At 66.8% G+C, this 55,290-nt stretch carries 55 protein-coding genes (2 of these 55 cut by a window edge); 25 read left to right on the forward strand and 30 right to left on the reverse strand.

What is annotated here, in order from left to right; translation table 11 throughout:
* Positions 1-6: the 3' end of a D-aminoacyl-tRNA deacylase gene (dtd, locus tag AWR35_RS06680; RefSeq protein ID WP_058575155.1), read on the forward strand. Its footprint begins 444 nt before the window's first position; 6 of the gene's 450 nt are visible here — the last part of the coding sequence; its start codon lies off the left edge, out of view; it ends in the stop codon at positions 4-6.
* Between the two features lie 96 nt (positions 7-102).
* Here dtd and soxZ read toward each other — a convergent pair whose 3' ends face one another.
* From soxZ to AWR35_RS10765, 4 genes are all read right to left on the reverse strand, one after another.
* Positions 103-408: a thiosulfate oxidation carrier complex protein SoxZ gene (gene soxZ, locus AWR35_RS06685; RefSeq protein WP_058575156.1), complete on the reverse strand. Its 306-nt coding sequence runs from the start codon at positions 406-408 to the stop codon at positions 103-105.
* A 61-nt stretch (positions 409-469) separates the two neighbouring features.
* Entirely contained in the window at positions 470-940 is a 471-nt protein-coding gene (soxY, locus tag AWR35_RS06690; RefSeq protein ID WP_058575157.1) for a thiosulfate oxidation carrier protein SoxY, read from the reverse strand.
* 182 nt (positions 941-1,122) lie between these two features.
* Entirely contained in the window at positions 1,123-2,475 is a 1,353-nt protein-coding gene (locus tag AWR35_RS06695; RefSeq protein ID WP_058575158.1) for a sigma-54 dependent transcriptional regulator, read from the reverse strand.
* Positions 2,472-4,484, reverse strand: a complete 2,013-nt coding sequence (locus AWR35_RS10765) for a sensor histidine kinase (protein WP_156413949.1) — start codon at positions 4,482-4,484, stop codon at positions 2,472-2,474. Before AWR35_RS10765 ends, AWR35_RS06695 begins: the two co-directional genes overlap by 4 nt.
* A gap of 129 nt (positions 4,485-4,613) precedes the next feature.
* Here AWR35_RS10765 and bioF point away from each other — a divergent pair, with 129 nt between their 5' ends.
* Together bioF and AWR35_RS06710 are read left to right on the forward strand one after the other, a co-directional pair.
* The gene (gene bioF, locus AWR35_RS10770) at positions 4,614-5,714 is read left to right on the forward strand and encodes an 8-amino-7-oxononanoate synthase (RefSeq protein WP_282096952.1); all 1,101 of its coding nucleotides are present in this window, start codon (positions 4,614-4,616) and stop codon (positions 5,712-5,714) included.
* A 202-nt stretch (positions 5,715-5,916) separates the two neighbouring features.
* On the forward strand, positions 5,917-6,570 hold the full coding sequence (locus AWR35_RS06710) for an OmpA family protein (protein ID WP_058575160.1): 654 nt from the start codon (positions 5,917-5,919) through the stop codon (positions 6,568-6,570).
* A 60-nt stretch (positions 6,571-6,630) separates the two neighbouring features.
* On the opposite strand, the gene AWR35_RS06715 is transcribed toward AWR35_RS06710, so the two are convergent.
* Positions 6,631-7,134: a DUF192 domain-containing protein gene (locus AWR35_RS06715; RefSeq protein WP_197408152.1), complete on the reverse strand. Its 504-nt coding sequence runs from the start codon at positions 7,132-7,134 to the stop codon at positions 6,631-6,633.
* A 98-nt stretch (positions 7,135-7,232) separates the two neighbouring features.
* Between AWR35_RS06715 and AWR35_RS06720 the strand changes: the two genes are divergently transcribed.
* The 4 genes from AWR35_RS06720 to AWR35_RS06735 all read left to right on the forward strand — a co-directional run bounded on the left by AWR35_RS06720 (position 7,233) and on the right by AWR35_RS06735 (position 11,393).
* Positions 7,233-8,507, forward strand: coding sequence for a malic enzyme-like NAD(P)-binding protein (locus AWR35_RS06720; protein WP_058575161.1), 1,275 nt, complete (start codon positions 7,233-7,235; stop codon positions 8,505-8,507).
* The gene (locus tag AWR35_RS06725) at positions 8,504-9,421 is read left to right on the forward strand and encodes a 5'-3' exonuclease H3TH domain-containing protein (protein WP_058575162.1); all 918 of its coding nucleotides are present in this window, start codon (positions 8,504-8,506) and stop codon (positions 9,419-9,421) included. The genes AWR35_RS06720 and AWR35_RS06725 overlap by 4 nt, the downstream gene beginning before the upstream one ends.
* A complete protein-coding gene (locus tag AWR35_RS06730) occupies positions 9,421-9,963 on the forward strand; it encodes a pseudouridine synthase (RefSeq protein WP_058575163.1) in 543 nt (180 codons plus the stop codon). The genes AWR35_RS06725 and AWR35_RS06730 overlap by 1 nt, the downstream gene beginning before the upstream one ends.
* A gap of 245 nt (positions 9,964-10,208) precedes the next feature.
* On the forward strand, positions 10,209-11,393 hold the full coding sequence (locus AWR35_RS06735; RefSeq protein ID WP_058575164.1) for a hypothetical protein: 1,185 nt from the start codon (positions 10,209-10,211) through the stop codon (positions 11,391-11,393).
* Between the two features lie 18 nt (positions 11,394-11,411).
* On the opposite strand, the gene AWR35_RS06740 is transcribed toward AWR35_RS06735, so the two are convergent.
* Genes AWR35_RS06740 through AWR35_RS06765 form a run of 6 tightly spaced genes read right to left on the reverse strand, consistent with a single transcriptional unit; the run spans position 11,412 to position 17,155 of the window.
* Positions 11,412-11,963, reverse strand: a complete 552-nt coding sequence (locus AWR35_RS06740) for a chalcone isomerase family protein (protein ID WP_066185087.1) — start codon at positions 11,961-11,963, stop codon at positions 11,412-11,414.
* Positions 11,964-11,966: 3 nt separating this feature from the next.
* Positions 11,967-12,533, reverse strand: a complete 567-nt coding sequence (locus AWR35_RS06745; RefSeq protein ID WP_058575166.1) for a DUF3833 domain-containing protein — start codon at positions 12,531-12,533, stop codon at positions 11,967-11,969.
* Entirely contained in the window at positions 12,530-13,825 is a 1,296-nt protein-coding gene (locus AWR35_RS06750; RefSeq protein WP_058575167.1) for an MFS transporter, read from the reverse strand. The genes AWR35_RS06745 and AWR35_RS06750 overlap by 4 nt, the downstream gene beginning before the upstream one ends.
* Positions 13,822-15,075: a cyclopropane-fatty-acyl-phospholipid synthase family protein gene (locus AWR35_RS06755; RefSeq protein WP_058575168.1), complete on the reverse strand. Its 1,254-nt coding sequence runs from the start codon at positions 15,073-15,075 to the stop codon at positions 13,822-13,824. The genes AWR35_RS06750 and AWR35_RS06755 overlap by 4 nt, the downstream gene beginning before the upstream one ends.
* The gene (locus AWR35_RS06760) at positions 15,048-15,848 is read right to left on the reverse strand and encodes a DUF1365 domain-containing protein (protein WP_058575169.1); all 801 of its coding nucleotides are present in this window, start codon (positions 15,846-15,848) and stop codon (positions 15,048-15,050) included. The genes AWR35_RS06755 and AWR35_RS06760 overlap by 28 nt, the downstream gene beginning before the upstream one ends.
* Positions 15,845-17,155 (reverse strand): FAD-dependent oxidoreductase, encoded by a 1,311-nt coding sequence (locus AWR35_RS06765; RefSeq protein ID WP_082663985.1) that lies wholly within the window; start codon positions 17,153-17,155, stop codon positions 15,845-15,847. The genes AWR35_RS06760 and AWR35_RS06765 overlap by 4 nt, the downstream gene beginning before the upstream one ends.
* A gap of 156 nt (positions 17,156-17,311) precedes the next feature.
* Here AWR35_RS06765 and AWR35_RS10635 point away from each other — a divergent pair, with 156 nt between their 5' ends.
* The 3 genes from AWR35_RS10635 (at position 17,312) to AWR35_RS06775 (ending at position 21,167) form a co-directional block, all read left to right on the forward strand.
* Positions 17,312-17,476: a DUF2256 domain-containing protein gene (locus AWR35_RS10635; protein ID WP_082663959.1), complete on the forward strand. Its 165-nt coding sequence runs from the start codon at positions 17,312-17,314 to the stop codon at positions 17,474-17,476.
* Positions 17,463-19,085: a cryptochrome/photolyase family protein gene (locus AWR35_RS06770; RefSeq protein WP_058575170.1), complete on the forward strand. Its 1,623-nt coding sequence runs from the start codon at positions 17,463-17,465 to the stop codon at positions 19,083-19,085. The genes AWR35_RS10635 and AWR35_RS06770 overlap by 14 nt, the downstream gene beginning before the upstream one ends.
* A gap of 192 nt (positions 19,086-19,277) precedes the next feature.
* Positions 19,278-21,167, forward strand: coding sequence for a sensor domain-containing diguanylate cyclase (locus AWR35_RS06775; protein WP_058575171.1), 1,890 nt, complete (start codon positions 19,278-19,280; stop codon positions 21,165-21,167).
* A gap of 92 nt (positions 21,168-21,259) precedes the next feature.
* On the opposite strand, the gene AWR35_RS06780 is transcribed toward AWR35_RS06775, so the two are convergent.
* The 4 genes from AWR35_RS06780 to AWR35_RS06795 form a co-directional block, all read right to left on the reverse strand.
* Positions 21,260-22,153 (reverse strand): phosphoribulokinase, encoded by an 894-nt coding sequence (locus AWR35_RS06780; RefSeq protein ID WP_058575172.1) that lies wholly within the window; start codon positions 22,151-22,153, stop codon positions 21,260-21,262.
* Between the two features lie 202 nt (positions 22,154-22,355).
* Entirely contained in the window at positions 22,356-23,057 is a 702-nt protein-coding gene (trmB, locus tag AWR35_RS06785) for a tRNA (guanosine(46)-N7)-methyltransferase TrmB (RefSeq protein ID WP_058575173.1), read from the reverse strand.
* Positions 23,058-23,062: 5 nt separating this feature from the next.
* The gene (locus AWR35_RS06790; RefSeq protein WP_058575174.1) at positions 23,063-23,875 is read right to left on the reverse strand and encodes a thiazole synthase; all 813 of its coding nucleotides are present in this window, start codon (positions 23,873-23,875) and stop codon (positions 23,063-23,065) included.
* A gap of 38 nt (positions 23,876-23,913) precedes the next feature.
* On the reverse strand, positions 23,914-24,888 hold the full coding sequence (locus tag AWR35_RS06795; protein ID WP_058575175.1) for a folate-binding protein YgfZ: 975 nt from the start codon (positions 24,886-24,888) through the stop codon (positions 23,914-23,916).
* 158 nt (positions 24,889-25,046) lie between these two features.
* Between AWR35_RS06795 and AWR35_RS06800 the strand changes: the two genes are divergently transcribed.
* Positions 25,047-25,508 carry a hypothetical protein gene (locus tag AWR35_RS06800; RefSeq protein ID WP_058575176.1) on the forward strand — a complete coding sequence of 154 codons (462 nt, stop codon included), beginning with the start codon at positions 25,047-25,049 and terminating at the stop codon, positions 25,506-25,508.
* Positions 25,509-25,540: 32 nt separating this feature from the next.
* Here AWR35_RS06800 and coaE read toward each other — a convergent pair whose 3' ends face one another.
* The 6 genes from coaE to AWR35_RS10845 all read right to left on the reverse strand — a co-directional run bounded on the left by coaE (position 25,541) and on the right by AWR35_RS10845 (position 31,736).
* Positions 25,541-26,197, reverse strand: a complete 657-nt coding sequence (gene coaE, locus AWR35_RS06805) for a dephospho-CoA kinase (RefSeq protein WP_058575177.1) — start codon at positions 26,195-26,197, stop codon at positions 25,541-25,543.
* A 7-nt stretch (positions 26,198-26,204) separates the two neighbouring features.
* A complete protein-coding gene (locus tag AWR35_RS06810) occupies positions 26,205-27,092 on the reverse strand; it encodes an A24 family peptidase (protein WP_058575178.1) in 888 nt (295 codons plus the stop codon).
* 71 nt (positions 27,093-27,163) lie between these two features.
* Complete coding sequence (locus AWR35_RS06815) at positions 27,164-28,396, reverse strand: type II secretion system F family protein (protein WP_058575179.1); 1,233 nt, start codon at positions 28,394-28,396, stop codon at positions 27,164-27,166.
* A gap of 28 nt (positions 28,397-28,424) precedes the next feature.
* On the reverse strand, positions 28,425-30,122 hold the full coding sequence (gene pilB / locus AWR35_RS06820; RefSeq protein WP_058575180.1) for a type IV-A pilus assembly ATPase PilB: 1,698 nt from the start codon (positions 30,120-30,122) through the stop codon (positions 28,425-28,427).
* Between the two features lie 102 nt (positions 30,123-30,224).
* On the reverse strand, positions 30,225-30,686 hold the full coding sequence (locus AWR35_RS06825; RefSeq protein ID WP_058575181.1) for a PAS domain-containing protein: 462 nt from the start codon (positions 30,684-30,686) through the stop codon (positions 30,225-30,227).
* An 81-nt stretch (positions 30,687-30,767) separates the two neighbouring features.
* On the reverse strand, positions 30,768-31,736 hold the full coding sequence (locus AWR35_RS10845) for a MerR family transcriptional regulator (protein WP_058575182.1): 969 nt from the start codon (positions 31,734-31,736) through the stop codon (positions 30,768-30,770).
* 111 nt (positions 31,737-31,847) lie between these two features.
* On the opposite strand from AWR35_RS10845, the gene AWR35_RS06835 reads away from it, so the two are divergent.
* Together AWR35_RS06835 and AWR35_RS06840 are read left to right on the forward strand one after the other, a co-directional pair.
* The gene (locus AWR35_RS06835) at positions 31,848-32,624 is read left to right on the forward strand and encodes an SDR family NAD(P)-dependent oxidoreductase (protein ID WP_058575183.1); all 777 of its coding nucleotides are present in this window, start codon (positions 31,848-31,850) and stop codon (positions 32,622-32,624) included.
* The gene (locus tag AWR35_RS06840) at positions 32,621-33,085 is read left to right on the forward strand and encodes a nuclear transport factor 2 family protein (RefSeq protein ID WP_082663962.1); all 465 of its coding nucleotides are present in this window, start codon (positions 32,621-32,623) and stop codon (positions 33,083-33,085) included. Before AWR35_RS06835 ends, AWR35_RS06840 begins: the two co-directional genes overlap by 4 nt.
* Here the strand turns inward: AWR35_RS06840 and AWR35_RS06845 are convergent.
* The 9 genes from AWR35_RS06845 to AWR35_RS06885 form a co-directional block, all read right to left on the reverse strand.
* Positions 33,042-34,442, reverse strand: a complete 1,401-nt coding sequence (locus AWR35_RS06845) for an MFS transporter (RefSeq protein ID WP_066185088.1) — start codon at positions 34,440-34,442, stop codon at positions 33,042-33,044. The two genes, AWR35_RS06840 and AWR35_RS06845, sit on opposite strands and share 44 nt — an antisense overlap.
* Positions 34,443-34,488: 46 nt before the next feature.
* Positions 34,489-35,322: a symmetrical bis(5'-nucleosyl)-tetraphosphatase gene (locus AWR35_RS06850; RefSeq protein ID WP_058575184.1), complete on the reverse strand. Its 834-nt coding sequence runs from the start codon at positions 35,320-35,322 to the stop codon at positions 34,489-34,491.
* A gap of 91 nt (positions 35,323-35,413) precedes the next feature.
* Positions 35,414-35,815 (reverse strand): Co2+/Mg2+ efflux protein ApaG, encoded by a 402-nt coding sequence (apaG, locus tag AWR35_RS06855; RefSeq protein ID WP_058575185.1) that lies wholly within the window; start codon positions 35,813-35,815, stop codon positions 35,414-35,416.
* Positions 35,812-36,534 (reverse strand): 6-phosphogluconolactonase, encoded by a 723-nt coding sequence (pgl, locus tag AWR35_RS06860; protein ID WP_058575186.1) that lies wholly within the window; start codon positions 36,532-36,534, stop codon positions 35,812-35,814. Before pgl ends, apaG begins: the two co-directional genes overlap by 4 nt.
* Positions 36,535-36,615: 81 nt before the next feature.
* The gene (rsmA, locus tag AWR35_RS06865; RefSeq protein WP_058575187.1) at positions 36,616-37,431 is read right to left on the reverse strand and encodes a 16S rRNA (adenine(1518)-N(6)/adenine(1519)-N(6))-dimethyltransferase RsmA; all 816 of its coding nucleotides are present in this window, start codon (positions 37,429-37,431) and stop codon (positions 36,616-36,618) included.
* A 2-nt stretch (positions 37,432-37,433) separates the two neighbouring features.
* Positions 37,434-38,435: a 4-hydroxythreonine-4-phosphate dehydrogenase PdxA gene (pdxA, locus tag AWR35_RS06870; protein ID WP_082663963.1), complete on the reverse strand. Its 1,002-nt coding sequence runs from the start codon at positions 38,433-38,435 to the stop codon at positions 37,434-37,436.
* Complete coding sequence (locus tag AWR35_RS06875; protein ID WP_058575188.1) at positions 38,401-39,804, reverse strand: peptidylprolyl isomerase; 1,404 nt, start codon at positions 39,802-39,804, stop codon at positions 38,401-38,403. Before AWR35_RS06875 ends, pdxA begins: the two co-directional genes overlap by 35 nt.
* A 73-nt stretch (positions 39,805-39,877) precedes the next feature.
* Entirely contained in the window at positions 39,878-42,184 is a 2,307-nt protein-coding gene (locus AWR35_RS06880; RefSeq protein WP_058575189.1) for an LPS-assembly protein LptD, read from the reverse strand.
* Positions 42,185-42,194: 10 nt separating this feature from the next.
* Complete coding sequence (locus AWR35_RS06885; protein ID WP_058575190.1) at positions 42,195-42,857, reverse strand: adenylate kinase; 663 nt, start codon at positions 42,855-42,857, stop codon at positions 42,195-42,197.
* Positions 42,858-43,033: 176 nt separating this feature from the next.
* On the opposite strand from AWR35_RS06885, the gene ppa reads away from it, so the two are divergent.
* The 12 genes from ppa to AWR35_RS06945 form a co-directional block, all read left to right on the forward strand.
* Positions 43,034-43,564 (forward strand): inorganic diphosphatase, encoded by a 531-nt coding sequence (ppa, locus tag AWR35_RS06890; protein ID WP_058575191.1) that lies wholly within the window; start codon positions 43,034-43,036, stop codon positions 43,562-43,564.
* A gap of 122 nt (positions 43,565-43,686) precedes the next feature.
* The gene (gene mrdA, locus AWR35_RS06895; RefSeq protein WP_058575192.1) at positions 43,687-45,534 is read left to right on the forward strand and encodes a penicillin-binding protein 2; all 1,848 of its coding nucleotides are present in this window, start codon (positions 43,687-43,689) and stop codon (positions 45,532-45,534) included.
* Positions 45,535-45,536: 2 nt separating this feature from the next.
* Complete coding sequence (rodA, locus tag AWR35_RS06900) at positions 45,537-46,676, forward strand: rod shape-determining protein RodA (protein ID WP_082663964.1); 1,140 nt, start codon at positions 45,537-45,539, stop codon at positions 46,674-46,676.
* The gene (gene mltB / locus AWR35_RS06905; RefSeq protein WP_058575193.1) at positions 46,676-47,734 is read left to right on the forward strand and encodes a lytic murein transglycosylase B; all 1,059 of its coding nucleotides are present in this window, start codon (positions 46,676-46,678) and stop codon (positions 47,732-47,734) included. The genes rodA and mltB overlap by 1 nt, the downstream gene beginning before the upstream one ends.
* Before the next feature lies 1 nt (position 47,735).
* Positions 47,736-48,530 carry a septal ring lytic transglycosylase RlpA family protein gene (locus AWR35_RS06910; RefSeq protein WP_058575194.1) on the forward strand — a complete coding sequence of 265 codons (795 nt, stop codon included), beginning with the start codon at positions 47,736-47,738 and terminating at the stop codon, positions 48,528-48,530.
* On the forward strand, positions 48,527-49,699 hold the full coding sequence (locus AWR35_RS06915; protein WP_082663965.1) for a D-alanyl-D-alanine carboxypeptidase family protein: 1,173 nt from the start codon (positions 48,527-48,529) through the stop codon (positions 49,697-49,699). The genes AWR35_RS06910 and AWR35_RS06915 overlap by 4 nt, the downstream gene beginning before the upstream one ends.
* On the forward strand, positions 49,696-50,565 hold the full coding sequence (locus tag AWR35_RS06920; protein WP_058575195.1) for a D-amino acid aminotransferase: 870 nt from the start codon (positions 49,696-49,698) through the stop codon (positions 50,563-50,565). The genes AWR35_RS06915 and AWR35_RS06920 overlap by 4 nt, the downstream gene beginning before the upstream one ends.
* Positions 50,562-50,909, forward strand: coding sequence for a DUF493 domain-containing protein (locus AWR35_RS06925; RefSeq protein ID WP_058575196.1), 348 nt, complete (start codon positions 50,562-50,564; stop codon positions 50,907-50,909). Before AWR35_RS06920 ends, AWR35_RS06925 begins: the two co-directional genes overlap by 4 nt.
* 93 nt (positions 50,910-51,002) lie before the next feature.
* Positions 51,003-51,623 carry a lipoyl(octanoyl) transferase LipB gene (lipB, locus tag AWR35_RS06930; protein WP_082663966.1) on the forward strand — a complete coding sequence of 207 codons (621 nt, stop codon included), beginning with the start codon at positions 51,003-51,005 and terminating at the stop codon, positions 51,621-51,623.
* 48 nt (positions 51,624-51,671) lie between these two features.
* Positions 51,672-52,652 (forward strand): lipoyl synthase, encoded by a 981-nt coding sequence (gene lipA / locus AWR35_RS06935; protein WP_231723567.1) that lies wholly within the window; start codon positions 51,672-51,674, stop codon positions 52,650-52,652.
* Between the two features lie 297 nt (positions 52,653-52,949).
* Positions 52,950-54,011, forward strand: coding sequence for a porin (locus AWR35_RS06940; protein ID WP_197408153.1), 1,062 nt, complete (start codon positions 52,950-52,952; stop codon positions 54,009-54,011).
* Positions 54,012-54,297: 286 nt separating this feature from the next.
* Positions 54,298-55,290: the 5' portion of a porin gene (locus AWR35_RS06945; protein ID WP_058575199.1), read on the forward strand. 111 nt of this gene lie beyond the right edge of the window; 993 of the gene's 1,104 nt are visible here — the first part of the coding sequence; it begins with the start codon at positions 54,298-54,300; its stop codon lies off the right edge, out of view.

Here is a 55,290-nt window from a genome sequence, read left to right on the forward strand (position 1 = left end):
GCCTAGCAGGGAGGCCGTCGCGACGTTCTTGCGGGCCCGTCTTTCGGGCACAAAAAAAGCCCGCCGGATGGCGGGCTTTTTTTCATCGGGCTTCAGCCTGGATTAGGCAGACTGGGTTGCCTCGTCGGACTCGCCAGTGTTGGAGTTCCAGGAGATGGTGACTTCGTCGCCCTTCTTGCCCGGTACCTTGATGTTCAGGTACGGGTTCTTGGAAACGGCTTCCGACAGGTTGCCGTCCATGACGTTCTCACCGTTGACCGCGACCATCAGCTTCTGGATGTAGTTCGCCGGGATCTTCTTGCCGGTGGACTTGTCTTCGCGGTTGCCAGACTCCATCGGGTGACGGATCAGGGCCTTCACGTCCAGAACGTCGCCGGCCGGAGAGATGCGCATGCGGATAGTAGACATAATCTATACCTCTTGGGTTATCTGTCTTTTAATCAATGACTTCGGTATATCAGAGGCTTGATTAGCCGCCGCAGCCACCGATGGTTACCTTGACTTCCTTGGACGCCTTGTACAGCTTGCCGCCCGCGTTGACTACGCCGGTGACGTTGTCGGTCTCGCCCATACGGATACGGGTGGAGACGAACGGGTTGGCGCCAGACAGGTCGAAGGAAGCGACCAGCGGGGTCGGGTTCTTCGAGACGAAGATTGCGACCTGGTTGGCGTCCGCGATGGAGGACTCGACGGTGACCGGAACGACGGCGCCGTTCTCGGCGATGTCCGGAGCCTTGACGGAAACGTCGCCGGATTCGGCGGCGTCAGCAGTGCCGAACAGCTCGTTCAGGCCAGCGTCCATCTTGGTGGCATCGAACGCGGCAGTCGGCCACTCGGAGGCCAGGACCGCACGCGGGGAAAGCAGGCCGGCACCAACAGCCAGACCAGCAGCACTGGCAGCGAGGCTGCCCTTCAGAAATACGCGACGCTTGGTTTGCATATCTTAACTCCTCGTTAATGTGTGGTTGTCCACGCCCCTCTTTTAGCATGCCCTGTGCCAGCTTTCTAACACGTTGAAAAAGAAGGGTTCTTGTGGTTCTTTGGGCGGGTTGCAGATTGCAATCTGCAACATTTCGCGCTGGCGGATTGCAGTGGCGAGCCTCGATGCCACCCCGGGCCGGGTCACTTCTTCTCGTAGTTCTGCAGCTTGCGCCACAGGGTGGACTTGTTGATCCCGAGTATGCCGGCCGTCTTCTCCCGGTTGCCGTCCGTGTGGGCGAGCGTCTTCTCGATGTAACGGCGCTCGAGCACCTCCAGCGTGGGGTGGTCGGCATCGATCGCCGACCCTTCGGACGGCTGGTTGGCGGCGGTGTCCTCGCCGCCGAGCTGCAGGTCGATCTCTTCGCCGTCGGAGAGGGCTACGGCCCGTTCGACGGCGTTCTTGAGTTCGCGCACGTTGCCCGGCCAGGGGTACTCGAGTATTGCCTGGGCGGCGCGCTCGGTCAGGCGCGTGGCCGGTCGACGGAATCGCTGGGCGAACTCGTCGATGAAGTGCTGGGCCAGCACCGGGATGTCGTCGCGCCGCTCGCGCAGCGGCGGCATCTGCAGGCGCACCACGTTGAGCCGGTGGTACAGGTCGTGCCGGAAGGTGCCTTCGCGCACCATCTCGGCAAGGTTGCGGTTGCTCGCGACGATGAAGCGCACGTCGATGGGGAGGGTCTGGACGCCGCCGACGCGGGTGATTTCCTGTTCCTGCACCACGCGCAGCAGCTTCACCTGCATCGCGTCCGAGATGTTGCCGATCTCGTCGAGGAAGACCGTGCCGCCACTGGCGACCTCGAGCAGGCCGGGCTTACTGTTGGTCGCGCCGGTGAACGCCCCTTTCTCGTGACCGAAGAGCTCGTTCTCGAGCAGGGTGTCGGTCAGCGCGCCGCAGTCGATGACGATATAGGGCGTGTGGGCGAAGTCGGAGCGCTCATGGGTCGCGCGGGCGGCGAGCTCCTTGCCGGAGCCGGATTCGCCTTCGATCATGACGTTGATGCGCACGTCGTGGATCTTGTCGATGATGCGGTAGATCGCCTCGATCGCCGGCGAGTGGCCCATCATTGCCCGCTCGCTGGTGTCCGGCGGCTCGGCCGGGCTGGGTGCCTCGTCGCCCAGCAGTCGGTGCACCAGTTCGATCAGCTCTTCCGGGTCATAGGGCTTCTTGACGAAGTCGCTCGCCCCCAGCCGCAGTGCCTGGATGGCATTGTCGATGGTCGAGTAGCCGGTGATCAGGATCGCCGGCAGATCCGGCCAGCGCTCGCGCAGCCACTCGAGAAACTCCAGGCCGTTCATGCCCGGCATCTTCAGATCGGAGATCACCAGGTCGACCGGATTTTCCTGCAGCCACTGCTGGGCGGCCTCGACCGACTGAAAGCCGTGCACCGTCAGCCCCTCGGTGCGCGCATAGCGGCTGAACAGGTCCGAGGCGCGCTCGTCGTCGTCGACGAAGGCGATGGCGGGCGGGTTGTCGCTTGAGCGTGGTGTCGTCATGACTGCGTGATCGAGTGACCGGAATCGTGATTGGTGTGGGTGACGCGCGGCCGGGCCTTGTGTCGCGGCAGCTCGACGCGAGCGAGCACGCCGCGGGTATCCGGCTCGCCGGCGTCACGGCGATTTTCCAGACTGAGGTCGCCGCCGTGATACTGGACGATGCCCAGACTGATCGACAGTCCCAGGCCCGTGCCACGATCGACGGCCTTGGTGGTGAAGAACGGGTCGAAGATCTGGTCGACCACGTCCGGCGGCAGGCCTTCACCTTCGTCGCGGATCTCGAGGCGAATGGCCTCCTCCAGGCATTCGGCCTGTATCAGTATATGTCCGCCCACCGGGCTTGCGTGGATGGCATTGCGTACCAGGTTGGTAATCACCTGCTCCATCTGGCCGGGGTCGAACTCGGCCTGGCAATGGGCGGTGGCGCTCAGCAGCGCCAGATGGACGTCCGCTTCCATCGCCTCGGGTTCCATGCGGTCGACGACTTCCTGTAGCCACTCGGCCAGTTGGACGGTCTGGTGCTCGGGCGGCAGCTGGCGGGCGAAGTTCATCACGCCGCGCACGATCCGGCTGGCGCGGTGCGCCTCGGCACGCAGGTCGGCCATGTCCGTGCGCAGGCCCTTGTCGTCGCTCGGCAGTTGCCGCTCGATCAGGCGGGTGAGCGTGAGGATGTTGTTGAGCGGGTTGTTGATCTCGTGGCCGATGCCGGCGGCCATCTCGCCGATCGAGGCCAGCTTGGCCTGCTGGAGCGCCTTGCGCTCGGCGCGGTCGCGGCGACGGGCTTCGTTGGCGAGCTGCTCGGTGAGATAGCGGAACGAGGTCTGCAGTTCCTGTACCTCGGTGGTGCGCGAATCGGCTGGTATCGGTTCGTTGCGGTCGCCGTCGGCGAAACGCTTGAGGCGCTCGGAGAGGTTGATGATCGGACGCGAGAAGTAGCGTGCGCCCAGGCCGGCGATCACCAGGCTCATCACCAGGGCCAGGAGCCCGAAGCCGAACAGGCTCAGGCGGATGTCGCGAAACGGGGCGGTGGTGATGTTTGCCGGCAGCTTCACCGCCACGAACCAGGAAGCGAGGCTGTTCGGGTAGGGGTGGTATTCCTGGTAGTAGTAACGGCTCTCGCCGACGCTATCCAGATAGGCGCCATTCGACTCCGCGACGGCATCCTCCCAGAACTCGCCGCCATCGATGTGCTGGGCGTAGCGCTGCGGTGGCTCGTCGCCGTTCTCGAACGGGCTGATGAAGCTGAGATCGGTCTGGTCATTGTAGAGCATCAGGCCGTCCCGGGCCGGATGTCCCGGGTTGTGCTCGATCACCATCATCTTGCCGTCGCGCGGGCGTGGCGAGAACGACAGGATCTGGTCGAGCTGCTCGCCGAAGGTGTTCACCACCACGTAGCCGGCGGTGCGGTCATCGACATTGCGCAGCGGGCGCACCGCGTACAGCGTGCTCGGCTCACGATCCTGCAGGGTGTCGCCGAATGCCAGCGGCAGGGTCATGAAGCTGATCTGGTCGGACGGCAGCTCCTGGAGGCGGTCGAGGAACTGCTTGTTGTCGAATTCCTCCTCGACGTAGTTGACCTGGCCGAGGCTCTCGAACGACGGTGAGGCGACCCTGCCCAATGTGACCTTGATGACCGTATTGCCGGCCGCATCGAGAATGCGGATACTGCCGAGCCCGGGGACGGTGCGCTGCAGGCCGGCGAGAAACCGGTTGGCGTTGATGCGCATCGAGGTGAGCTCGGGGTGGCGAATGCCCATGGCCGAGGCCATCAGGGCGTTGAGCATGGTCTGGATTTCCTGCGACTCGCCGATGCCCTCGACCACTTCGCGCTCGTAGCGCATCCGGTTGCTCATCTCGCCGATCAGCGAATCGATGTTCTCGTCGACCTCGCGACTGATCTCCTTCTGCAGCCGCTGCTCGCTGTAGGTGGTCACACCCCAGACGAGCAGTACCAGCGGTACCACCGTGGCGGTGAAGGTCCACAGGAAGATGCTGACCGGCAGACGCATGAGAATCGGGGCCTCGAGGCGCTCCCGGCGGGGCCGGGGCGTAAGAAATCGATTAGAGGTGACGCTATCACAAAGCACGACTGGACACAGTGGCTGGCCGAGCGCGACGCCGCCGGCCTTGCCCGCCGCCTGACGGTTGCCGACTCGCCGCAGGGCCCGCGAATGCGTATCGACGGCCAGGATCGGCTCACCTTCTGCAGCAACGACTACCTGGGTCTGGCCGCCGACCCGCGCCTGGCTGAGGCGATGTGCTCGGCAGCGAGTCGCTATGGGGTCGGTGCGGGCGCCGCCCACCTGATCAACGGCCACTTCGCTCCGCACCAGCAACTGGAGGACGAGCTGGCCGACTGGCTCGAGGTGGATGCGGCAAGGCTGTTCTCCACCGGTTACATGGCCAATCTCGGTGTGGTCGGCGCGCTGGTCGGGCGGGGCGATACCGTGATCGCCGACCGACTCAACCATGCTTCGCTGGTCGATGCGGTGCAGCTTTCCGGCGCCCGCCTGTCCCGCTACCGGCACAACGATCTCGACGACCTCGAGGCCCGGCTGGCACGGGCCAAGGGCGAGCGGCTGATCCTCACCGACGGCGTGTTCTCCATGGACGGCGACGCCGCGCCGCTGGCCGATCTGGTCGCGCTGGCCGAGCGGCACGATGCCTGGCTGGTGGTCGACGAGGCGCACGCCTTCGGCGCGTTGGGCGACGAGGGGCGCGGCAGTTTCGCGGCTGCCGGCCTCGTGCCCGGCGAGCGTGTGCTGCGGGTCGGGACGTTGGGCAAGGCCTTCGGCACGGCCGGGGCATTCGTCGCCGGCGCGGCCGAGCCGCTCGAGGTGCTGCTGCAACGGGCGCGGACCTACCTGTTCACCACCGCCCAGCCGCCGGCGGTGGCCGAGGCCTCGCGGGCGGCCCTGTCGATCGTGCGTTCGGAAGGCTGGCGGCGCGAGCGTCTGCAGGCGCTGGTCGCGGCCTTTCGCGAGGCGGCGGGCGCGCTGGAGGGGGTCGAGCTGATGCCCTCGGCCACGCCGATCCAGCCGCTGGTGGTCGGCGAGGCCCATCGGGCTGTTGTCATGGCGAAGCGGCTGGCGGAGCAGGGTCTCCTGGTCCCGGCGATCCGCCCGCCGACCGTGCCCCGCGGCAGCTCGCGGTTGCGGGTGACCTTCAGTGCGGCGCATGAGGACAGTGATTTGCGCCAGCTCCTGTCAGTCCTGCGTGAATGCACTACCATCGACTGACAGCAACAGGAGGCAGGAAGGCGCCCGCCCGGTTAGCTGAGGGCGATGAGCCGGCCATGAGCCGGATATGCGTTCGCACCGAACCTGGCGCGCCTGCCCTTGTCACACCGGGTAATCGACGCTCGGCAGTGCCGAGCGGCCGGCCGGGTCGATAGGCCTGGTCCGGGTCGATTTCCGACCAATTTCTCAAGGAGTGATGACAATGAAACAGTTGAGTCTGATTGCCGTGCTCGCCGGTGCCCTGGTGGCTGCCGGCTGTGCCCAGAACCCCTATACCGGGGAGAACCGCAAGACCGCGACCGGTGCGACCGTCGGCGCCGGTGCCGGGGCGTTGCTCGGCAACGTGATTGCCCCTGACGGCAACCGCACCGGCGGCACCCTGATCGGTGCGGCCGTGGGTGCCACGGTCGGTGGCCTGATCGGTCGTCAGATGGACAAGCAGGAGCGGCAGCTTCGCCAGGAAATGCAGGGCACCGGCGTGGACGTGCAGCGCCAGGGTGACACCATCCGTCTGCAGGCGCCCGAGTCGATCACGTTCCAGACCGACAGCGCCGAGATTCAGCCGCAGTTCCGTCGCACGCTGAACGACATCGCCGCTTCGATCCAGCAGTACCCGAACACCGTGGTGCGCGTCGAGGGCCACACCGACTCCACTGGTTCGGCGAGCTACAACCAGGACCTGTCGGTCAACCGCGCTCAGAGTGTCGCGAGCTACCTGGCGCAGAGCGGGGTAAGCCCGTCGCGCGTCCAGGCCATCGGCTACGGCGAGAGCCGCCCGATCGCGACCAACTCCACGCCGCAAGGGCGTGCCCAGAACCGTCGGGTCGAGATCCTGATCCTGCCGCAGCAGCAGTAAGTTCGATCCGCACGCGAGAAAGGGCCCCGGTAATCCCGGGGCTTTTTTGTGTCCCGGGATTTACGGCAGCCCCGGCGGAGGGGTGAGTTGGTGACCCGGGGAAAGCCCTAAACGATCGCTGCTGCCGGCGGGGAGTTCGAGCACGTAGCGCGCCGCTCGTGCCGACGGGTATTCGCTGCATGGCAGCACCAGGCAAGGCGGGGCCGAGGCAACCAGGTCGACGATGCGCCAGTCCGCGTCGAGGTAGAGGATGTCGAGAGCGAAGTGGACATTGCGCATCCAGAAGGTGCGCGGGGCTTCCTTGGGGTAGAGGAACAGCATCCCGTGTCCGGTGGCGAGTCGTGAGCGGCCCATCAGACCGCGCTGGCGGCTGGTCGGCGTACTGGCGAGCTCGACCACGAATCGCTCGCCGCCGACGGTCATGGCCCGAGTCTGACCGTCGAGTTCGGCGAGAGGGACTGGTCGCGCACTCGAGGCCCACCCGAACCAGGCGGTCAGCAGCATTGCGGCCGACAGCAGGGCGAGGCCGCGAGTGAGGGATGGGTGGCGCGGTGTGATGGACATCGGTGAAGGATACCAAGGCGCATTCTCGGCCTGACGATCACGACGGGCGCTGATAAGATGAGCGCCCGCCATTCACACCCGTTCCAGGCTCCCGGCCCATGACCGATTCCTCCCGTCCCGACGTCGACAAGCGACGCGCCGAGGCGCTCGACTATCACGCCCACCCGCAGCCGGGGAAGATTGCCACGGCGATCACCAAGCCGACCGAGACCGCACGCGACCTGGCGCTCGCCTATTCGCCGGGCGTGGCCGAGCCGGTGCGCGCCATCGCCGCCGATGCGGACGCCGCCTGGCAGTACACCGCCCGCGGCAACCTGGTGGCGGTGATCTCCGACGGCTCGGCGATCCTGGGGCTGGGGGATCTCGGCCCGCTGGCCTCCAAGCCGGTGATGGAAGGCAAGGGGGTGCTGTTCAAGCGCTTCGCCGATATCGACGTGGTCGATCTTGAGGTCGAGGCCGAGAACCCGCAGGCCTTCATCGACACCGTGCGTCGGCTCGAGCCCTCCTTCGGCGGCATCAACCTGGAGGACATCAGTGCGCCGCGCTGCTTCGAGATCGAGTCCGCCCTGAGCAAGGCGATGGACATCCCCGTCTTCCACGACGATCAGCACGGCACGGCGATCATCATCGCCGCCGGCCTGAGCAACGCGCTTCGCCTGCAGGGCAAGCGCCTCGAAGAGGCGCGGCTGGTGCTGGTCGGCGCCGGGGCGGCCGGCACGGCGACGCTCAACCTGCTGCTCGACATGGGCCTCAAGCGCGAGAACCTGCTGGTGGTCGACCGGGTCGGCGTGCTGCACGAGGAGCTCGACGATCTGCCCGAGCACCATCGTCGCTTCGCCGCCAAGACCGAGGCGCGCACGCTCGCCGATGCCCTGGTCGGCGCGGATGCGTTCGTCGGCCTGTCGGCGCCGAACCTCCTGAGCGAGGAGATGCTCGCCAGCATGGCGGACAAGCCGGTGGTGTTCGCCCTGGCCAACCCCGACCCGGAAATCCTGCCGGAAGTCGCCCACAAGGTGCGCGATGACCTGATCATGGCGACGGGGCGCAGCGACTACCCCAACCAGGTCAACAACGTGCTGGCCTTCCCGTTCATCTTCCGCGGCGCACTCGACTGCCGGGCGCGGAGCATCACGCCCAACATGAAGATCGCCTGCGTCGAGGCCCTGGCCGCGCTGGCGCGCGAGGACGTGCCGGCCTCGGTGCTGGCCGCCTACGAGCTCGACGAGATGACGTTCGGGCCCGAGTACATCCTGCCCAAGCCGTTCGATCCGCGCCTGATCGAGCGCCTGCCGGTAGCGGTCGCCCGGGCCGCCGAGTCCGACGGCGTTGCCCGCATGACCTACCGGCCGCACCCCATGCCGGAGGCCGAATGAGTCAGGCGCGCGCCTGGCTGATCGATGCCCACGCCCAGATCTGGCGGGCATGGCACGTCTACGACAAGGGCCGCGCCGATAGTGCCGGTCGCCCGGTCAATGCCCTGCTCGGGTTCGCCGACTACCTGCTGGCCCTGCTCGAATCGACCTGGCTGCCCAACCAGCCGGCGCCGATCATCGCCGCCATCTTCGATGCGCCCTGCGGTCGCGGTCATCGTCAGGCGATCTACCCCGACTACAAGGGCCACCGTCCGCCCACCCCCGAGGACCTCCGCGAGCAGTTCCCGCGCTGCCGCGAGCTGGCAGAGGCGGCCGGCTTCGGTGCGCTCGACCATGCCGGCTTCGAGGCAGACGACGTGATCGGCACGCTGGTCGGTCGGCTGCGCAATCGCGAACGCGCGGTGACCATCGTCACCGGCGACAAGGACCTCGCCCAGCTGCTCGGTCCGGACGATCGCTGGTACAACCCGATGCGCGGCTCGGTGATGGCCTACGGCGACGTCGAGCGGCGCTTCGGCGTGCGCCCGGCGCAGATTGCCGACTGGCTGGCGCTGACCGGGGATGTGGCCGACAACATTCCGGGCGTGCCGGGCATCGGTCCGCGCACCGCCGCCCGCCTGCTGCGCAAGCACGGCTGCATCGACGGCATCTACGAGAATCTCTCGGCGGTCTATGGCATGAAGTTCCGTGGCGCACCGCGCGCCCAGCGTCTGCTGCAGGAACACGAGGAACAGGTGCGCCTGTCGCGGCGGCTGACCGAGATCGTCTGTGACCTGCCGCTGGCGCAGACGCCGCAGCCGTGGCAGGGCATCGACCGCGACGCCCTGGTCGCTCTGCTCGACAAGGCTGGCGCCGACCCGGCGCAGATCGAGCGCTGGGAGGCCTGGGATGCGCCATTGGTAAAGACGGCCTGATGCTGATCGCCTTCAACAAGCCGTTCGATTGTCTGAGCCAGTTCACGCCGGAACCCAACAGCCCCGCGGCGACGCTGGCCGACTGGATCGACTGCCCCGGCGTTTATCCTGCCGGTCGCCTTGATCGCGACAGCGAGGGATTGCTCCTGCTGACCGATGACGGACGCCTGCAGAACCGTCTCGCCGACCCGCGTCACAAGCTTGCCAAGACCTATCTTGCTCAGGTCGAGGGCGAGATCGACGAGCAGGCGCTGGCAGCCCTGCGGGCAGGCATCACCCTCAAGGACGGCGCCACGCGGCCGGCCGGCGCCGAACGGGTGGTCGAGCCGGACTGGCTGTGGCCGCGCAATCCGCCGGTGCGCTATCGCAAGAGCGTGCCCACCAGCTGGGTGCAGCTCACCCTGCGCGAGGGGCGTAACCGCCAGGTACGGCGCATGACCGCCCATGTCGGCTTTCCCACCCTGCGCCTGATCCGGGTCGCCATCGGCCCCTATCGCCTCGATGGACTCGCCCCCGGCGAATGGCGTGAACTGGTCGGCTGAGGCCTCATCGGGCCGGGTCGCGTGAGCGGCGCTTTTCCCGACCGCTTCTCTCGGGTAAAACCCGTTTTTCCGCAATGGGTTACCCCGCGAATTCGCCCCGATTCTTCCCCTCGCTTTGCGCCGGAACCGATTATCGGGTAGATTGCGCGCTCCGCTCGGCGCGGCGGGGTGTCGGCAGGTGCTGGTTTGGTGTTACAAAACAGTGACTTGCCGGTTGGTGGGAGAGCAAGAGAACGGGGCGTGCCATGAACATCATGAAGCAGTTTTTGCTGGGTCGTCGGCTGGTGGGCAGCTGGGCGGCGGAACAGGGCGTGACGCTCGATGACGCCGCGGCCGTCCGGCTGGCCGAGACCCTCGCTTCACGCGACTGGAATGCCCCGCGGGCGACGGACGACCTCGATCTGTCGCTGCTTTCCTTCCTGGTGCTGGAGACGGCCCACCGTTACTACGTCCAGGCCGACAAGGCGCTCAAGACCTGCCAGTCCGAGGAGGGCCGGGCGCTCTACCCGGCCTCGATGCTGCCCGAGCGTCTGAACGATCTCGCCGCCACGCTGCGTTTCTACGACGAACTGCCCGACATGGCGGCCTCCCTGCCGGCCAACGGGCTGGCAAGCGTGCAGAGCCTGACCAACACCTTGTTCGCGGTGGTCGGCGCGCAGTTCCCCGCCCACATGGCCGAGGTACACGCGCAGGTGATGCGCGACGAGGTGGCCGCGGCCGTGCGCGCCGGCTATCCGCGTCGTGCGGCCCACGTGCCGGTCTACTCGCCCACGCACCTCGAGTTCGTCGGCGCGGTCGAGAAGACCCGTTGCATCTTCGCCCCGTCGGGCAAGTACTGGGGCGCGCGTGACTACGACGAGGCGCGCGGCTTCGATGCGAACGTGCGTCAGTTCGGCGAGGACCTGTTCCGATTCATGACGGTGGCCCGCAAGGAGAAGTTCAAGGGGCTGGCCCTGCGTCTGCCGGCCGCGTTCAGTGGTTCGATCGAGCAGCTGGCCGAGACCACGGCGCTGCTGCTCGATGGCCTGAACCGCATCGACCCGGCCGGCTCCGATTGCCTCGAGCGGGTCGACGAGAAGGCCGGCTGGAAGTTCGAGTGGGCCGGCGAGACCATGTTCCTCACCGCCTTCGGTGTCTGCTACCCCGAGGATCACCCGCGCAATCCCTACGGTTTCGACTACACCTACTTCTTCTTCCAGCCGGATTTCGTGCTGCGCAACCACCCGGGCCTGATCGACGGCAAGGAAGAGATCTCTCGCCAGCGCATCCTCGCCTCGTTCCGCAAGGACGGCATGGACTACGACAATGCCGGCAAGGAAGCCGAGCACGCCCGCTACATCCGCCCCATGGCCGCGGACGGTGCCGCGATCGCCTGGTGGGACTACCTGCCCGCGCGCCAGATGATCGAGCCGCTGGCCGCCGCGGTCTGAGCCGACGGGTTCGCGCCCTCACTCGGTTCGCGACAGCAGCGCCGCGCGCAACGAGTCCGACAGCGGCGGCTCGGCCAGCCAGATGCCGAAATAGGTACGCGCCAGCTCGGCATCCTCGCTTTCGAAGCGGGCCTCGCCATTGAGGCTCAGGGTCAGCCGGCCGCTTCGCGGCGACCAGTCGAGTCGATAGCGATCTCCGTCGCTGACGTCGATCATCGCCGCCTGGATCGCATCGATCTTCGGTCGGATCACCTCGCGCTCTGCCGGCGGATACTGTTCGTCGAGCGCCTTCCAGGTCGCCTTGCGGATGTCGGCCACCCGGACGTCGCGGTGGTATTCCAGAACCAGACTCATCGGCACCTCGGCCGCGCGAATCGCCTCCGCCGTCGCCCCAGTCGGCGCATACAGGGCCGCATCGTAGACGTCCCAGATCAGGTAGCTGGCCGTGCCTTCGCCCTGCAGGGCAAGCGACGAGTCGCCGACGGTTAGCCGTTCGGTGAAATTCGCCACCGCCACTGGCGCGGTTGCAAGGCCTATCACCGCGATAGCAGCCCGGAGTCGGCTTTTCATGGCTCAGCGTTCCGCATCGGGATCGGTCTTGGTGAAGAACAGGGTCAACTCGCCCACCCGGATGCCGAACTTGGTCACCGTGGCGCGATTGATCATCACGTTCTCGCTCTGACGAATCATCCAGTCGTCGAAGCGCACGTCGACAGTGGAATCGCCGTAGGGCAGGCGCAGGACGTAGTTCCAGTTCAGTGCCTGGCCGACTGCCCGGCCCCTGGCGACGCCGATCACGTCGCCGGCGCGGCCGATGTATTCGCCCTCGCCGGTACGGGTGATGCGCCAGCTGCGCTCGTCGGTCTCGCCGTCGCCATAGACGAAGTCCTCGTCGAGAACGAATTCGTCCCCGTCCCAGTAGCCCTCGATTACCACCCGGAGCCGGCGTTTTATCTCGCCCCCGCGTCCCTGGAATATCCCGTGGGCCCAGGTCGTTCCCTGGAAGTAGCCGGTCAGGTCGAAGGCGGGCTCGGTGCCGCGGAATTGCTCGAGTTTCATGCTGGTGCATCCCGTGAGTAGCAGGGTGGTGGCGATGGCGATCGCCAGCGTGAATCGTCCCAGGGTGAGTCGTCGTGTCATGTCGAGGCCTCCTCGAGTTGCGGTTCGGTATCGCTCAGATGGCGAAAGACCAGCCAGGCGGCGGCCAGCTTGAAGATCACGGGCAGGCTGCCGTAGGTCAGCGCCAGGGCGGTGGTATCGGCGTCACCTGACTCGAAACCGGCCAGGGCCAGCAGGCCGTAGCCGACCCCCACCGCCACGGCCAGCGCGAGCTTGGTGGCCAGCCCCAGCAGGCCGAAGAACAGCCCCGCCCGATCGCCGCCGCCCTCGCGGCTGTCGATGCCGGCGATGTCCGCCTGGATCGAAGCCGGCAGGGCCATGTCCGCGCCGAGGCTCAGCCCGGAGGCCGCGCAGATCAGCGCGAACCAGACGACGTCGCCGCTGCCCAGCAGGGGCGCGAAGGCGAAACTGACGGTGGCCAGCAGGATCGAAAATCCCCAGCTGCGGCGCTTGCCGATCCGCCGGGCGAGGAAGGTCCAGGCCGGCAGTGCGGCGATGCCGGCGCCGAAGTAGAGCAGCAACAGCCCGCCGAGCCAGCCCTCGGCACCCAGGCGATCGGCGACGAACATCAGGAAGAGCGCGGCCGGGATGCCGTTGGCGAGGTTGTTGAGGAAGTAGCCGCCCAGCAGCGTGCGCAGGCGACGGTTGGCGACCAGCAACGGCCAGCCACGCCGCCAGTCGACGATTGCGTGATGCCGCGCCGGTTCGGGGGCACCCCGAGCCATGACGACAAAGGCAACGGGCAGCAGCAGTGCCATCAGCCAGAACACGGCGGCAAGGACCTCGCCGGGTTGTTCCGAACCGATCAGGATCGGCAGGGCGGCGGCGAGCACGGTGCCGACCAGTGCCAGCCCCTCGCGGCTGGCGGCCAGACGGGTGCGCCCGTGGGGACTGGGATCGGCCTCCGCGCCCAGGCTGGTGTAGGGCAGCTGGATCATCGTCCAGCCGAGAAAGGCGGCCAGCCCCCACAGGTACAGGTGCCACAGCCCGACCTCGTCGCCGGGTCGGAGCAGGAACCACAGCGAGACAATCAGCAGCGGAATGCCGCTGCCCATCAGCAGCTTGCGTCGGTGTCGTCCGGGGACGCGATCGGAGAGGTAGCCCACCAACGGATCGGTGACCACGTCCCACAACCGGGTGAGCATGAGGGCCAGGCCGACCGCTGCCAGTCCCAGCCCCAGTTCGTTGGCGTAGAACGGCGGCAGGTAGACGTACAGCGGGATGCCCATCAGGGCCAGCGGCAGGCCCGGGATGCCGTAGGCGAAGACCTGCCACAGCGAGAAGCGGGCGGTGGGCAGGTCGGTCGGCGTCATGGTCGTTCCAGGATCACTTGGGCGACGTCGATCCGCCCGGCTAGAAAGCCGGCCTCGCAGTAGGCAAGGTAATAGCGCCAGGTCTGGCGGAAGGCGTGGTCGAAGCCCATCGCCTCGAGCTCATCCTCGGCCGTGTCGAAACGCTCGCGCCAGCGGGAAAGCGTGCGGGCGTAGTCTTGGCCGAAGCGGTGGGTTTCGCGCACGTGCAGGCCGGCGGCCTTCGCTTCGGCGTGAAAGCGCTCGATCGAGGGCAGCATGCCGCCGGGGAAGATGTAGAGCTGGATGAAGTCGGGCTCGCGACGGTAGGTCTCGAAGGCCGCCTCGTCGATGGTGATCACCTGGATCGCGGCCCGGCCGCCCGGCTTGAGCCGGTCCCGGACGGTCTGGAAGTAGGTCGGCCAGTAGCGTTCGCCGACCGCCTCGAACATCTCGATCGAGACGAGGTGGTCGAACTGCCCCGCCTGGTCGCGATAGTCGGTCAGGTGCAGGCGGGCGCGGTCGGCCAGGCCGGCCCGTGCCAGCCGCTCGTGGCCGTAGGCGAGCTGCTCGGTGGACAGCGTCAGGCCGTCGACCGTCAGGCCGCGGCGGGCGGCACGTTCGGCCAGCCCGCCCCAGCCGCAGCCGACTTCCAGTATCCGGTCCCCTGGGGTGGTCTCGAGGCGGTCGAGCAGACGGTCGTACTTGCGTTGCTGGGCGTCTTCCAGCGGCTCGTCGGGCGAGCCGAAGATGGCGGCGGAATAGGTCATCGACTCGTCCAGCCACAGCCGGTAGAAGTCGTTGCCGAGATCGTAATGCGCGGCGATATTGCGCCGGCTGCCGCGGCGGTGGTTGGCGCGCAGGGCGTGCTGGATGCGATGCCCGAGGCGTGTCCAGAAGCCGGGACGCAGGTCGTCGCCTATTGCCTCGAAGTTACGTGCGCCGATCTCGAGCAGGGCCGTCAGGTCGTCGGTGGTGAAATCGCCGTGGATGAACCCCTCGGCGATACCGATATCCCCCAGCCGGGCGATGCGCGAGAACAGGCGGGCCGGATGGTGCAGGTGCCAGCTTGCCGACAGCTCCGGGTGTTCGACGCCGACGAATTCGGCCGCGCCACCATCGTCGGTGGTCACCTGCACCCGGCCGATGCGGATGTCGGCCAGGAAGTGGTTGACCCAGCGTGCGGCGAGTGCCAGGGGGCGTTCGTTCTGTCGCTGGGCGGCGGGCGCCGCGCCGCTGAGCGTGCCTAGGTTTCGTGTCTGGACGGTGGGCATGAACTGACCTCCGAAGCCGGTGGTGGCGGGCTCTTGTGAAAGCGGCCGCCCTTGAGCCAGATTTTCACGGCCTGCCAGTGGATCAGGCCGATCACCTTCACGGTGAGAAACGGGATGCGCAGCGCCTCCAGCAGCAGGCGACGATCGTCGAGGGGGCGGCGCTGCGCGTTGTGGGTGGCGACCAGCGTCAGGGTCTCTTCGCCATCGGCGTCCACTTCGGTCTCGCGTATCGCCACGCTCAGCCGTCCGTCCGGTCGCGAGAGGCAAAAGTGGTAGCGCATGTTCATGGGCAGGAATGGCGAGACGTGGAATACCTTGTCCGCCTGGGCGCGGAAGGGGCTTTCCAGGGCACGGCCGTAGTCGTGCAGGAAATAGTGGTGATGCCCGCCGAAGGTGTTGCTGACCTCGCAGTCGATCGCGACCAGTTCGCCGTGACGGTCGTGGCAGTACCAGACGGTCAGCGGGTTGAACTGGTAGCCAAGCACGCGCGGATAGGCCGATAGCAGGATGGTTCCGCCCTCGATGTCGACGCCCTGCGCCCGGGCCGTTGCCGTAATCCAGTCGCGCAGCGACATGTCGCGGCGGGGGCCATGGTCACGGTCGTACACCGAGAACAGGTTGAAGCGGTTGTGCGAGAGCAGTCGCTGGCCCGGGAAGCCCGCTTCCAGGTCGTCAAGGTCGACCAGCAGGGAGAACACTCGGTAACGAAAGCGGTAACAGGCTCGAGTGAACCGCTGATGCATTACCCAGCCCTGGTAGAGCGCCGAGTTCATGCGGTCCCCTCGGGGCGATCCCAGGGTATCGGGACGCCCAGCCGGCGTGCCACCGCAACGGCCGAGGCCAGCCCGTCCTCGTGGAAGCCGTAGCCGGTCCATGCCCCGGCGTAGAACGTGCGGCGACGGCCCTGCAGCTCGGGCAGGCGGGCCTGGGCCTCGATGGCGCGGGCGTCGAAGACCGGGTGGTGATAGGTGATCTCCCGCTCGACCAGCGCTTCGCGCGGCGGCTCGAACGGGTTGAGCGTCACCAGCCAGTCGTGGGCGGCATCAATGCGCTGCAGGTGGTTCATCCAGTAGGTGACGGCCACGGCGCGGTCGCCGCCGGCCTCGCGGCGCCCGAGGTAGTTCCAGCTGGACCAGACCTTGCGCCGCCGCGGCATGAGCGTGACGTCACGATGCAGGAAGGCGCGGTTCTCCTGAAAACGGAACGCCCCGAGGATGTCGGATTCGGTCGCGTCCGGTTCATCGAGCGCGGCAAGCGTCTGGTCGGCGTGGCCGGCCATGACTACCGCGTCGAAGCGCTGTCCGGTCTCGGGCAGGTAGACGCCGTGATCGCCGCGCTTGATGCGGGTGATCGGCCGTGAGGCAACCGCCTCGAAGCGCTGATCGGAGAGCATGCGGTCGATGTAGCGTCGCGATCCGCCGACGACCGTCTCCCACTGCGGCCGGTCGTTGACGTTCATCAGGCCATGATTGTCGAAGAACTGCAGGAAGCTGCGTGCCGGGAAATCCCGCATCGTGCGGGTCGGGCAGGACCAGATCGCCGCGGCCATCGGCAGCAGGTAGTCGTCCGCCAGGCGCGGCGAGAAGCGGTGGCGTTCGAGGAAGTCGCCCAGGCTGTGCTCGCCGGCCTCCCCGCGGGCCAGAGCGGCCTTGCCGAGCCGGTTGAAGCGCAGTATCTCGCTCACCATGCGCAGAAATCCGGGGCGGACCAGGTTGCTGCGTTGCGCGAACAGGGTGTCGAGGTTGTCACCGCTGTACTCGAGTCGGCCCGCGTCCATGCTCATGCCGAAGGACATCTCGGTCGCCTGCGTGCGGATGCCCAGCGTCGCGAACAGGCCGAACAGGTGGGGATAGTTCGGCCGATTGCAGACGATGAAGCCGCTATCCACCGGCACGCCGCTGCCGCGGCCGTCGTCCACCAGGTGGGTGTGGGTATGCCCGCCGAAATAGTCGTTCTTCTCGAACAGCGTGACCCGATGACGCTGCCCCAGCAGCCAGGCCGCACTGACGCCGGCGATGCCGGAGCCGATCACGGCAATGGCCAGCGGGCGATCAGTGGGGGACTGGAGCGGGTCGGTCACGGGCACGGGTATCTCCGGGGCGGGCAGTTTTCAACTTGAGTGTATAAACTCTGTACAGGTTTTGCACAGAAATGTAGTCCACCCTGAGCGTGATCGCCATCCGGCTTGAGCGTGACCGTTAGCGGGGTGTTTGCCTGATCCGGAGGAGTGCCCCTCATGCCCCGTCAGTGCGCCAACCGCCCCTCGATGCGGCCGCAGAAGACCTGCCTTGGCTGCGGCCGGCCGTTCAGCTGGCGACGCAAGTGGGCGCGTGACTGGGAGCGGGTGCGCTACTGCTCCGAGCGTTGTCGTCGATCGAGGAAGCGCCATGGCCGAGACTGAGAGTCAACCTGTGCGTCAGTTGCTGGTCGTGCTGGGCGATCAGCTGAATGCCGACTCGGCCCTGTTTGACGGGGCGGATGTCGCGCGCGATGTCGTCTGGATGGCCGAGGTGGCCGAGGTGGCCGGGGAGGCGACCCATGTCTGGTCGCAGCAGTCGCGTATCGCGTTGTTTTTCGCCGCGATGCGTCACTTCGCCGCCTCCAGGCGCGCTGATGGCTGGCGGGTCGATTACCGCGAGCTTCCGGCCGATGCCGATCTGGACGACACGGAGTCACTGGAGCAGGCGTTGAGGCGGGCGATCGAGCGCTTGCGGCCCGAACGGGTGGTCTGGGTCCAGCCGGGCGAACATCGGCTACGCCAGTCGCTTCCCGGTGTGGCCGAAGCCCTCGGGGTCGAGTGGGAGGAGCGGCCCGATCGGCACTTTCTGGTCGAGGCCGACTGGTTTGCCAGCTGGGCCGCGCGGCGCAAGACGCTGCGCATGGAACATTTCTACCGCGAGCAGCGACGCCGTCTCGACGTGCTGATGGAAGACGGCGAGCCCGTCGGCGGCCAGTTCAACTTCGATGCCGACAATCGTCGCCATTTCGATGCCCGTGGCCCGGGGATGATCGATCCGCCGCGCCGTTTCCGGCCCGACCGGATCACGCGCTCGGCGCTCGAGCGGGTCGCCGAGCGGTTCGCATCGCACCCGGGGTCCGGTCACGATGCGCTGTCGCGTTTCGATTGGCCGGTGACGCCCGCCGAGGCCGAGCAGGCGCTGGCCGATTTCATCGACCATCGTGCCGCCGGCTTCGGCGCCTATCAGGATGCCATGTGGACCGACGAGGCCTGGCTGTATCACTCGCGCCTGTCGGCGGCGATGAACCTCAAGCTGATGTCGCCGCATCATGTCATCCGGGCAGTGGAGGCGGCGTATCACGACGGGCGCATGCCGCTGGCGGCGGCCGAGGGGTTTGTCCGCCAGGTGCTGGGCTGGCGGGAGTTCGTCCGTTGCCTGTACTGGTGGGCGATGCCCGAACTCGCCGAGCGCAATGCCCTGGACGCCGAGGGGCGATTGCCCTCGTTCTACTGGAACGGTCGGATGGATGACGGCCCGACGGTGCCGATGCATTGCCTCGACCAGGCAATCGGTCAGACGCTGTCACTGGGTTACGCCCATCATATTCAGCGACTGATGGTTACCGGGTTGTTCGCCCAGTTGCTGGGGGTTCACCCGCGGGCGGTCCACGAGTGGTATCTGGCGGTGTATGTGGATGCCGTGGAGTGGGTGGAGCTGCCCAACGTCATCGGGATGTCGCAGCATGCCGATGGCGGGTTGATGGCGAGCAAGCCCTATGTGGCCTCGGGGCGCTATATCCAGCGTATGAGCAACTACTGCCGGCATTGCTGTTTCGACCCGGCGGAGGCTGTGGGTGAGCGGGCCTGTCCGTTCACCACGCTCTACTGGAACTTCCTCGATCGTCACCGGGCGCGCTTCGCGCGTCATCCGCGCACCGCGCTGCAGTGGAAGCACCTCGAACGTATCGACCCCGAGCGACTCGCCGCGATCCGGCAGGCGGCGGATGACTGGCGCCGGTCGCTGGGCGTGACGGGTGCTGGTGATGCCTGACTCACGTTTTTCGCGACGTTTTGTGTTCTTCGGCCTCCAATTGCCGTGTTTTTCCGTAAGTTAGCGCCACTTCGTGGTGGTATGTGTGCCCGGATTCTGGGATGATTCCCCTTGCTTTAACGGCCCGCAGGGAAGCGGGTCAAGCCTCCCGCTCGCAACCCGACGGGCCACCCCGACAGGAGCCATCGGCCGATGCCCGAAGTCAATACCATCCGCCTGATACGCCGCAAAGCGGTGTTGCTGGCCGTGCTGGGCATTTTTATCAGCGGTGTGCTCGTTGCCGCAGTGACCGCGATACCCATTTACCAGTCCGCGCGTCAAGGGCTCGAGCGCAGCACCCTGATGGGCATCCAGGCGCAGGGCGCCGCGCTCAACAATCTGGTGCAGCGTTACGAGGGGGTTGCCCGTCAGGTCACCAGCCGGACCGAGATCCGCCGGCGTCTGGAGCAGTACGTCAACGGTCAGCTGTCGATGGGCCGGCTGGCGGCGTATACGAACCCGCGTCTGGCCGAGGCGCTGGAAAGCGAACCGGCGTTGCTCGGCATCAAGCGGCTGGGGCCGATGGGCGAGGTGATCGTCGACCAGGGCGTGGGGGGCGAGATGCCGGACCTTTCCCGGCTGGCCGATCTGCGTGACACCGAGAGTCGACTGGTCCGGCTCGAGGGAAGCGTCATCTGGCGCACCATCGTGCCCATATTCGACGACCTCGGTCTGCGGCTGGGGACAGACGTGATGTTCTTCGAGGTCGACAATCTGGTCCAGCTGCTGCAGCGGAGCCGCACCTTGGAGCCGTCGGCTCGCGGCTTTCTGATCGAGCGCGAGGGCAGGCGCCTGGTCGGTATCGACGCGGAGCGTGGCGAGCTGGTGATCTCGTCGGCCAGCGAGGTGCTCACCGGCGACGTCTCGCGGATCGATCCGACCGAATCGGGCGTGGTCTGGCCCGATCTGGATCGCGAGAGTGGCGTGCTGTTCTACACCCCGGTGGGGGGTGGGCGGTGCCTGCTTTTGGTCGAGGTCGGATTCTGGAAGTTCTATGAGCCGGTGATCGCACGTCTGCTCTGGCCGCTGGGGCTGGTGTTCCTGCTGCTGCCCATTGTTGCCTGGCTGGCCGCGAGGGCGCTGCGCCCCGTGCTCCAGCGGCTGACCGAGCAGTCCGAGGAGCTGGAGCATTCCGCCGGCGAGCTTCGCCTGGCCGCCAGCGTGTTCGATGGCACCGGCGAGGCTGTCATGATCACGTCGCCCAACCATCGTGTACTGCGCGTCAATCCCGCCTTCACCCGCATCACAGGGTTTGCGTCGGACGAGGCGATCGGGCGACCGATGACCGACCTGTTTCAGCTGGGCGAATCGGATGCCGAACTGCTGGATGCCATCTGCCGCCGTCTCGGTGAAGAGCCCAGCTGGGAGGGCGAGATGGATTATCGCAATCGCCGTGGCGAGCGCATGACGGCGCTGCAGACCATCAGCCAGGTGACCGACGATCAGGGGCGTGTCAGTCACTACATCCACATCTTCAACGACATCACCGCGGCCAAGGCCGCCCAACAAGCGATCCGGCACCAGGCGCATCACGATCCGCTCACCGATCTGCCCAACCGCGCGTCATTGCGGTTCCGCATCGAGCAGGCGATCGAGCACGTGCACGGGGATCAGAGCCGTCTGGCGGTGCTGTTCCTCGATCTCGACTACTTCAAGGACGTCAACGACCGGCTGGGTCATGCCATGGGCGACCGGTTGTTGCGTGAGGTGGCGGAGCGCCTGCAGCGGGTGCTGCGGCACGAAGATACGGTCGGTCGACTGGGTGGTGACGAGTTCCTGATCCTGCTGGAGGGGTTGCCCGCGTCCCGCTTCGCCGGCGAAGTGGCGCACAAGGTGATCGAGGTGCTGACCCAGCCGTTCGAGATCGAGGGCGAGTCGATCCAGATCGGCGTCTCGATCGGCATTGCCGTCTTCCCCGAGCAGGCGCGGGACGCGGACGGCCTGATCGGTCATGCCGACGCGGCCATGTACGAGGCCAAGGCGGCCGGTCGTGACACGTTCCGCTACTTTGACCACCGTGCGGCGGAGGGCGTGGACGGCTGATGCCCGGGCTGCGGGCGGTGGTCGCGCAAAAGAAAAGCCCCCGCGGCGTATGCCGGCGGGGGCTTTTTCGTGCCAGTGGCGAACGGTGTGACTTAGCCGTTGCGCTCCTGGATCAGGCGGTGGATACGCGGGGTGAGGATCAGGTCCATCGCGTAGCTCATCTTGCCGCCCGGCACCACGATGGTGTTGTAGCGGGACATGAACGAGTTCGGGATCATCTGCAGCAGGTACGGGAAGTCGACGCCGAACTCTTCCGGATCGCGGAAGCGGATCACGACCACGCTCTCGTCCGGGGTCGGGATGTCGCGGGCGATGAAGGGGTTGGAGGTGTCGACGGTCGGTACGCGCTGGAAGTTGACGTCGGTCTCCGAGAACTGCGGGGTGATGTAGTTCACGTAGTCCGGCATGCGGCGCAGGATGGTGTCGACGATCTTCTCGGCGGAGTAGCCGCGCTCGGCGTTGTCGCGGAAGATCTTCTGGATCCACTCCAGGTTGACGATCGGCACGACGCCGACGCCCAGGTCGACGTGCTCGGCGACGTTGACGTCATCGGTCTTCACCAGACCGTGCAAACCTTCGTAGAACAGCAGGTCGGAGTCGGCCGGGATGTCTTCCCAGGGGGTGAACTCGCCCGGGCCGAGGTTGGTGTTCAGGCGCGCGTTGTGCTCGGCGGCTTCCTCGTCGCTGTGCAGGTAGTAGCGCTTCTTGCCGGTGCCCGACTCGCCGTAGCTCTTGAACAGCTCGCCCAGCTTGTCGAAGTGGTTGGCATCCGGACCGAAGTGCGAGAAGAAGTTGTTGCCCTTCTCGGCCTCGGCGGCCATGCGCTCGCGCATGTCCTTGCGGTTCAGTGCGTGGAAGCTGTCGCCTTCGATCACGACCGGCGAGATGTTCTCGCGACGGAAGATGTGGTTGAACGCCTTCTTGACGGTCGAGGTGCCGGCGCCGGACGAGCCGGTAACCGCGACTACGGGATGCTTCTTGGACATGGTCCCTCCTGTTGGAAAGCAGTGAAAAACGAAACGTGGAAAGCGGTGGTATTCGGTCGGTCAGCCGGGGAGGAGCGCGGCCAGCTGCATGGTGCTCGACTCACCCGGCAAAACGAAAGCCCACGATAATAGGGGTTTACGCAACGGGGAACAAGTTGCTGCCTATCGAATAGGGCCATGCCCGGGCGGTGGCGGAGCTCCGTCAGCGGCGCCGATAGAGCAGGTCAAAGACCTGGTGGCCTCGTTCCTCGCCGCGCCGCTCGAACTTGGTGCGCGGCCGCCAGTCGGGGCGGGCGTTCTCGCCGGTGCCCTGGTGTTCGGCGACGAACGCCGGGTGGGCGTCGAGCACGTCACGCATGTGCTCGGCGTACTCGGCCCAGTCGGTCGCCAGGTGCCAGAGCCCGCCGGATTTCATGCGGCTGGCGACGAGATCCGCGAACGGTGTCTGCACGATGCGGCGCTTGTGGTGGCGCTTCTTGTGCCAGGGGTCCGGGAAGTACAGCAGCAGCCGGTCGAGGCTGCCCTCGCCGAGCCGCTCCTCGACGAACGGCACGGCATCGCCACAGACTGCCTTGAGGTTGGTCAGGCCGAAGTGCTCGATGCCGTTCAGCAGATGGCCGACGCCCGGGCGGTGGACCTCGATGCCGATAAAGTCGCTGTCCGGGTCCTTGGCGGCCATCTCCACCAGGCTGTCGCCGTTGCCGAAGCCGATCTCCAGCGTCAGCGGCGCCTGGCGACCGAACAGTTCGACCGGGTCGAGCCTCTCGCCCTCGGCCTCGATCAGGTATTTCGGCGCCAGTTCGTTCAGGGCGCGCTGCTGACCCGGGGTGAGCCGGCCCTCGCGGCGGATGAACGACCGGATGCGGCGACGGATGCCGTCGCTTTTTTGGCTGGTCTCGCTCATGGGATTCAGAAGAACAGGCCGTCGATGGGCGAGGAGGCGCTGGCAAAGCGCTTGCGCGGCATGCGGCCGGCGAGGAAGGACTCGCGGCCGGCCTCGATCGCCTTCTTCATGGCCGAAGCCATCAGCACCGGTTTCTTGGCATGCGCGATCGCGCTGTTCATCAGGACACCGTCGCAACCGAGCTCCATGGCCACGGCCGCATCCGAGGCAGTGCCGACGCCGGCGTCGACGATGATCGGCACCTCGGCGTTCTCGATGATCGTCATCAGGTTGTACTTGTTCTGGATGCCCAGCCCCGAGCCGATCGGGGCGGCCAGCGGCATCACCGCCACGCAGCCGATCTCCTCGAGCCGCTTGGCGACGATCGGGTCGTCGGAGGTGTAGACCATCACCTCGAAGCCGTCCTCGACCAGCGTTTCGGCCGCGAGCAGGGTGTTGGTGATGTCCGGGTAGAGCGTCTTCTCGTCACCGAGCACCTCGAGCTTGACCAGGTTGTGGCCGTCCAGGAGCTCGCGCGCCAGCCGGCAGGTGCGGATCGCCTCGGTGGCGGTGTAGCAGCCGGCCGTATTCGGCAGGATGGTGAAACGCTCCGGCGGGAGCACGTCGAGCAGGTTGGGCTCGTCGGGGTTCTGGCCGATGTTGCTGCGGCGGATGGCAACGGTAACGACTTCGGCACCCGCAGCCTCGGTTGCCTCGCGGGTCTCCTGCATGTCCTTGTACTTGCCGGTGCCGGTCAGCAGGCGCGAGGAAAAGCTTCGGCTGCCGACGACCAGCTTGTCGTCGGCCAGCGGGTTGGTCTCGGGGCGATTGTCAGTCATGAGCGTGATTTCGTTCGGATTGGTGTTCGGTGGGCGGTTCAGTGCCGGGCGCCGGCCTGCTGGCTGCCGCCTTCGATGGTGTCGTGCGGGTCGAGGCTCAGTGGCAGGCCGTCGACCTTTAGCGAGTCGTGCAGGTGCTTTAGCTTGATCACGCTCAGCACCAGGCTGCCCGAGTCGTCCGGCAGCGGTGCGCTGCGCACCACTTCGCCCGCGGTCTGGTCGTTGTCGTTGACCACCGGGGTACCCTGCGCCGGCGGGGCGAGGCCCAGCACATGCCCGGCGAACAGGCGGCGGTTGGGCTTGCCCAGATAGTGCATACGGGCAATCACTTCCTGACCCGGGTAGCAGCCCTTCTTGAGGCTGAATGCCTCGAGTTCGTCGAGGTTGATCCACTGCGGCACGTAATGCTCGACGGTCTCGCTGCTCACCTCGGGGATCCGGTCCTCGATCGCGGCTCGCTCCCAGGCGCCCGAGCCGACGATTGTCGTGCCTCGGGCCTCCGCCACCAGCGGCATGAGGTGTGTCACCGGTGCGTGGATGGCGATGCGCGGGCCGTCGCCGTTGTCCTCGCGCAGGTAGAGCCGCCCGTGGCTGTCCACGGCGGCGGGCAGGCGCCCGGGCGACGCCGTGGCCGCGGTCAGTTGCTCGATCGACTCGCAGGCCGCCGGGTCGGAGAACGGACACCCGGCCGGGCTGTCGCCGCGCGGCCAGGTCACGCCGATGGCGGACTGCGCCTCTGCCAGCTCGAGGCTCACGTCACGCCGCAGGACGTACATCTGCAGTCGCTTGATCAGGTTGGCGGCCAGGTCGGCACGCGTGACCAGGAGGAAGCGGTCGCCGTCGGCCACCACGCGCAGTAGTCCCAATGCGCGGCCTTTGGCGCTGCACAAGGCCGCGAAGCGCCCCGTGCCTGCCTCGATTGCCTCGATGTCCTGGGTGAGGATGGCGTGCAGGAATGCGCGGGCCTCGCTGCCGCTGACCGCGATCACGCGCCGTTCGGGCAGCTCGGTCATTTGGACGTCTTCCGGTGACGGCGTGCCGGCCGGTTGCATGAGCTCTTGCCAGGCGGTGTGATTCGCTTCAGGCATCGACTACCCCATCGGTGGTCTCGATTGAACGGGTGCCAAGGATAGCATCCCCTCCGGCCTCGGGTTGTGCTAGAAAGGCGTTCATGGAACGCACCTCACAGGGATTTCGTGAGCGCCTGCGTGCCGATCGGCAGCTGCTGTCGGCATGGATGGGTCTGCTGCTGGCCGCCTGGATCGCCGCAAGCTGGGTGATCTGGAGCGGCCCGTGGCCGATCGGCGCCCCGCAGCCGTGGCTGGAGACGATCTGGCGCCTGGTGGCCTGGGTGGGCGTCTCGGTCTGGGTGGTGCGCGGCCTGCGGCATCGTCCGCCCGGCTTTGCCCTGGAGGGGCGCCTGGTGTGGTCGGCGGGGCGTGGCGAAGTGGTTGCGACGACCGGCGAGATTGTGCGCGGGCCGACCCGACTGCAATGGCAGAGTCCGCTGCTCGTGGGCGTGACCATCGACGATCCGGCGGCCGGTCCGCTGACCCTGTGGCTGACGCCATGGCGGCTTGGCGAGCGCGGCTGGTGGCGGCTGCAGCGATTCCTGACCCTTGCACGGCACTGACCGACCTGCCCGTCGGCCCCCGGATTCCCGCGTCAGTCGGTCCCGCGTAGGCGGCGGTCGAGGGCTTGCACCTGGCGGCGCAGGTCCTCGGGGGTGCCGCTGTTCTCCAGTTCGTGATCGCTGATGCCGCGACGGGCCTCGTCGCCCACCTGCGCGGCCATCAGGGCCTCGACCTGTTGATCGTCAAGGCCGGGGCGGGCGCGCAGTCTCTCGCGGCGTGCGGGCAGTGGTGCGGTCAGGGTGACCACCGCGTCGAGCCAGTCCCGGTAGGCCGGCCACACCGCTTCCTCGGCGAGCAGCGGTACCACCACCAGCACGTACGGGGCGTCATGGGCAGCCTCGAGTGCCTGTCGTCGCGTCTCTCGGCGGATGGCAGGGTGCAGGATCGCCTCCAGCGCGGCGCGGTCGTCGGGGTCGGCGAGCATGCGCTGGCGCAGGGCGGCACGGTCCAGCTGGCCGTCCGCCTGGATGACCTTCTCGCCAAACCGATGCCGGATTGCCTCCAGGCACTCGCCCCCGGGGGCGACCAGTTCGCGGCTGATGGTGTCGGTGTCGATGACCGGAATGCCCAGCTCGGCGAAGAACTCGGTGGCCAGGCTCTTGCCGCTTGCGATGCCTCCCGTCAGGCCGATCAGGCGTCCCGTTCGTCGGGTCGACGAGGTATCCGCTGGGAGCGATTGGTCGATCATGCCGGGATCAGGGCATGCCGCCCAGGTAGGCGCTCATGATCGGTTCGCCCAGGTAGAGGGCGATCAGTCCGGCGATGACGAGATACGGCCCGTAGGGGATCGGGATGCGCCGGTCGTGCCGGAGCGCCGTTATCATCGCGATGCCGATCACGCTGCCGGCAAGCGCCGAGAATAGGATCACCAGCGGCAGCATCTGCCAGCCCAGCCAGGCGCCGAGCGCGGCCAGGAGCTTGAAGTCGCCGAATCCCATGCCCTCCTTGCCGGTCAGCAGCCGGAAGAGCCAGTAGACCGACCACAGCGCCAGGTAGCCGAAGACCGCGCCGAGCACGGCATCCTCGAGCGTGACGTGATGCTCGGGTAGGACGATGGGCAGCAGCAGTCCCAGCCACAGCAGCGGCAGGGTGAAGACGTCGGGCAGCAGCTGGGTCTTGAGGTCGATCACCGCGGCGGCCAGCAGCGTCCAGCTAAAGACGATCACGGCCAGCCCCCAGGCGGTCGGGCCGAATTGCCAGGCGGCCAGGCCGGCGAGCACGGCGCCGGCGAGTTCCACGGCCGGGTACTGCCAGGAGATGCGTGTCCGGCACTGGCCGCAGCGCCCGCGCAGCCACAGCCAGCTGAGGACCGGGATGTTCTGCCAGGCGCGGATCGGGGTGCCGCATGACGGGCAGCGCGAGCGCGGATGGATGAGGTTAAATGGCTCGTCCTCGCCCGCCTGTGTTTCGCCCTCGTCCCCGGCCAATAGGGCGCGGCATTCGCGCTTCCATTCGCGTTCCATCATCACCGGCAGGCGGTTGATCACGACGTTGAGGAAGCTGCCGACCAGCAGGCCGAACAGGGAGGCGATCGCGACCCAGAGCATCGGATGTGTGGTGAGGAAGGCGGAAAGTTCGGACATGATTCAGGTGCCTGACATGGAAACGGCCCGTGCATCGCGGGCCGTGAGGGATCCGTCGAGTGGCGCGGTGATCAGACCACGGCGCCCAGCTTGAAGATCGGCAGGTACATGGCGATGACGAGACCGCCGACCACGATGCCGAGGAAGGCCATGATCATCGGCTCGAGCAGGCTCGACATGGCATCGACCATGTTGTCGACCTCCTCCTCGTACATGTCGGCCACCTTGGCGAGCATGGTATCCAGTGCACCAGTCTCCTCGCCGATGGCGACCATCTGCACCACCATCACCGGGAACAGGTTCGACTGCTGCATGCCGATACGCAGCGGCGAACCGGCGGCGACCAGGTCGCGCATGTTCATCACCGCATCACGGAACACCGCGTTGCCGGTGGCCCCGGCGGTCGGCGGCAGGGCCTCGACCAGCGGCACGCCGGCGGAGAACATGGTCGACAGCGTGCGGGCGAAGCGAGCGATGGCCGACTTCTCCATTAGCGGGCCGAAGATCGGCAGCTTGAGGATCATCCGGTCGAGGAAGTGATTGAAGCGGTCGGATCGTCGCTTGACGAACACGAACAGGAAAATCGCCGCCGCGATACCGCCGAAGATCCAGTACCAGTAGGCGCGGAACAGGTCCGACAGGTTGATCACGAACTGGGTGAATGCCGGCAGGTCGGCGCCGAAGCCTTGGAACAGCGACTCGAACTGCGGGATGACGAAGATCAGCAGGATCGCGGTGACGATGAAGGCGACCACCAGGACGGCGGTGGGGTAGAACAGCGCCTTCTTGATCTTGCCCTTGAGGCTTTCGGTCTTTTCCTTGTAGGTCGCGATCCGGTCGAGGACCACCTCGAGCGCACCGGATTGCTCGCCGGCGCGGACGAGGTTCACGAACAGCTCGTCGAAGTGCTTGCGGTGCCGGTCGAGCGCGTCGGCCAGATTGGTGCCGCTCTCGACGTCGTTCTTGACCTCGTTGATGAGGTCCTTCATCGACTTCTTCTCGGCGCTCTGGGCGATGATGTCGAGTGCCTGCACGATCGGCAGGCCGGCGTTCATCATGGTCGACAGCTGCCGGGCGAAGGTCGCGATGTCCTTCGGTTCGACCGGCTTGGAGCTGGAGAACAGCGGCTTGGCCTTGCGCTTGACCCGGATCAGGGTCATGCCCAGTCGACGGATTTCGGCGCGTACGGCGGTGTCGTTGAAGGCCGCCATTTCGCCCTTGATCACCCGGCCTTCCCTGGTACGTGCCTCGTAGCTGAAGACGGGTTTCTCGGTGCTCTTGTTCTTGCTTGCCGCAATGGCCATCTTGTCTCTCCCTTGAGCCCGGCCGGGTTCAGTCCTTGGTGACGCGGTTGATTTCCTCGAGGCTGGTCACGCCGGCGAGGACCTTCTTCAGGCCCGAGCGCCGCAGATCGTCGATGCCTTCCTCGCGCGCCTGGTCGGCGATATCCATGGCGTTTCCGCCCTGCATGATGATGCGCCCCATCGCCTCGGAAACCCCCATGACCTGATAGATACCAACCCGGCCTTTGTAGCCGTTGGTGCACTGGTCGCAGCCGACCGCCTTGAAGATCTTCGGCGAGCCGGCTAGGTCCTCGTCGGTGAAGCCCTCGCGCCGCAGTTCCTCGTCGGGAATATTCTCCGGCGTCCGGCAATTATTGCACAGGCGGCGCGCCAGGCGTTGCGCGATGATCAGGCTCACCGATGAGGCGATGTTGTAGGCGGGTACGCCCATGTTGACCATCCGCGTGAGCGTCTGCGGCGCGTCGTTGGTGTGCAGAGTCGACAACACCAGGTGGCCCGTCTGTGCCGCCTTGATGGCGATCTCGGCGGTCTCGAGATCCCGGATCTCGCCCACCATGATCACGTCCGGATCCTGACGCAGGAAGGCGCGCAGCGCGTTGGCGAAGGTCAGGCCCACCTTGGGGCTGACGTTGACCTGGTTGATGCCCGGGACGACGATTTCCGCTGGGTCCTCGGCGGTCGAGATGTTGCGGTCACCGGAGTTGAGGATGTTCAGGCCGGTATACAGCGAGACTGTCTTACCCGAACCGGTCGGGCCGGTGACCAGGATCATGCCGTAGGGCTTTTCCAGGGCATCCATGTAGAGCTGTTTCTGCTCTGGCTCGTAACCGAGCTGGTCGATGCCGAGCTGGGCGCTCGACGGATCGAGAATACGCAGTACCACCTTCTCGCCGAACAGGGTCGGGCAGGTGTTCACACGGAAGTCGATCGAGCGCTTCTTGGAGAGCTTGAGCTTGATTCGCCCATCCTGCGGGATGCGGCGCTCGGAGATGTCCATGCGGCTCATAACCTTGACCCGCGCGATGATGCGGTCGGCGAGGTTCGCCGGCGGCTTGGCGCTTTCGGTGAGCATGCCGTCGATGCGGAACCGCACCCGGAACTGTTTTTCGTAGGGCTCGATGTGGATGTCCGAGGCGCCCTTGCGGATCGCGTCGGTGAGGAGTTTGGTGACGAACTTGACCACCACGTCGTCCTGGATGGACGAGTCCTCGACGTCGTGGGCCTCTTCCTCTTCCTTCTCGAACTGGACGTTGGCGAGGTCGTCGTCGAGCTCGCCGCCGAGCGCGTCCATGCTGTCGCTCATCGCGTCCTCAAGCAGACGCGTGATCTTGGGCGCTTCGGCGACCACCGCTTCGATCGCCATGTTGGTGGAGAAGCGGAAGCCGTCGAGCGCGCCGGTGTCGGACGGGTCGGCAACCGCGACAGTCAGACGCCGCCCGCGCTTGAACAGCGGCAGGGCGTTGTTCGCCTGCAGGACCTTTTCGGGGACGAGTTTCAGCGGCAGGTCACTGGTGTCGATCGCGTCGAGATCCACCAGCGGCAGGCCGAAGCGCTTGGCGCCGACCGCGGCGATGGTGGCGGCGGAGATGCCTTCGGCAAGCAGGGTGTTCAGCAGCGATTCGCTGCTGTTCTCGGCCTTCGACTGAATGGCGTGTGCCTGGTCGTTGCTAAGGGCTTCCGCCTTGACCAGTGCGCTCAGCAATCCATTGACGGGGGGTGCGCTCATCGATCCGCCTGTGCGTTGTCGCGTCCGTGTTCTTTCATCGCGCCCCGAACGGGGCGCCGCTCTCGCAAAGCATGCCCGCTTGCCGGGTTCCTGACAAGCCGGTCACGCGTCGCCGTGATCCGGTTTTTCGCCCGCGAGCCGGGCTTCGAGCTCGGCTACCCGCTCGCGCAGGCGGTCGTTTTCCTCACGCATGCGGACCAGTTCGGTAACGTCGCGCTGGATGCCGATGAAGTAGGTGAGGTGGTCGTCGTCATTGAAGACGGGGGTGATCGACAGCTCGTTCCAGAAGAGGCTGCCGTCCTTGCGGTAGTTGCGCAGCACCACCCGGGTGGAGTCACCGCCGCGGATCGCCTCGCGCACCTCGGCGAGCGGGGCCTGGTCGCGATCGCCGGCCTGCAGGAAGCGGCAGTCCTGGTAGAGGATTTCCTCTTCCGGGTAGCCGGTCAGTTCCTCGAAGGCCCGGTTGGCGTAGATCAGGATGTTGTCCGAGCCTTCCTGCTCGGCAATCACGATCCCGTCCGTGGAGGCGTTCACCGCCTTCTTGAGCAGATTCGCATCCAGCATCGAGGTCTGGATCTCCTGTGGGGCTGGGTGGGTCGGATCATTGTGACACAGACGGGAGTGTCGCTACAGGACGGCGGGTCGTCAGTGGCGCGTGGGCTGCTGCGTGGTGTCGGCGCGGCCCAGAGCGCTGGCGACCTGTTCTCGGCACAGCTGGATATCGTCCTCGACCACCTGGCGCCAGCGCTGCATGAAGTTGGCCACCTCGCCATCGCTGCGGGGTTCCAGCAGAGGCAGGTCGCACCAGAATACGTGAGCGCCTGCCCGTCGGGCCGTGGGGCGCGGGCTGTCGCCGGTGCCCAGTCGGACCCAGGCCCGGGCGTCCCAGCGGCGCACCATCTGTTCGCGCTGGGATTCGCTCAGCCCGGTGGGCAGCAGCCGCACGTGGAGGCGGTCGTCGTGGAGCGCGGCAAACAGCCGCAGGGCGCCGGCGGAGAAGGCTCGGCCAGGGACGAGGTTGTCGACCACGACGACCGGCGAGGTGCTCTGCCCCGGGGCGTCGGCCACCCAGTCGGCGCGACCTTTCACGTACTCCGACAGCCAGACCAGCCCCAGGTCGCGATCCGGCCAGGCGGTGCGGGCCTCGAGTTGCGCCAGTGCCTCGATCAGCACGTCACGCAAGTAGTCTTCGGGCGTCAGCCACATCAGCGCGGTGGCTTCGGCGGCCCGCAGTTCGGCCGGGTCGAGATCCATCGCCGCACGGATCACCCGGTCGAGAAGCGAGCGGGGAGGGGCGGTCGTCGATGCCGGTTCCGGGGGCGGCTCCCGCCGGGCCTCGGGGGCGGGTTTCTGGCTTTCCTGGTCGAGCACCAGTGCGATCTGGGCGAAGCCCATGCCGCTTTCGGCCAGCTCCTGGATGCGCTGGATGGTGCGAATGTCCTGCTGGCTGTACAGGCGGTGGCCAGCGGGCGTGCGCGTGGGGCGAATCAGATCGTAGCGACGCTCCCAGGCGCGCAGCGTAATCGGATTGACACCGGTGATCTGCGAGACCGAACGAATGGGCAGCAGAGCCTGACTTTCGCTATCGCTGTGTTTGGATTCGATCGTTGACAAGGCGCCACCTGCAGCAGGTCGAGTGGTGTACAAGTTGTGCATCGATATTGTAGCAGTCCTGGGCTACGCTCGCGTGACGGCCGTGCCGGCAATCATTACGGGAGAGACGCCATGGCGATTGGAAAACGGGGCCCCGCGCGCACCTACTGGCTCGTCGGGGCGAGTAGCGGCATCGGTGCCGCACTGGTCGACCAGCTGGTGGCCCGTGGCCATCGGGTGGCGATCTCGGCGCGGGATCAGGCGCGGCTCGAGGAGCGGTCAGCCCGGGATCCGGAGCGTGTGCTGGCGCTGACCGTCGATGTCACCCGTCTCGACGCCCTGATCGAGGCGCGTGACCGGTTGATCGAGCACTGGGGCGTGCCGGACTCGATCATCCTCAATGCCGGCGATTACGAACCCATGGGGCTGGCCGACTTCGACCCGGCACTGTTCGAGCGGCTCATGCGGGTCAATTTTCTTGGTGCGGTCAACGGCATCGAAGCCATGCGCGAGGCGTTCGTCGGGCGCGGCAAGGGCGAGATCGTTCTGACGGCGAGCGTGGCCGGTTACCGCGGCTTGCCCTATGCCGCGCCGTATGGGGCGAGCAAGGCGGCGATGATCAACCTGGCCGAGTCGTTGCGCCCGGAGTTCCAGCGCGCCGGGGTGGCCATCCGGGTGATCAATCCGGGGTTCGTCCGCACGCGGCTGACTGACAAGAACGACTTCGCCATGCCGGGGCGCATCGAGCCGGTTCAAGCCGCAGAGCAGATCGCCCGCGGTCTCGAACGCGACGGGTTCGAGATCCTCGCTCCGCGTGGCTTCGGCTGGGTGATGAAGGGGCTGCGGCTGCTGCCCTACCGGCTCTATTTCGCCCTGACCCGGCGGATGCTCAAGGAGCCCGGCCAATGACCCTGCCCGGTCGCAGCCTCAATCTTCAGGCGGCGGTGGAGCGCTACGTGGCGGTGATGGAGACGTTGCGGGTCGACAATCTGGCCGCGCTCGATGCCGTGCTGACGCCCGAGGCGCGCTTCGTCGACCCGTTCAACGACGTGCATGGCATCGAGGCGATCCGCGGGGTCTTCGCCCACGGGTTCGAGCACTGCCCCGGCATGCGATTTCAGGTGTTCGCCCGCGCGGTGGACGGTCAGCACGCCCTGCTGCGCTGGCGGATGACCTGCGACGACTCGTCCACCGATCTGGTGATCGAGGGCATGTCGGAACTGACGCTGGCACCGGACGGGCGGGTTGCTGCCCACGTCGACTACTGGGACCCGGCCGCCCAGCTCTACGAGCGCGTGCCGGTTCTCGGCTGGCTGCTGCGGCGCATCAGACGTCGTCTGGCCGCGCCGGTGGCGCGCGACGGTCGCTGACCCGCTCCGCGTCCGGCTCGTCGATCGCCCCCGGCGGGCCCTCGTAGTCTTCCCAGGCCGGATCGGGCTCGTAGATCGGCGGTTCGGCATCGCTAACGTGTTCGGAACGGGGCGCGTGGCCGCCGTCCTCCCCTTCGCCGGAACGGGGGTCGAGCTCCGCGCCGGCGGCGGAGGTGCGGTGGGTGAAGACGTAGTCGCCCCGTTCATCGTCCGGTACCGGCTCGTCGATCAGGATGCGCCAGAAGATCAGGCCAATCATGGCGACCAGCGCGGCGAGAACGAACAGCGGGAAACCGGCGGCGCCAAACCAGCCCATCGCCGCGCCGGAGACCATCGGTCCGACCACCGAGCCGGCGCCGTTGACCATCAGCAGCCCACGTGTGCCCTCGAGCACCTGGTCGCTCGACAGCCGGTCGTTGGTCTGCGCGACACTGATCGCGTACAGCGAGAACGAGAAGCCGCCGAAGACCAGCGCCAGCGCGAACAGGCTCCAGCCGGGGAACCAGTCCTGCAGGGCCAGCAGGATCGAGAAGGCGGCGCCGATTGCCGAGATCACGATCAGCACGTAGCGCCGGTCCCGGCCGTCGGACAGCCTGCCGATGGGCCATTGCAGCAGCCCGCCGCCGACGATGATCGCGGCGACGAAGGTGGCCACCTGCGTATCCGGTAGCCCGACGCGGCTGGCGTAGACGGCGGCCATGCCGTAGATCGTCCCGGTGATCGTTCCCGATACCGCTGCGCCGATCACGCCGGTGGGGGCGAGGCGGAACAGTTCCAGCAGCGGCAGCCGCGCCGTCTCCATCGGTGGCGGCTGGCTCACGCGGGTGAGCGCCACTGGCACCAGGCCCAGCGAGAACAGCAGTCCGACGATCGCGAAGGTCGACACGTCCATCGGACCGTACAGCCCGATCAGGAACTGCCCCGCGCCATAGGCGAACAGGCTCACCATCATGTACACGCCGAAGACCTGGCCACGGTGGCTGGTGACCTTCTCGTTGATCCAGCTCTCGATCACCATGTACAGGCCCAGCAGGGTCACGCCGTTGACCAGTCGCAGCCCCATCCACACCCAGGGGTCGACCCACAGCCCGTGGATGATGGCGGCGGCCGAGGAGATGGCGGCCAGCGCGGCGAAGGTGCGGATGTGGCCGACACGGCGGATCATCGCGGGCACGGTGATCGTGCCCAGCACGTAGCCGACGTAGAAGGCCGACATCACCAGGCCGATGGTGCCGTCGGAGAAGCCTTCCTCCGCCGCGCGCAGGCCCAGCAGCGTGGCCAGCAGGCCGGAACCGGCCAGCAGGACGCCCATGCCGGCCAGCAGCGACTGCACCGAGAACACCATGCTGAGCATCATCGCGCTCCCGCGTGGTCGGCCGGCGTGGAGGGGCGGGCAGCTGCGATCATTTCGTGCGCGGTGTCTGGGCGGCCGGGCAGTCGACGGCGAACAGCGCCTCGTCCTCCAGGCGCAGTGCCGTGAGCTGGTGGCCCCAGAGGCAGCCCTGGTCGATACCCCAGGCATTGTGTCGGGGCATGGCCGGGCCGAGCGTGGACCAGTGACCGAAGACGATGCGCCGGTCGGTCATGGCGCGCCCGGGCAGGGCGAACCATGGTGTCAGCTCGGCGGCGGCATCCGCGGGCGGACGCTTTTCGTCGAAGTCGAGCCGGCCGTTGGCATGGCAGTAGCGCATGCGCGTGAACACGTTGATCGCGAACCGCTGGCGGTCGATCGGGGTCGGATTTCCGTCCGGGTGATCGCTCCCGTTGCCGAAGATGGCGCCGAAGAAGGCCTCCGGCTGGTTGCCACGCATGGCCGCTTCGGTCTCTCGTGCGGCCGCCTCTGCCTGCTCCAGCGTCCAGTGCGGATGGATGCCCGCATGCACCAGTGTCCAGTCGAGAGCCGGGTCATGATGCAGCAGCGGCTGGCGGCGCAGCCACTCGATCAGCTCGTCGCCGTCCTCGGCCTCGAGGATCGGTTCGAGCGTGTCGCGGCCACGGACGCTGCGCGTGCCGAATCGGCAGCCCAGCAGGTGGATGTCGTGGTTGCCCAGCACCGTGATGGCGCGATCGCCGAGGTCGCGGACGAAACGCAGTGCCTCGAGGGATTGCGGGCCACGGTTGACGAGATCGCCGACGAACCAGATGCGGTCGTCGGCCGGGTCGAATCGGACCTGCTCGAGCAGGGATTCGAGCGGGTCGAGGCAGCCTTGAAGGTCACCGATCGCGTATGTGGCCATGCGGGGTATGGGGTCCGTGACGTGTGTGGAAAACCGGGGATGCTAGCACCCAAAACCCGTTCGGGCGCAGTCAATTGCGTCACGGTGACACTCAGTGGATGTGGCGGAAGGCAGCCGGGGCGATCAGATCGAAACCGGGGATCGCCACGCGAAAGCTCTCGCCGCTGTCGCTGACGAAGCCGTAATCGCCGCGCATGCGGCCGGCCGGCGATTCGATCACCGCTCCGGACCGGTAGGCGTAGCGATCGCCGGGGAGGATGTGTGGTTGCTGTCCGACCACGCCTTCGCCACGGACTTCCTTGAGGCAGCCGTTGCCATGGTCGATTACCCAGTGGCGGTCGGTCAGCGTGACGGCGCGGTCGCTGTCGTTCTCGATCACGATCTCGTAGCCGAAGGCGAAACGGTGTGCCGCGATGTCGCTGTGTTCGGGCACGAACACGGCGCGCGGGCGAATCCGGATCTGCTCGGCGAGTCGGGAAGCCACGGGTGTCATGACGAACCGTAGGCCTCCTGGTCGACGAACCAGTGGGTCGGGCGCGTGCTGGCCAGGCGCTCGGCGGGCAGCTGGTCGTGTCCTTCCCGGATGCGTGCCAAGGCTGTCTGCTTGCTGCCCCCCGTCACCAGGAACACCGCCTCGCGGGCGGCCTCGAACACCGGGAAGGTCAGGGTCAGGCGATGGCCGTGCAGCTTGGGCACCGGGTTGACCACCGCCAGGCGCGTGCGCTCCGAAAGTGCCTCGGTATCCGGAAACAACGAGGCGAAATGGCCGTCACTGCCCAGTCCCAGCAGGGTCACGTCGAAGCGCGGGACGCGGCCGGCCGTCCATCTGCGCAGCGTGTCCTCGTAGGCCTCGGCATCGCGCTGCGGATCGCGTTGCTGGTCCGAGATCATCGGGAAGGTGCGGTGCGGGTGGATCCCGAGGGGTTCGAACAGGGACTGGCGCGCCATGCGGAAATTGCTGTTCGGGTGGTCGAGCGGCACGTTGCGTTCGTCGCCGAAGTAGAACTCGACCCGCTGCCACTCGAGCGCGCCGCGGTAGCGGTTGGCGAGCAGTTGATAGAGCCGGCGCGGCGTGCTGCCTCCGGCCAGGGCAATGCGGGCCACGCCTCGCATTCGGATCGCCTCGGACAAGCACTCGACCAGCCAGTCGGCGCAAGCGACGAACGTCGCCTCCGGGGTTTCGCTCGGATGGAATTCGGCGTTGGCGGACATGGCCGTCCCGTGAGTTGCGGATGTCAGTGGTTACGGCGGCCGCGTGGGGCGGCACGCAATCGCCCCGACACGGCCGGGGCGTCAGTCGGTCGAATCGATCAATCGGGCGAGCGTCAGGAACTCGGGTATGTCCAGGGCCTGGGCGCGCAGCGACGGGTCGATTCCCGACGCTTCAATTGTTGACGCTGACATCAGGGGTTTCAAGTTGTTGCGCAGGGTCTTGCGCCGCTGGGTGAAGGCGGCGGTGACCAGCTTCTCGAAGCGAGGCCAGTCCGCCGGGGGGATGGCCGGTTCACTACGCGGGGTGATCCGGATGATGCTTGAGTCCACCTTGGGGGGCGGATTGAAGGCCGAGGGCGGCACGTCGAACAGGTGCTCGACCTCGGCCTGGGCGGACACCAGCACGCTCAGCCGGCTGTAGGCGGAATCGCCGGGATCGGCGGCGAGGCGGTCGGCGACCTCTTTTTGCACCATGAACACCATCTCGTCGATCCGATCGGCCTGGGCGAGCAGCCGCGTGATCAGCGCGGTGGCGATGTTGTAGGGCAGGTTGCCGACGATGGTCAGCGGGGGTGTGAGTCCGGTGGACTCGGCCAGTGCCGCCAGGTCGAGCCGCAGGGCGTCCTGCGGGACGATCTCGACCCGCTGTCCGGCGCCTTCGGCGTCGGCCTTGACGCGCAGCCGGGTGATCACGTCGCGATCAAGCTCGATCGCCACCACCCGGTTGCCGCGGGCGGCCAGCGGCAGGGTCAGTGCGCCGAGGCCGGGGCCGATCTCGACCAGGTCGCCGGCCGGCGGGATGGCCGCCAGGATGCGTTCGATCACGCCCGGATCGACCAGGAAGTTCTGGCCGAAGCGCTTGCGGGCCCGGTGGCCGTCCTGGATGCCGCGTGCCATGCTCAGGCGGCCCTGTGCTGGGCTTGGCGCTCGGCCAGCTCGGCGCCGAGCTCGATGGCGGCGGCGAGCGAACCGTGCTCGGCGCGGCCCGAGCCTGCCAGATCCAGGGCGGTGCCATGGTCCACCGACGTGCGGATGATCGGCAGGCCGAGGGTCACGTTGACCGCCCGGCCGAAGCCGGCATATTTCAGCACCGGCAGGCCCTGGTCGTGGTACATCGCCAGCACGGCATCGGCGCCGTCGAGATGGCGGGGCGTGAACAGCGTGTCGGCCGGCAGCGGGCCGATCGCCTGGATGCCGCGCGCCCGCAACGCCTCAAGCGTCGGGCCGATCACCCGAATCTCCTCGTCGCCGAGGTGGCCGGACTCGCCGGCGTGCGGGTTGAGTCCGGCGACCAGCAGGCGAGGCTGCGACTTGCCCAGCCACTCGGCCATTGCCGCATGGAGCGTCTCGATCACGGTCGTCAGCACATCGCCGGTGATCGCGGCCGGCACCTGGGTCAGCGGCAGGTGGGTGGTAGCGAGCGCGACGCGCAGGCTGCCGGCCACCAGCATCATCACCGGTGTGCCGCCGACCCGTTCGGCGAGGTATTCGGTGTGGCCGGTGAACGGGATGCCGGCGTCGTTGATCACGCCCTTGTGCAGCGGGGCGGTGACCAGCCCGGCGTAGTCGCCGGCCCGGCAGCCGTCGGCGGCGTGGTCGAGCATGTCGAGCACGTGGCGGGCGTTGGCCGGATCGAGCCGGCCCGGTGTGACCGGTGCCCGGACGGGCAGGTGGCGGAAGCGAAAGCCCGGCTCGGCCGATGCGTCCGGGGCGGCATCCGGCCAGTCGAACGGCAGGTCGAGCGCGGCGGCCCGGGCGGCGAACACGTCGCGGTCACCGAGCACCACCAGCTCGGCCGGCGGACGGAAGGCCGGGTCGGCGGCGAGCGCGAGCAGCAGGTCCGGGCCGATACCGGCCGGTTCGCCGCTACTGACGACCAAGCGCACGCTGGCCACGGGCATCGCTGACGGTGCCGGTGAGGCGGTTCTCGATATAGGCCTCGGCGCGCAGGCGGCGGATGTACTTGGTCAGTTCCTCGTCCGCGCGGCGCTCGCCGATGGCGTTGCGGGCCTGGTCGCGCAGCGACTCGCCGGAGACCTGCTGGCGGCGCGTGTCGTTGACCCGCAGGAAGTGGAAGCCGAACTGGCTCTCGAAGACCGGGCTGAGTTCGCCGACGTCGACCGACTCGAGTATGCGGGCGAAGGCCGGGACCATCTCGTCGGGGTTCACCCAGCCAAGGTCGCCGCCGCGCCGGGCCGATCCCGGATCGTCGGAGAATTCGCGGGCGATCGAGCCGAACGACGTCTCGCCCGAGGCGATGCGCTCGCGCAGCTCCTGCGCCAGTTCGCGGGTGGCCGCCGGGTCGCGGTCACCCTGCGGACGAAGCAGGACGTGCTCGGCGCGGTACTGGGTGACGTCGGCACCACCGGTGGTGGTGCGCGTGTCGATCACCTTGACCAGGTGGAAGCCGTTGGGGCTGCGGATGATGTCGCTCACCTGGCCGGCCTCAAGCTCCTGGACCGCCGGCAGGAACAGCGACGGGATCCGGGCCGGTTCACGCCAGCCGAGATCGCCGCCTTCCTCGGCGTTCAGGGCATCGGAGCGTTCGGCCGAGACCCGAGCGAAATCGGCGCCGTCACGCAGCTCGTCGCGGATCGACTCGGCGCGCTCCCGGGCGGATTCGACGGCCTCGGGCGAGGCGTTCTCGGGCACCGAGACGAGGATCTGTGCCAGCCGGTATTCGGTCTGCTCGGCCGGCGCGCCGGTGCGCTGCTCGATGTAGTCGTCGATGTCGCGGTCGGAGACGTTGATCTGGCTGTAGACCTCGCGCTTCTGCAGCTCCTCGATGATCATCTGCTCGCGGATGTTGTCGCGGAAGGCCGCCCAGTCCTGCCCCTGACGGATCACCGCCTGGCGCAGTTGCGAGAGGTTCATGCCGTTGCGGGCGGCGATGCCGCCGAGAGCCTGGTTCAGGCGAGTGTCGTCGATCTGGATGCCGATCTTCTTCGCCCGTTCGAGCATGGCCGCCTCGGTGATCATCCGGTCGAGCACGCGCGCGGCGAGGCGCTGGCGTTCGGCCGGCCCCATCGACGCCAAGTCGACCTGGCCGCCGAGCTGGGCCACTTCGGCCTCGAGCTCGCGCTGCGTGATCACGCGCTCGTTGACGACGGCCACGATGCGGTCGAGCGGCTGGAAGCCTTCCATGCCCCGGGTCTGCCCGGCAGTCGGTTCGCTTTGCGCCACGGTCTGGGTCAGCGGGGCGCAGACCAGCAGCAGGGCGGCCAGCAGGGTCGTCGGTCGACGGGTTGTCAGGGCGTGCAGGAAAGGCATGGATCTACTCGCTGTTGCGACGGGTTCAATGGGCGAACGGGGCGATCATAACGTATCCGCGCCACCGAGCGGATCAGGGGCGAAAGCCGAGGATGTCGTTGCGGAACTGGTTGCCGCCGAAGCCGCCCAGGCCCTTGAGTTCGATCTGGAAGATCACCGCGTTGCTGTATTCGGCCTCATTCGGGTCGAAGCCGGCGTCCGGGCGCACGATGTAGCGCTTCAATGCCAGGCGCGCCGACCAGCAGCAGGACTCGTAGCCGACGCCGAGCAGGGACTGGACGATCTGCTCGTTGTCGAAGTCGTAACCGACGCGACCCAGGAGCGACCAGCGTTGCGTGACCGGCCAGGCGAACGACACGTCGCCCTGCTGGTAGTCGTTGTCCGTACCGATCTCGGCATCGCGGGTGAAGTAGGACAGGTTGAGGATGCGATTGTTCTCGCCCCGGTAGCCGATGCGGGTCTGCGAGCGAGCCAGCGTCTCGCGGTCGGTGTCGTATTCGGCGGTGAACGAGCCGTTCCAGTGACGGGTGACGTCGCTGTAGACCTCGGCGAGCACGGCCGAGCCGCCCGCCTCCTCGGCGGTATACGGGCGGTTGGGCAGCGTGGTCTCGGAGGCCTCGAAACGGTAGCGCTGGGCGACACGCAGCGACAGCGGCATGATGCCCTGGTAGGTGTCGAGCAGCGACCAGGAGAGGCCGTAGGTCAGGGCATTCTCGTCGGCCACCCGATCGCCGCCGGAGAAGCGGTTGGGGCGGAACAGCTCGCTGTAACTGAGGGTGCGCAGGCCGGTGTCGAATACCGGGATGTCGTCCTGGTCCCGGTACGGCACGTAGAGGTAGTAGAGCCGCGGTTCGAGCAGGGCGCGGTAACGACCGGTCTCGCCGTAGCCGCGCTCGAGGAACAGGCGGCCGTCGATGCTGGATAGCGGCACCACCCGCGTGGCGTCACTGTCGTAGCGGTCGGCGGTGGGGGCGCGCTGTTCGTCCAGCTGATAGCCGGTGGCGTCGAGCAAGACCTCGGGGCGCAGCTGATACCAGCTCTCGGAGAACGTCTGACCAAGATCGATGGCCGCATGGGCGCGGTCGCCCGCCACCCGCAGGTCGGACGGGTGGGTGAAGCGCGTCACGTCGGCGCGCACGCCCAGCGATGGTGCGAGACGTTCGCCCCACTCGCCGAGACCGAAGCGGTTGCTGGCCGTCAGTCGCGGCATGATGCGGTACGGGTACAGGCGTTCGCTCAGATCCGGGTTGATCGTCTGCCACTGGCGCGCCAGCAGGCCGAGATTCCAGCTGCCGGCACGGCCGTTCAGCTGCGCGTCGCTCTTGAGGTGGCTGGCGGTCGACTGGTCGAGGTTGGTCGAGAAGTCCTGCAGGAACTCGTCATCGGACACCCGGTTGATGTCGACGCGGTAGTCGAGGTCCGGGTTGATTCGTCCCTGGCTGTCCAGGCCCAGCGACCAGCGCGAACCGCCGTCGGCACGGTCGTCCGGCAGGTAGAAGAAATCGAGCTGGTCGCGGCCGAGGTCCGCCTCGCCGAATCGGTGCAGCCAACGGACCTGGCCGCCGAGGCCCAGGCCGCGCTTGGTCATGAGCGTCGGCGTGAGCGTGGCATCGAGATTGGGCGCGATGTTCCAGTAGTACGGCTGGGCGTATTCGAAGCCGCCTTCGGTACTGCTGCCCAGGGTTGGGTAGAGAAAGCCGCTCTGGCGACGATCGTCGATGGGGAAGTTGAGGTACGGCGCGTAGAACACCGGCACGCCGCCGGCGCGCAGCGTGGTGTGCCAGGCCTCGCCGCGGCCGGTCTCCCGATCGAGTGCGATCTCCTCGGCGCGGATTTCCCAGTCGCGTTTGCCGGCCGGGCAGGTGGAGAAGGTCGCTCGGTCGAGCCGATAGCGCTGACGGTCCTGCTGGACGATGGTGTCGGCCACGCCGGAGAGATGACGGCTTTCGATCCAGTAGCGCGCGCGTTCCAGTCGCCCGGCATCGCTGTCGAGATTCAGTTCGCCCCGTTCCGCCTGCACGGCCAGGTCGGCGGTTTGCAGCCAGATATCGCCCTCGGCGGTCACCACGGCATCCTGCTGCTGGTAGAGCAGTTCCTCGCCACGTACCCGGCGTCCCGGTTCGTCGATTACCGCATCACCGGAGAGCGTCACCGTGCCGTCGCTGCCGTATTGGGCGCGATCAGCCGCGGCCTTTCCCGGGCTGCCGGTCGGCAGAGGCGTGTAGTCCGGGCGCTCGGGGCCGAAAACGGGGCAGAGTGCGTACTCGCCGCGGTCGGCGGCGAGGGCGTCACTCGGCTGGATCGCGCCGAGCGCCGGGATCAGTCCCAGCGCGGCGGCAACGGCCGTCGCCAGTGGCTTGCGTGTCGTCCTTGACCGCATCGGCTGCGACTCAGGACTCGGACGGGGCGATGGGATCGAGGATCTTGCGGAAGTCGGCCGCGATCTGGTCGATCTCCCGCTCGCCGTCGATTCGGGCCAGTCGCCCGTCACGCTCGTAGTATTCCACCAGCGGGGCCGTCTGTTCCTGGAAGACCTCCAGGCGACGACGCACGGTTTCCTCGTTGTCGTCGTTGCGCTGAACCAGTTCGTGCTCGCAGTTGTCGCACTGGTGGTCCTTGCCCGGCGGATTGGTGTAGCGGTTGAAGACCGCGCCGCATTCCTTGCAGGTCATGCGGCCGGTCAGGCGCTTCATCAGCTTGTCCAGCGGCACGTCCAGGAGGATGCCCAGTTCCAGCGGACGCTCCAGCTCCTCGAGCATGGTGTCGAGCGCTTCGGCCTGCGCGATGTTGCGCGGGAAGCCATCGAGGATGAAGCCGCGCTCGGTGTCCGGCTGGGCCAGACGCTCGCGGATCATGCCCAGCACGATGTCGTCGCTGACCAGCTGGCCCTCGTCCATCGCCGCCTTGGCCTTGAGTCCCAGTTCGGTGCCGGCCGCGACTGCCGCGCGCAGCAGGTCGCCGGTGGAAATCTGGGGAACCTGGTAGTGCTCGACCAGTTGTGCCGCCTGCGTGCCCTTGCCCGAGCCGGGGGCGCCCAAAAGTACGATTCGCATGGTGTTACTTGATCTTGATAGCCGTGGGTTTTTGCCGACCGAATGCATGACCGGGGCTCCGGTCGACCGGCGAAAAACGGTATCATATCGAAAACGCCGCGGCTTGCCTCGCGCTTGCCGCAATATCACGGTTTTTATCCGCTCAAATCGACACGCAATCAATCGAGGCTGATTTCATGGACCTGTCCAAAATCCCCGCCGGCAAGAACCCGCCGGAAGACGTCAACGTCGTCATCGAGATCCCGGTGCAGGGCGTGCCGGTCAAGTACGAGCTCGACAAGGATTCGGGCGCGCTGCTGGTCGATCGCTTCATGGCGACCTCGATGTACTACCCGACCAACTACGGCTTCATCCCGCAGACGCTGTCCGACGACGGCGATCCGGTCGATGTCATGCTGGTCGCGCCGCTGCCGCTGCAGCCGGGCTCGGTCATCCGTGCCCGTCCGGTGGGCATGCTCGAGATGACCGACGAATCGGGCGTCGACGCGAAGATCATCGCCGTGCCGCACGACAAGCTCACCCCGCACTACCACGACGTCCAGAAGGTCGAGGACCTGCCGGGGTTCCTGCTCGAGCAGATCCAGCACTTCTTCGAGCAGTACAAGGCGCTCGAGCCGGGCAAGTGGGTCGAGTGCAAGGGCTTTGCCGACAAGGCCGCCGCCTGCAAGGAGATCGAGGACTCGATCGCCCGCCACGAGCAGGAATAAGGCCGGTGACGGTCGGTGTCCTCCCGGCCGTACCAGACGGCGCGGCCGGTTGGCCCGCTCCCCCGGGAGTGGGTCGCCGGCCGTTATTGCGTTGACCCCATGACCACGGCGACCCTGCGCGCATGCTAGATCGGCTTCACGACCACGGCCGGGCCCGGCGCCTGTTCCGACGGCGAATCCTGTTCGCCGCCTTGGTGTCGTTGCTGGTCGTGCTCACGTTGCTGGGGCGGGCGGCCTGGCTCCAGATCGCCCAGCACGAGTACTACCAGGCCAAGGCGGAGAAGAACCGCACCCGGGTGGTCGTGCTGCCGCCGGAGCGCGGCCGGATCTTCGACGCGAACGGCGAGGTGGTGGCCGACAACGTTGCCACCTACCAGGTCCAGATCACTCCCGAGCACAGCCGCGATGTCGCCGCCGAGCTCGACCTGCTCGCCCGCGTGCTTGACCTGGATCAGCGCGCGATCGAGGCGCTCGAGGAGCGCATCCGCGTGGGTCGGCGATTCGACCCGGTCCTGGTCAAGGCCGATCTGGACGAGGTGGAGCGCGCCCGCGTCGCTCGTCTGAAGCCCTGGCTGCGCGGCACCGAGATCGTCTCGAGTCTCAAGCGGGTCTATCCGTACCGGGAGCTGATGGCCCACGTGGTCGGCTACGTCGGGCGGATCAATGCCGAGGACGTCAAGCGGCTCGACCCGGACGCCTATCAGGGCACGCAATACGTCGGCAAGACTGGCATCGAGCGCCAGTACGAGGATCGTCTGCACGGCGAACCCGGTTACCGGGTGGTCGAGGTCGACGCGTTGGGGCGCGAGGTCAAGGTGCTGGAGACGGTCCGCCCGGTGCCGGGCAAGGACATCGCTCTTACCATCGATGTCGGGCTTCAGGGCGTGGCCGCCGCCGCGCTGGGCGAATATTCCGGCGCCGTGGTCGCCGAGGACCCCCGCGACGGGGCGGTCCGGGCCCTGGTGTCCCGGCCGTCGTTCGATCCCAATCTGTTCGTCGACGGCATCAGTCACAAGGACTACCAGCGTCTGCTCACCGATCCCGACCGGCCGCTCTACAACCGCGCCGTCACCGCGACCTACCCGCCGGGGTCGACGATCAAGCCGGTGATGGGGCTGGCGGGCATGCAGTACGACCTGCTCGATCCCGACAAGCCGTTCTTCGCCGGTCCGTACTACCAGATCCCCGGCAACGAGCACCGCTATCGCGACTGGCGCAAGTGGGGCCACGGCTGGGTCGACTTCAAGGAATCGGTCTACCGCTCGGTCGACGTCTATTACTACGACCTCGCCTACCGCATGGGCATCGACCGGATGCACGAGTTTCTGACCGATTTCGGTCTGGGGCGGAAGACCGGTATCGATCTGCCCAACGAGGCATCCGGCCTGGTGCCGTCGCGGGACTGGAAGCAGCGGGTCAAGCAGCAGGTCTGGTTTCCCGGCGAGACCGTCATTGCCGGCATCGGTCAGGGCTACATGCTCTCGACCATCCTGCAGCTGGCCGACATGACCTCGACCCTGGCGCTTTCCGGTGTGCGTCACGCCCCCTGGCTGGTCGCGTCGTTCGACCAGCCGCGTGAGCCGCGTGACCGCCTGGATCTGGAAAAGGACGACTACTGGGATCGGGCCCGCGAGGCGATGCGGGCCGTGGTGGGGCACAAGCGCGGCACCGCGCACAAGATCGAGGCGCCGTACCCGATCGCGGGCAAGACGGGCACCGCGCAGGTGTTCTCTGTCGCCCAGGACGAGGAATACGATGCCGAGGAGCTGGAGCGTCGTCTGCACGACCACGCCCTGTTCGTCGGTTTCGCGCCGTTCGATGATCCGAAGCTTGCCGTGGCCGTGATCGCCGAGCACGGCGGTAGCGGCTCGGGGACGGCTGCGCCGATTGCGCGCAAGGTGATGGACTTCTGGTTCGATGTGACACCGGATGCCGACGTGCAGCCGGAATTTTCCGAGTACGGGGACTGACGATGGCTACCGATCGCCTGCAATCCACGCCACTGAGTCAGCGCCTGGGCGGCACCCTGCAGTCGGTGTTCAAGCTCGATCCGATCCTGCTGTTCTTCGTCGCCCTGATCGCGGTGATCGGCGTGGTGGCAGGCTATTCCGCCGCCGAGCAGAGCGATGCCTGGGTGGAGCGCAGCGTGGTGCGCCTCGCGCTCGGCTTCGGTCTGATGCTGGTGGTCGCGCAGATCCCGCAGCGCTGGTTCTTCGCCGTGGCTCCGTGGCTGTTCGCCATGGTGGTGCTGATGCTGGTGGCCGTCTGGCTGGTGGGCGACATGGGCGGCGGGGCGCGTCGCTGGCTGGACCTGGGGGTGATCCGTTTCCAGCCGTCCGAGCTGATGAAGATCGCCATGCCGATGACCATCGCCTGGTTCCTTGCCCGTCGGCCGCTGCCGCCCGGTCCGCTGGACGTCACCGTGGCGATGCTGGCGGTGATGATCCCGACGGTCCTGATCGCCGGCCAGCCGGATCTGGGCTCCTCGCTCTTGATCATGGCCTCGGGGTTGTTCGTGCTGTTCTTCGCCGGCCTGTCGTGGTGGTACATCGGCGGGTTTCTCGCCTTGGCTGCCGCAGCGATGCCGGTGATGTGGTTCTTCGTCATGCACGCCTACCAGAAGGAACGGGTGATGACGCTGCTCGACCCCACCAGCGATCCGCTGGGGGCGGGCTACCACACCATCCAGTCGATGATCGCGATCGGATCGGGCGGTATCTGGGGCAAGGGCTGGCTGCAGGGTACGCAATCGCACCTCGATTTCCTGCCCGAGGGCACCACCGATTTTATCCTCGCGGTCTATGCCGAGGAATTCGGGCTGATGGGGCTGGTCCTACTGTTCGTGCTGTACCTCGCCGTCGTCTGGCGCGGGCTCTGGATCGCCGAGCACGCCGAGTCGGTCGAGGGGCGCCTGCTGGCGGCCTCGATTGCAATGACCTTCATGGTCTACGTGCTGGTTAATGCCGGCATGGTGCTGGGGCTGCTGCCGGTGGTCGGTGCCCCCCTGCCGTTGCTCAGTTACGGCGGTACGGCGCTGGTGACCATCATGGTGGGTTTGGGTATGCTGATGAGCATCCGCACGCAACGCAGTTTTCTGGGGCACGATCGTTGATGAATGACGCATGGGAACGCGGTCTGGGCCGTCTTCGCTCCGGGGTGAAAATCCTGGGTTTTTCCGGCCTGTGTCTTGCCGCAACGATGGTCTCGTTGCCTGCTGCTGCCGGCTACCTCGAACGCGACCAGGTGCAGGCGTTCGTCGATCGCGCCGTCGAGGAGACGGGGGTCGAACGCGACCAGATCGAGCAGTGGCTCGGCTCGGCGGCCTACCAGCAGAAGATCATCGACGCGATTACCCGCCCGGCGGAATCCAAGACCTGGGGCGAGTACCGCCCGATCTTCCTCACCGACAAGCGTATCGAGGGCGGCGCGGCCTTCATGCAGGAGAACGCCGAGCTGCTCGACGAGGTGGCGTCGACCTACGGTGTCTCGCCCTACGTGATCACGGCGATCATCGGCGTGGAGACCTACTACGGCCGCATCACCGGCGGCTACCGCGTGATCGACGCCCTCGCGACGCTCGGCTTCGACTACCCGCGGCGCGGCGAATTCTTCCGTGGCCAGCTGATCGAGTTCATCCGGCTGGCGGGCGAGGAGGATCTCGACATGGACCGCGCCGAGGGCAGCTATGCCGGGGCGATGGGCATGCCGCAGTTCATCCCATCGAGCTACCGCCACTACGCCGTGGACGGCGACGGCGACGGCGATCGCGACCTGTGGGACAGCCACCACGATGTCTTCGCCAGTGTCGCCAACTACTTCGTCGAGCACGGCTGGGGGCAGGGCGAGCCGGTGATGTTCGAGGTCGACATCAATGGCGCCGATGTCGATGATCTGCTCAACCGCGCCCGAGATCTCGCGCCGAAGACGACGCTTGCCGAATTGCGAGCGCGTGGTGTGGCGGTGCCGGCGGACGCGCCGGTGCCGGATGATTTCGACGTCATGCTGTTCACCCTCACCGATGGTGACGACGTGCGCTATCACGTCGGGCTGAACAACTTCTACGTGATCACCCGGTACAATCACAGCGTCCTTTACGCCACCGCCGTATGGCAGCTGGCCCAGGCGATCGAACAGAAAGTCGAACAACGTCGCGAGAGCGAGGCGGGCTGACGTGAGCGGTGGTCTCTGGCGCTGGCCTGTTGCCCTGGCGATGCTGGTCGGGCTGGGGGCGGGTCTGGCCGGTTGTGCCAGTGGCCCGTCACCGGACCGCGTCGCGACGGCCGATGCCGAGCCGCGTGCCGAACCGCCTTCACGGCGGGGGAATCCGTCCAGCTATACGGTGCATGGCAAGCGCTACCACGTGATGGCGAACAACGCCGGTTTCCGCGAACGTGGCGTCGCCTCCTGGTACGGCAACAAGTTCCACGGTCGGCCCACCTCCTCCGGCGAGCCGTACGACATGTACAAGATGACCGCGGCCCACAAGACGCTGCGGCTGCCGGCCTATGTCCGGGTCACGAACCTCGACAACGGCAAGAGCGTGATCGTGCGGGTCAACGACCGAGGCCCCTTCGTCGACGACCGGATCATCGACCTGTCCTATGCCGCGGCCCACAAGATCGACATGACCGGCCGGGGCACCGTGCCGGTGGAGATCGAGGTCGTCGGCCCGGGCCAGCAGGCCGACAGGAGCGACTCCCGGGGGAACTGGCAGGCGGCCAGATTGCCCAAGGCTGGCTGGGACGAGGACGTGCTCGTCCAGGTGGGAGCGTTCCGCGACCGGGACAACGCCGAGGCGATCGGGGCGCGGCTGCGCCGCGCGGGGCTGTCGCCGATCAGCCATTCGGACGGCAGACTCACCCGCGTGCGGGTGGGGCCGTTCGCCTCGGCCGCAGCGTTGGACGCGGCCCTCGAGCGGCTGCGCGAACTCGGATTTCATGATGCAAGAATGGTGGTGAAGAAATGATCAAGGCCCTGTCCACGACATGGCGCGGCGGATGGCTGTCCGGCCTTTTGGCGGCAACCCTGCTGTCGCTGACGGCGACGGCGACCCACGCGGCCCTGCCCACGCCCGGCGCGCCGGATCTCTCGGCACGCTCCTACGTGCTGCTGGACTATGCCACCGAACAGGTCATCGTGGAGCGGGATGCGGATCGGCCGGTCCCGCCGGCGAGCATCACCAAGCTGATGACTGCCTACCTGACTTTCCAGGCGATCAAGAGCGGCGACATCAGTCTTGACGACACGGTGACCGTCAGCGAGAAGGCCTGGCGCATGGGCGGTTCGCGCATGTTCATCGAGGTGGGCAAGCAGGTCACCGTCGACGAGTTGCTGCAGGGCATGATCGTCCAGTCGGGCAATGACGCGGCTACCGCGCTGGCCGAGTACATCGGCGGCAACGAGTCCTCGTTCGTCGCGCAGATGAATGCCACCGCCGAGCGTCTCGGCATGGACGAGACCCATTTCGAGAACCCCACCGGCTGGCCGGCCGACGGCCACGTGATGTCCGCGCGCGACATCGCGACGCTGCTCTCGCAGCTGATCCACGAGTTCCCCGACCTGTACAAGGTCTTCCGCCAGAAGTCCTATACCTACGCCGGCATCAAGCAGTACAACCGCGAAAAACTGCTGTTCCGCAACGAGTGGGTCGACGGCGGCAAGACCGGCCATACCGAGGCGGCCGGCTACTGTCTGGCGACCTCGGGCGCTCGCGACGGCATGCGCCTGGTGGCCGTGGTGCTGGGTACCGAAAGCGACGAGGCTCGCAACAACCAGGCCGAGGCGCTGCTGAATTACGGTTTCCGCTTCTTCGAGACGGTCGAGGTGCGCAACGGTGGCGAAACGCTGGCCACGCCGCGGGTCTACAAGGGCGAGAGCGACCAGACACCGGTCGGCCTGCGCCAGGATCTGTCGGTGCTGGTGCCCAAGAGCCGTCGTGACGAGCTGGCCGTCAGCCTGCAGCTCGACCCGGCCCTCGAGGCGCCGGTGAACAAGGGCGATGCGCTCGGCCAGCTGGTGGTCCGTCTGGGTGACGAGACCATCGCCCAGCGGCCGGTGGTTGCGCTGGCGGACAACCCCGAGGGCGGCATCGTCAAGCAGGTCACCGACAGCTTCTGGCTGTGGTGGGAGGAATGACCTCGACGCCGCGCGCCGTCTACCTGAACGGCGAGTGGTGTACCACCGAGACGGCCTGTGTCTCGGTGTTCGATCGCGGCTATCTGTTCGGTGACGGGGTCTACGAGGTGATTCCCGCCTTCGCCGGGCGGCTGTTCGGCCTCGACGAGCACATGGCGCGCCTGTCGCGCAGTCTTGCGGCCATCGGCATCGCCGAGCCGCTGAGCCGCGACGAGTGGCAGGCGATCTTCGAGCGGCTGCTGGAGAGTGTCGATGCCCCCGATGCCGCGATCTATCTGCAGGTGACCCGTGGCGCGCCGGCCAAGCGTGACCATGCCTGGCCCGATGCAAGCGTGCGACCGGGCGTGATGGCGACGGTTTCGCCGGTGGGTGGCATCGATGGCGGGGCGCGGGTGATCACCGTCGCCGACCAGCGCTGGGGGCGTTGCGACATCAAGAGCATCAACCTGCTGCCCAACACCATGGCGCGCCAGCAGGCGATCGAACAGGGCTGTGACGAGGCGGTGCTGGTGCGTGACGGGCTGGTGATGGAAGGCGCGGCGACCAACCTGTTCGCGGTCGTCGGTGGGCGGTTGCTCACCGCGCCCAACGGGCCGCGTATCCTCCCGGGCATCACGCGTGGCCTGCTATTGGACCTCGTGCGGCGCGAGGGGTTGGTGGACGTGGAGGAGTCGTTCATCAGCATCGGCGCGCTGCGCGAGGCCGACGAGGTGTTCCTCACCAGTTCGACCAAGGACCTCTGGCCGGTGATCGAGCTCGACGGTGAGCCGGTCGGCACTGGCGAGCACGCCGGGCGGGTCGGCCCGGTGACTCGGCTGCTCGACCGGCACTTCCAGGCACTCAAGACACAACGGAGCGACCCATGAGCGACGATCCGCATTTCCGCGGCAACGGCAAGGCCTGCGATCCGTTCGCCAAGCCGAGCGTGGCCGAGGACGAGTCCGCCCTCGAGCGCGAGACCCTGATCGATTTTCCCACCGAATTCCCCATCAAGATCATGGGGCCGGCCACCGATGCCTTCATCCATGACATCAAGCAGGCGGTTGCCGGCGTGCTGGGTGATCTGCCGGAGTCGGCCTGGTCGCGTCGCGACAGCGGCAAGGGGAATTTTGTCAGCCTGCAGGTGACGTTCACCGCCACCTCGCGCAAGCAGATCGACGACGTCTACCGTGCCGTCACGGCCCACCCGGACGTCAAGATGTGCCTCTGATCCGGCCTGCCGGATCAAGGAGAAGCCAGAGGCGAAAGGGAAGCGCTCAGAAACTGGCCGTTTCTTGTTCTGACCTCTGATACCTGATCGCTCATGTCTCCTGACCCAGATTTCCATTGGCTCGGCGAAGGGCGCGACTACCGCGCCACCTGGGCGGCGATGCGCCGTTTCAACGCCCGCCGTGACAAGGACACGCCCGATGCCTTCTGGGGGCTGACTCACCCGCCGGTGTTCACCCAGGGGCTGGCGGGCAAGCCGGAGCACCTCCTGGCCCGTGGCCATATTCCGGTGGTGCCGACCGATCGCGGCGGCCAGGTGACCTATCACGGCCCCGGCCAGCTGATGCTCTACACCCTGGTCGATCTGCGCCGGGCCGGGCTGGGGCCACGCGACTGGGTCGATCGTCTCGAGCAGGCGGTGATCGACTGGCTGGGCGAGCGGGGCGTGGCCGCGGCACGGCGCGAGGGAGCCCCGGGGGTCTACGTCGATGACGCCAAGATCGCGGCGCTCGGCCTGAAAATCCGTCAGGGCCGCTGTTATCATGGCCTGTCGTTCAACATCGACATGGATCTCGGGCCGTTCGCGCGCATCAACCCCTGCGGTTACCAGGGGCTGGCCGTGACCGACGTCCGACGTGCCGTCCCCGGCCTCGAGATCGACCTCCCCGGCATCGCCCGTGACCTGGTCGATCGCTTGGGTAGGCGCCTGGCCTGAGTCGGGCGCCTGGCCGCCAGAGTCCGAACCCATGGGAAAGCACACCGCATGAGTCAGTCCCCCGACAACGCCTTCGCCAAGACCGATGGTCCTACCCGGGCGATGCGATCCTCCGACAAGGTTTCGCGCATCCCGGTCAAGATCGAGCCCAGCGAGCCGATGCGCAAGCCCAGCTGGATCCGCGCCCGGCCGCAGGGCGGTGCCGAGGTCCAGCGTCTCAAGCGCGTGGTGCGGGAGCAGGGCCTGAACACCGTCTGCGAGGAAGCCAACTGCCCCAACCTGGGCGAGTGCTTCAACAACGGCACGGCCACCTTCATGATCCTCGGCGACATCTGCACGCGCCGCTGCCCGTTCTGCGACGTCGCCCACGGCAAGCCGCGCCCGGTCGATCCCGAGGAGCCGGCGCGCCTGGCCGAGACGGTCCGCGCCATGGGGCTGAAGTACGTGGTGATCACCTCGGTCGATCGCGACGACCTGCGCGACGGCGGGGCCCAGCACTTCGCCGACGTGATCCGTGCCCTGCGCGAGTCCAACCCCGGCCTGATCGTCGAGATCCTCACCCCCGACTTCCGCGGCCGGGTGGAAAAGGCGATCGACATCCTCAGTGCCGAGCCGCCGGACGTGTTCAATCACAACCTCGAGACCGTGCCGGAGCTCTACCGGGCAGCCCGGCCGGGGGCGAGCTATCAGGGCTCGCTCGATCTGCTGGCCGAGATGAAGCGCCGCTGTCCCGAGGTGCCGACCAAGTCCGGCCTGATGCTGGGGCTGGGCGAGACCGACGAGCAGCTGATGAACGAGCTGCGCGACATGCGCGAGCATGGCGTCGACATGCTCACCCTGGGCCAGTACCTGCAGCCCTCGGTGCACCACCTGCCGGTCAAGCGCTTCGTCTCCCCCGAGCACTTCGCCGAGCTGGGTCGGCAGGCCGAGGAGCTGGGCTTCACCCACGTGGCCGCCGGGCCGATGGTCCGCTCCTCCTACCACGCCGATCAGGGCGGCTTCGATGTGCTGAAGAAGGCCGGGAGCTAGCAGCTCGCCAGAGCTTGGATGCCGCCAGCTCCTGGCTCTTTCCTGATTTCTTCCCGTCGCTGTTAGGCACTTCTCTGTTGTACTGGCGAGTGTCTCGAATGCCCCCGCAATGCGCGTTCCCGGCCGGTGTTGCACCCGGATGTTGCAAAAATGTCACAGTCGGGTAGTCATTTTGAAGGAAATTGCCGAGCCGGGGGTTGTCGGCCCGACTTCCTTGGCTAGGATGACCCCATCCCTGAAGGAGGAGTCCTCTGCAGGGAAATTTAGAAATCTCACAACCACATTGGAGATGGAATGATGAAAAAGAACATCATCGCAATGGCAGTAGCTGCCGCTGTTGCCGCTCCGGCAGCAGCCATGGCCGACACCACCCTGTACGGCAAGATCCACGCATCCATGGACTTCTGGGGTGGCGACAACGTCGATAACTCCGACTACAGCCTGGCGTCCAACTCTTCCCGCATCGGTATCAAGGGCAAGGAAGAGATCTCCGACAACCTGTCCCTGATCTACCAGTGGGAAAACGGCCTCGACTGGGGCGGCAAGGCAGGCTCCGGTCTCGGCGGCGAGACCCGTAACACCTTCGTCGGCTTCACCGGCGACTGGGGTACCGCGATCGCTGGTCGTCACGACACCCCGTTCAAGGGCATCAGCCGTAAGTACGACATGTTCAAGGACGCTGTCGGCGACTCCCGCGCCATCCTGCGTCGCACCGGCGGTGCTACCGGCTTCGACGAGCGTCTGGACAACGTTGTTGCCTACGCCACTCCGGACCTGGGCGGCTTCCACGCCATGGGTGCGTACGTCACCAACTGGAGCGGCGACGCTGCTTCCGGTGCCAACCGCATCAACAACGAGTACGACGCGTACAGCATCACTGCTGGCTACGAAGTCGGTGGCTTCATGATCGACGCTGGCTACGAAGTTCACAACGCTGACTTCGCTGCTCCGGCTTCCGACGAAGAGTCCGCATACCGTGTAGCCGGCGGCTACAAGATCGGCGGCTTCAAGATCGTTGGTCTGTACCAGTCGATCACCGACGCAGGCTTCGTAGACGGTGCCGACGTTGACGCTTGGGGCGCTGGCGCTTCCTACAGCTTCGGCAAGAGCACCGTTAAGGCCCAGTACTACACTGCTGACGACGTCGACGGTGTCGACGATTCCGACGCTGACCTGTGGGCTGTCGGCTACGACTACAAGATGAGCAAGCAGACCAAGGTCTACGCTGCTTACGGCTCCATGGAGTCTGGTGCCAACGCTGGTTACGAGCTGACTGCCGGCACTGGCCACGGCGAGCGTGCTGACTTCGACGGCAACGACAGCAACGCCTTCTCCGTAGGTCTGATCCACAAGTTCTAATCGATCCTGAATCGATTTGGACGACAAAAGGCGCCTTCGGGCGCCTTTTTTTGTTGTGACCGAGAGCGTCCGCCGGGGCGCTTTTTTCGTTTCTGGCGCCATGAGGGAGGGAATCGGCGTCTGTGGCATCACATGGCGTACCCTGTTGCGCGTTTGCAACGCAGCCCCCGTCCTGTCGTGGCGGCGTAATCATCCTGTCACTCCCTAACCACAGCATGCGACGCGTCTGACGGGCCGACCCCGTCTGGACCTTTGTCAATTTCAAGTGATTTCGGGAGTTCCACTGATGAAAAAGAACATCATCGCAATGGCAGTCGCTACCGCTGTCGCGGCGCCGGCAGCGGCCATGGCCGACACCACCCTCTACGGCAAGATCCACGTCTCCTACGACTTCTTCGGTGGTGACACCGCAGAGAATGCGGACTACAGCCTTGCTTCCAACTCGTCGCGCATCGGCATCAAGGGCAAGGAAGCGATCTCCGACGACCTGTCGCTGATCTACAAGTGGGAAAACGAGCTGGACTGGGGTGGCGAGAAAGGCGCCGGCCTGAAGTCGAGCGACACGCGCAACACCTACGTCGGCTTCAACGGCGGCTGGGGCACCATGTATGTCGGCGCCCACGACACGCCGTTCAAGGGTGTGCGCGGCAAGTACGACCTGTTCGGTGACACGGTCGGTGACGCGCGCTCCATTCTGCGTGGCCGTGCGGTCGAGACCACCGGTAACAACTGGGACCAGCGTTACAACAACACGCTCGCCTACGTGACGCCGGACATGGGCGGATTCCAGGCGAAGGTGTCCTACATCTCCGACACCAACAGTGGCTCCACCCCGAACAACGAGACGGACGCCATCAGCGCAAGCGCTGCCTACGAGATCGGCGGTTTCGGCATCATCGCGGGCTACGAGCAGCACAACCGTGACTACACCGGTACCACCGAGGAAGATTCGCAGAACGCCTACCGCGTCGCTGCTCAGTTCGAGACCGGCGGCTTCAAGGTCATGGGTCTGTACCAGGGCGTCGAGAACGTCAACTACCTGACCGAGTCCCAGGCCCGTGCGGCTGGCACCCTGGGTGGTGACATGAGCATGTACGGCGCTGGCGCGGCGTACTCCTTCGGCAAGAGCACCGTCAAGGCGCACTACTTCACCGCAAGTGAAGTCGACAGCGCCGACAACACCGGTGCGGACCTGTGGGCGATCGGTTACGACTACAAGCTGAGCAAGCAGACCAAGATCTACGCGGCCTACGCGAACATGTCGAACGAGAGCGCCATT

This window comes from Guyparkeria sp. WRN-7 (genome assembly GCF_001641825.1).
In the GTDB taxonomy this organism is placed as follows: Bacteria; Pseudomonadota; Gammaproteobacteria; order Halothiobacillales; family Halothiobacillaceae; genus Guyparkeria.

Excerpts from the sequence above, each read along its gene's own strand:
- soxZ (WP_058575156.1), bottom strand. The coding sequence starts at position 408 with ATGTCTACTATCCGCATGCGCATCTCTCCGGCCGGCGACGTTCTGGAC.
- soxY (WP_058575157.1), bottom strand. The coding sequence starts at position 940 with ATGCAAACCAAGCGTCGCGTATTTCTGAAGGGCAGCCTCGCTGCCAGT.
- AWR35_RS06695 (WP_058575158.1), bottom strand. The coding sequence starts at position 2,475 with ATGACGACACCACGCTCAAGCGACAACCCGCCCGCCATCGCCTTCGTC.
- AWR35_RS10765 (WP_156413949.1), bottom strand. The coding sequence starts at position 4,484 with ATGCGTCTGCCGGTCAGCATCTTCCTGTGGACCTTCACCGCCACGGTG.
- AWR35_RS06710 (WP_058575160.1), top strand. The coding sequence starts at position 5,917 with ATGAAACAGTTGAGTCTGATTGCCGTGCTCGCCGGTGCCCTGGTGGCT.
- AWR35_RS06715 (WP_197408152.1), bottom strand. The coding sequence starts at position 7,134 with ATGTCCATCACACCGCGCCACCCATCCCTCACTCGCGGCCTCGCCCTG.
- AWR35_RS06720 (WP_058575161.1), top strand. The coding sequence starts at position 7,233 with ATGACCGATTCCTCCCGTCCCGACGTCGACAAGCGACGCGCCGAGGCG.
- AWR35_RS06725 (WP_058575162.1), top strand. The coding sequence starts at position 8,504 with ATGAGTCAGGCGCGCGCCTGGCTGATCGATGCCCACGCCCAGATCTGG.
- AWR35_RS06730 (WP_058575163.1), top strand. The coding sequence starts at position 9,421 with ATGCTGATCGCCTTCAACAAGCCGTTCGATTGTCTGAGCCAGTTCACG.
- AWR35_RS06735 (WP_058575164.1), top strand. The coding sequence starts at position 10,209 with ATGAACATCATGAAGCAGTTTTTGCTGGGTCGTCGGCTGGTGGGCAGC.
- AWR35_RS06740 (WP_066185087.1), bottom strand. The coding sequence starts at position 11,963 with ATGAAAAGCCGACTCCGGGCTGCTATCGCGGTGATAGGCCTTGCAACC.
- AWR35_RS06745 (WP_058575166.1), bottom strand. The coding sequence starts at position 12,533 with ATGACACGACGACTCACCCTGGGACGATTCACGCTGGCGATCGCCATC.
- AWR35_RS06750 (WP_058575167.1), bottom strand. The coding sequence starts at position 13,825 with ATGACGCCGACCGACCTGCCCACCGCCCGCTTCTCGCTGTGGCAGGTC.
- AWR35_RS06755 (WP_058575168.1), bottom strand. The coding sequence starts at position 15,075 with ATGCCCACCGTCCAGACACGAAACCTAGGCACGCTCAGCGGCGCGGCG.
- AWR35_RS06760 (WP_058575169.1), bottom strand. The coding sequence starts at position 15,848 with ATGAACTCGGCGCTCTACCAGGGCTGGGTAATGCATCAGCGGTTCACT.
- AWR35_RS10635 (WP_082663959.1), top strand. The coding sequence starts at position 17,312 with ATGCCCCGTCAGTGCGCCAACCGCCCCTCGATGCGGCCGCAGAAGACC.
- AWR35_RS06770 (WP_058575170.1), top strand. The coding sequence starts at position 17,463 with ATGGCCGAGACTGAGAGTCAACCTGTGCGTCAGTTGCTGGTCGTGCTG.
- AWR35_RS06775 (WP_058575171.1), top strand. The coding sequence starts at position 19,278 with ATGCCCGAAGTCAATACCATCCGCCTGATACGCCGCAAAGCGGTGTTG.
- AWR35_RS06780 (WP_058575172.1), bottom strand. The coding sequence starts at position 22,153 with ATGTCCAAGAAGCATCCCGTAGTCGCGGTTACCGGCTCGTCCGGCGCC.
- trmB (WP_058575173.1), bottom strand. The coding sequence starts at position 23,057 with ATGAGCGAGACCAGCCAAAAAAGCGACGGCATCCGTCGCCGCATCCGG.
- AWR35_RS06790 (WP_058575174.1), bottom strand. The coding sequence starts at position 23,875 with ATGACTGACAATCGCCCCGAGACCAACCCGCTGGCCGACGACAAGCTG.
- AWR35_RS06795 (WP_058575175.1), bottom strand. The coding sequence starts at position 24,888 with ATGACCGAGCTGCCCGAACGGCGCGTGATCGCGGTCAGCGGCAGCGAG.
- AWR35_RS06800 (WP_058575176.1), top strand. The coding sequence starts at position 25,047 with ATGGAACGCACCTCACAGGGATTTCGTGAGCGCCTGCGTGCCGATCGG.
- coaE (WP_058575177.1), bottom strand. The coding sequence starts at position 26,197 with ATGATCGACCAATCGCTCCCAGCGGATACCTCGTCGACCCGACGAACG.
- AWR35_RS06810 (WP_058575178.1), bottom strand. The coding sequence starts at position 27,092 with ATGTCCGAACTTTCCGCCTTCCTCACCACACATCCGATGCTCTGGGTC.
- AWR35_RS06815 (WP_058575179.1), bottom strand. The coding sequence starts at position 28,396 with ATGGCCATTGCGGCAAGCAAGAACAAGAGCACCGAGAAACCCGTCTTC.
- pilB (WP_058575180.1), bottom strand. The coding sequence starts at position 30,122 with ATGAGCGCACCCCCCGTCAATGGATTGCTGAGCGCACTGGTCAAGGCG.
- AWR35_RS06825 (WP_058575181.1), bottom strand. The coding sequence starts at position 30,686 with ATGCTGGATGCGAATCTGCTCAAGAAGGCGGTGAACGCCTCCACGGAC.
- AWR35_RS06835 (WP_058575183.1), top strand. The coding sequence starts at position 31,848 with ATGGCGATTGGAAAACGGGGCCCCGCGCGCACCTACTGGCTCGTCGGG.
- AWR35_RS06840 (WP_082663962.1), top strand. The coding sequence starts at position 32,621 with ATGACCCTGCCCGGTCGCAGCCTCAATCTTCAGGCGGCGGTGGAGCGC.
- AWR35_RS06845 (WP_066185088.1), bottom strand. The coding sequence starts at position 34,442 with ATGATGCTCAGCATGGTGTTCTCGGTGCAGTCGCTGCTGGCCGGCATG.
- AWR35_RS06850 (WP_058575184.1), bottom strand. The coding sequence starts at position 35,322 with ATGGCCACATACGCGATCGGTGACCTTCAAGGCTGCCTCGACCCGCTC.
- apaG (WP_058575185.1), bottom strand. The coding sequence starts at position 35,815 with ATGACACCCGTGGCTTCCCGACTCGCCGAGCAGATCCGGATTCGCCCG.
- pgl (WP_058575186.1), bottom strand. The coding sequence starts at position 36,534 with ATGTCCGCCAACGCCGAATTCCATCCGAGCGAAACCCCGGAGGCGACG.
- rsmA (WP_058575187.1), bottom strand. The coding sequence starts at position 37,431 with ATGGCACGCGGCATCCAGGACGGCCACCGGGCCCGCAAGCGCTTCGGC.
- pdxA (WP_082663963.1), bottom strand. The coding sequence starts at position 38,435 with ATGCCCGTGGCCAGCGTGCGCTTGGTCGTCAGTAGCGGCGAACCGGCC.
- AWR35_RS06875 (WP_058575188.1), bottom strand. The coding sequence starts at position 39,804 with ATGCCTTTCCTGCACGCCCTGACAACCCGTCGACCGACGACCCTGCTG.
- AWR35_RS06880 (WP_058575189.1), bottom strand. The coding sequence starts at position 42,184 with ATGCGGTCAAGGACGACACGCAAGCCACTGGCGACGGCCGTTGCCGCC.
- AWR35_RS06885 (WP_058575190.1), bottom strand. The coding sequence starts at position 42,857 with ATGCGAATCGTACTTTTGGGCGCCCCCGGCTCGGGCAAGGGCACGCAG.
- ppa (WP_058575191.1), top strand. The coding sequence starts at position 43,034 with ATGGACCTGTCCAAAATCCCCGCCGGCAAGAACCCGCCGGAAGACGTC.
- mrdA (WP_058575192.1), top strand. The coding sequence starts at position 43,687 with ATGCTAGATCGGCTTCACGACCACGGCCGGGCCCGGCGCCTGTTCCGA.
- rodA (WP_082663964.1), top strand. The coding sequence starts at position 45,537 with ATGGCTACCGATCGCCTGCAATCCACGCCACTGAGTCAGCGCCTGGGC.
- mltB (WP_058575193.1), top strand. The coding sequence starts at position 46,676 with ATGAATGACGCATGGGAACGCGGTCTGGGCCGTCTTCGCTCCGGGGTG.
- AWR35_RS06915 (WP_082663965.1), top strand. The coding sequence starts at position 48,527 with ATGATCAAGGCCCTGTCCACGACATGGCGCGGCGGATGGCTGTCCGGC.
- AWR35_RS06920 (WP_058575195.1), top strand. The coding sequence starts at position 49,696 with ATGACCTCGACGCCGCGCGCCGTCTACCTGAACGGCGAGTGGTGTACC.
- AWR35_RS06925 (WP_058575196.1), top strand. The coding sequence starts at position 50,562 with ATGAGCGACGATCCGCATTTCCGCGGCAACGGCAAGGCCTGCGATCCG.
- lipB (WP_082663966.1), top strand. The coding sequence starts at position 51,003 with ATGTCTCCTGACCCAGATTTCCATTGGCTCGGCGAAGGGCGCGACTAC.
- lipA (WP_231723567.1), top strand. The coding sequence starts at position 51,672 with ATGAGTCAGTCCCCCGACAACGCCTTCGCCAAGACCGATGGTCCTACC.
- AWR35_RS06940 (WP_197408153.1), top strand. The coding sequence starts at position 52,950 with ATGAAAAAGAACATCATCGCAATGGCAGTAGCTGCCGCTGTTGCCGCT.